The organism is Microbacterium oxydans (assembly GCF_000956405.1).
Lineage (GTDB): Bacteria > Actinomycetota > Actinomycetes > Actinomycetales > Microbacteriaceae > Microbacterium > Microbacterium oxydans_C.
The window spans coordinates 55,718-113,388 of the sequence record NZ_JYIV01000019.1 but is presented as its reverse complement, the minus strand read 5'-3'; the positions used below and the strand labels follow the sequence as shown (position 1 = coordinate 113,388).

Below are 57,671 nucleotides of genomic sequence, written 5' to 3'. Positions count from 1 at the left end.
TGCGCACGCCCTGCGCCTGGGGGAGCGAGGTGCCGCGCTGGTCGAGCGGGTCGCCCGTATCGCCGGTGTGCGCATCTCCGGAGACGGGAACGCGGACCCCCTCACCTGGCGGCACTTGGTCGCCGCGCACGCGGTGCCCGCGGCCTTCGTGGTGGGCGACGCCGGAACGATCGCCGATCACTTCGAGACCTGGCGGGAGGAAGGCGGGGCGGACGGGTTCAACGTGCTGTCGGCCTTCCAGCCGGCGCAGTTCGAGGCGTTCACGCGGATCGCGGCCCCGGAGCTCCGCCGTCGCGGATTGCTGCGAAGCGCGGAGGAGAGGGCCGGGGCGACGCTCCGCGACCGCCTGCGCATTACGTCGTATGTCGACGCATGACGACCGGCGTCGCCCGGGTCGCGCGTCGCGGCCCGTGATTCCTACCGTGAACTCACCGCATCACACAGCACCGCACCACACAGCACCGAGCCCGAAGCATCACACCCGAAACCTGGAGACCCACCCATGAATCGTCGTCTCATCCGCGCTGCCGCCATCGCGCTGCCGCTCGTCCTCGCGGGCAGCCTCGCCGCGTGCGCATCGACGCCCGCCCCGGCGAACTCGCCCAGCGAGGGCGGTGACCCCGTCGCCGGAGGAACGCTCACGTACCTCGAGCACCAGGCGTACACGAACCTGTACCCGCCGCAGGCAGGCTTCTACCCCAACGGTGGCATCGTGAACAACATCGCGGCCCGCCTCACCTGGCAGAACCCCGACACCCTCGAGATCGAGCCGTGGGTCGCCTCCGACTGGACCGTGAACGACGACGCGACCGAGTACACGTTCAACCTGAACCCCGACGTGACCTTCTCTGACGGTACGGTGCTCGACGCGGCGGCCGTGAAGAAGAACTTCGACACCTACGGTCTGGGCGACGCGGAGCGCGGCCTCACCGTCTCCGAGGCGATCAACAACTACGCCAGCAGCGAGGTCGTCGACGACGACACGGTCACGTTCCACTTCTCCGCTCCGTCCCCCGGGTTTCTGCAGGCCACCTCGACCATCAACTCGGGTCTGCTGTCTCCGGAGACCCTCGACGGCACGATCGAGGACTTCGGCGCAGGCAACGCCGAGGAGATCATCGGTTCCGGTCCGTTCACGGTCACGGGCGAGAAGCTCGGCACCGAGTACACGCTCACCGCTCGGGACGACTACGACTGGGGACCCGACAGCGTCGACAACGACGGCCGGCCCTACCTCGACGCCGTGCACGTGCTGATCACGCCGGAGGACTCGGTGCGCATCGGCTCGCTGCTCGCCGGACAGGCCGACTACGTCCGTTATGTGCAGGCGTTCGACGAGGACCGGGTCGAGAGCGCGGGCTTCACCCTCTACGCGCCGCAGACCCGCGGCGTGAACAACTCGATCGCCCTGCGTCCCGAGAACCCGCTGCTCGCGGACATCCGCGTGCGTCAGGCGATCATCGCCGCCGTGAACGCGCAGGAGGTCGTCGACACACTGTTCACCGAGAACTACCCGGTGGCGACGTCGGTGCTCTCCTCCCAGGCACTCGGCTACAAGGACGAGTCGAAGCACTACGCCTACGACCCGAAGAAGGCCGAGAAGCTGCTCGACGAGGCGGGATGGGAGCCCGGCGCCGACGGAATCCGCGAGAAGGACGGGGAGCGCCTCTCCATCACGGTGTACGAGGCGAAGCCGCAGCCGCTGTCGAAGCAGACCCTCGAGCTCGTGGCGCAGCAGCTGGCGAAGGTCGGAGTCGAGCTCTCGGTCAAGCCCGGCGACGCCGGCAGCTACGCCGAGGACACGCGCGATCCGCTGAAGACCGGCTTCTACCACTCGATGGTCGGCCGCGCGGACCTGGACGTGATCAAGAGCCAGTACTTCACGAAGAACCGCGACGTGCTGATCTCGAAGGACGCCAAGCTCGACGAGCTGCTGCTGGCCGTGGCCTCCGAGCCTGACGCCGACAAGCGCGTCGCCGCATCGCAGGCCGTGCAGGACTACATCGCCGAGCAGGCCTACGTGATCCCGCTCTTCGAGGAGCCGCAGGTGTACGGCACCGCGGACTACGTGCATGGTGTCGCCTTCGAGTCCGTGGGACGTCCGACGTTCTCCGGCGTCTGGCTCGCCGAGCACTGATCGGCATGGTCCTCCGATGACGTTCGTCCTCCGACGAGCCGGGCAGGCCGCGATCGTTCTGGTCGCGGCCTTCACGGCCACCTTCTTCCTGCTGCAGCTGCTGCCGGGCGATGCCATCCTGATCAAGTTCTCCGACCCCAGCCTCGGGCTCTCGCCGGATCAGCTCGACAGCATCCGGGCCACCTACGGCGCGGACCTGCCCTGGTGGGAGCAGTACGTGCATGCGGGGCTCGGCTTCCTCGCCGGGGACTTCGGCTACTCCACGCAGTTCGGCACGCCCGTGCTGACGATGCTCGCCGAGGCGCTTCCCGCGACGCTGCTGCTCGCGTCCCTCGGGCTCGTGGTCGCGCTGCTCCTGGCCGTGCTGATCGCCGGGCTCTCGTCGCTCGCACCGTTCGCCTGGCTGCGCGACGGTCTTCGCCAGGTGCCCGGCCTGTTCGTGGCGGTGCCGGTCTTCTGGCTGGGCATCCTGCTCATCCAGGTCTTCTCGTTCGGGTTGGGATGGGTGCCGATCGTCGGAGCAGACCCGGTCAGCGGACTGATCCTGCCCGTGCTGACCCTCGCGGTGCCGATCTCCGCTCCGCTGGCGCAGGTGCTGGTCCGAGCGATCGATCAGGTGCAGGCGCAGCCGTTCGTCACCGTGGTCCGGGCGAAGGGTGCCCCGCCGTTGTGGGTGCTCACACGCTCCGTCGCCCGCAACGCCGCCGTGCCGACCCTGACGATCGCCGGCGTGCTCTTCGGGGAGCTCGTCGGGGGAGCGGTGGTCACCGAGACCGTGTTCGGCCGCACGGGAATCGGGCGGCTCACCGAGCAGGCCGTCGCCAACCAGGACATCCCGGTGCTCCAGGGGGTCGTGCTGCTCTCCGCCCTCGGGTTCGTCGTCATCAGCTTCGCGGTCGACCTCGTCACGCCGCTCATCGACCCGCGTCAGCGCACGCTCACCCGTTCCACCGCGTCAGCTGCCCCGCGGCCGGCGCCTCAGGAGGTGCCCGCATGACCGCCCCCGTGATCGCCGCGACGAGTGTCGCGCCGGACTCCACCCCGGCCCCGATCGTCCCCGAACCTCCGCAGAAGGCGCGCCGCCGCGGCCGGCTCCGAGGTCGTGCCTGGGGTCTGTATCTCGCCATCGCCGTGGTCGCCGTCGCGGTGCTGTGGGCGGTCATCCCCGGCGTGTTCGCGCCCGGAGACCCGCTCACCGGCGTGCCGGCCGACAAGCTGCTGCCGCCCAGCGCCGCGCACTGGTTCGGCACCGACACCCTCGGCCGCGATCTGTTCGGCCGCGTCGTCCACGGGGCCGTGCACTCGCTCTCGGGCGCGCTGATCGCGGTCACGGTGGGGCTCGCGCTCGGCACCGTTCTCGGCGCGATCGCCGGAGCCCTGGGTGGAGTGGTCGACGACGTGCTGATGCGCATCGTCGACGTGCTGCTCGCGATCCCCGGGCTGCTGCTGTCTCTCTCGGTGATCATCCTGCTCGGATTCGGCACGGTCAACGCCGCGATCGCGGTCGGCCTCGGCAGTGTCGCGGCGTTCGCGCGGCTGATGCGCGCCGAGGTCGCCCGCGTGCGCCGCACCGAGTACGTCGAGGCGGCCTTCGGCAGCGGCGCGACCTTCTCCGCCGTGCTGCGCCGGCACGTGCTGCCCAACTCCCTGACTCCGATCGTCGCGCTGGCCGCGTTGCAGTTCGGCACCGCCATCCTCGCGATCTCGACGCTCGGCTTCCTCGGCTACGGCGCCCCGCCGCCCACCCCGGAATGGGGCCTGCTGATCGCCGAGGGTCGCAACTACGTGGGCACCGCCTGGTGGCTCACCGCCCTGCCGGGTCTGGTCGTGGTCGTGGTCGTGCTCAGTGCCAACCGCATCAGCCACCGCATCGGAAGGGGGACGCGATGAGCGTTCTGACCGCATCGGACCTCAGGGTCTCCTACGGGGGGCGAGAAGTCGTGCACGGCGTCTCCTTCGAGATCGACGAAGGGGAGACCCTCGCCCTGGTCGGCGAGTCGGGGTCGGGCAAGTCCACGACCGCGCACGCACTCCTCGGGCTCCTCCCCGCAGGGGGCCGGGTCGACGGCGGGACGGTCGTCCTGGGCGACCTCGACATCTCCGGGTGGTCCGACCGTGCGCTGCGGGGAATCCGTGGTGCGGAGATCGGCCTGGTGCCGCAGGATCCGACGACCTCGCTCGACCCCGTGCGTCCGGTCGGCACTCAGGTCGAGGAGATCCTGCGCCTGCACGGGCATCGCGATCGGCGCTCGCGTCGCGCACGGGCCATCGAACTGCTCGACCGCGTCGGCATCGACGACCCGGACCTGCGAGCACGCCAGTATCCGCATGAACTCTCCGGCGGCATGCGGCAGCGTGTGCTGATCGCCACCGCGATCGCCCTGCGACCCCGCCTGCTGATCGCCGACGAGCCGACCAGCGCCCTCGACGCCACGGTGCAGCGCAAGGTCCTCGACCTGCTCGACGAACTGCAGCGCGAGGAGGGCACCAGCATCCTGCTCGTGACCCACGACCTGGGCGTGGCCGCTGATCGTGCGGCGCGACTCGTCGTGCTCAAGGACGGCCGGATCGTGGAGCAGGGGCGGAGCGAGGAGGTGCTCGCCGCGCCGACGGACCCGTACACGCGTCAGCTGCTCGCCGATGCTCCCGCGTTCACGACCGGCTTCCGGCGTCCTGACGCCCCGCCGTTCCTGCGGGATGCCGCAGCCGTCGCGGCGGAGAACCCGTATGCGATCGTCGCCGAGGGGCTCGTGAAGGAGTTCCGCGTCGCCGGCAGGGAGCGGTTCTGCGCCGTGGACGACGTCTCGTTCCGGGTTCGTCGTGGTACAACCCACGCGCTCGTCGGCGAATCGGGGTCGGGGAAGACCACGACGGCGAGGCTCATCACGCGCTTCCACCAGCCGGACGCCGGGACTATCGAGGTCGCGGGAGAAGACGTGACCCATGCGAAGCGCGAGCAGCTGCGAGAGCTGCGCCGCCGTGTGCAGCTCGTCTATCAGAACCCGTTCGCCTCGCTGGATCCCCGCCAGCGCATCGTCGACATCATCGCCGAGCCGCTGCAGAACTTCCACGTGGGCTCACGGGCCGAGCGCACGGAGCGTGCGCTCGGCCTCCTCGACCGGGTCTCGCTCCCGGCGGACGTCGCACGGCGCACCCCGCGCGAGCTGTCGGGCGGACAGCGGCAGCGTGTCGCGATCGCCAGGGCGCTCGCGATCGACCCCGAGGTCGTGGTGCTCGACGAAGCGGTGTCGGCGCTGGACGTGACGGTGCAGGCGCGCATCCTCGAGCTGCTCACCTCGCTGCAGGCCGAGCTCGGACTCACGTACCTGTTCATCTCGCACGACCTCGCCGTCGTGCGCAGGATCAGTCACACGGTCTCGGTCATGCGCCGCGGCCGGATCGTCGAGGAGGGGCAGACGGAGGACCTGTTCCGCGACCCGCAGCACGAGTACACCAGGGAACTGCTCGCCGCGGTACCCGGACGAACGGAGATCGTCGCATGACCACCGCATCCACCGCCCGGACCGGGCCCAGCGTCGCCTTCTTCACACGTCTGCTCGACGACGCCTCGCCCGCTGAGCGGTATGCGCTCGCCATCGCGCAGATCCAGCAGGCGGAGCGCCACGGGATCGGGAGGGCCTGGGTCGCACAGCACCACTTCCACGCGGCCGAGGGCGGATTGCCGTCGCCGCTCGTCTTCCTCGCGCACGTGGCCGCCGTGACCCGGCACATCCGTCTGGGGACCGGCGTGATCACCCTGCCGCTGGAGGACCCGGTGCGGGTGGCCGAGGATGCCGTGGTCGCAGATCTGCTCTCCGGGGGGCGAGTGGACCTGGGCCTCGGCAGTGGAGGCACCCCGTCGTCGTTCGTGCCCTTCGGGGAGGACGTGCGCGACAAGGCGCCGACCTACGACCGCAAGCTGCGCACGCTCCTCGACGGCCTCGCCGGGCGCGACGTCGGCGCGGGCAACACGCTCTACCCCGACGCCGGAGACCTCGCCGACCGCATCTGGCAGGCCACGTTCTCGGCTCCGGGCGGTCACCGCGCCGGCATCCACGGACACGGACTTCTGCTCTCTCGCACCCAGCCGCGCAGGGCGGATCGCCTGCACGCACCCCTGTCCGAGCTGCAGGACCCGATCATCGACGCATACCTCGACGCGCTCCCGGCAGGCGTTGGTCCCCGGATCACCGCCTCGCGTACCGTGTTCGTCGCGGACGACCGTGCCGAGGCGCTGCGGTTCGCCGAGGTCGGCCTGCGGCGAGCGGCGGAGGGGTTCCGTCGGCAGGGCCAGACGATTCCCGGCGATGACATCGAGGAGTTGATCGTCGCGCTCGACACGCATCTGGGCACACCCGAAGAGGTGGCCGAGTCGCTCGCCGCCGATGCCACTCTCGCCCGTGCGACCGAGGTGGCCTTCCAGGTGCACTCGGTCGATGCCCCGCACGAGCACGTGCTGCGCTCGATCGCGCTGTTCGCCGACGAGGTCGCGCCGGCCCTCGGCTACGCCCTGGGCGAGACCACGACAACCGAGACAATCAAGGAGAACGCATGACCGATGACACCGTCCTGAACGATGACACCGCCCTGTTCGATGACACCGTGGACCGGATCCTGGGGGTGACGCCGGAGCTGGACGAACTGCGCCGCCGCCGACCGGTCACCAGGGAGCAGCTGCAGGCGAGCTTCGACGCCCTCTTCCGGCCGGTCACAGTCGCGCACGTCTCGCAGGCGGAGCGTGAACTCGTCGCGGCCTTCGCCACCGGACTCGCCGGCGTCGACGACGCGACAGCGGCGTTCTATGCCGCCCGCGCGCGCGAGGCCGATCCGGAGCGGGCGGGCGCAGTGCTCGCCGAGGCAGCCGGGGCGTCGACGAGCGGTCCGTTCGGCGCCTACACCGAACTCGGCCTGCAGTCCGAGAACACGGAGGGCGAGCGCTACGCGCCCGCGGACGCCGTCACCGCCGTCATCGGCGAGCGCCTCGCCGCAGCCCTCGCGCACACGCACCTGCTCCTGTTCCGACCGCGCGAGGCGTCCGGCGCCGATCTCGGACGACTGCTCGACGCCGGATGGTCGACCGATGGGATCGTGACGCTGTCGCAGCTGGCGTCGTTCCTCGCCTTCCAGCAGAGGGTCGTCACCGGGCTTCGCGCGCTCGCCGACGCAGGGATCGCCCAGACCGAGGTCTCCGAGGAGGAGGCAGCATGACCGCCGAGCAGACCGTGCTCCGCCACGACGACGCCCCGCACCCGCACGCCTTCACCCGCGGGGAGGTCGGCTGGGTCCCGCACCTCGAACCCCTCGAGGAGGAGGAGTTGACGCCACGGCACTACGACGGCCTCGTCGATGCCGCGCGCGCGAAGAACGACTACTTCCGGCTGCTGGCTCGTGACCCCGAGGTTCTCAAGGCGCGGACACTCGTGGACAAGGACATCTTCTACAACGTCGCCGAGGGTCTGCCGCGCGCCGACCGCGAGCTGGCGGCGACCGCAGCATCACGGCGCAACGGCTGCGTGTTCTGCGCGTCGGTGCATTCCCGCTTCGCCGCGCATCACAGCAAGCGCGTCGAGGATGTCGACCTGCTGCTGGACGAGGGCATCGACGCTGATCTCGGCGAGCGCTGGAACGCCATCGTGGCCGCGTCGGTCGCGCTCACGGACACTCCGAGCGCATTCGGGGAGCAGGAGATCGCGCGGCTGCGGGCGGCAGGACTCGACGACCTGGAGGTCGCCGACGTGATCCACGGTGCGGCGTTCTTCAACTGGGCGAACCGTCTGATGCTGTCGATCGGACGGCCGGTGGCTCCCGCCTGACCCTCGCTCTCGCTACGGCACGAGCTGTTCTACGGGACCAGGATGATCTTGCCCGAGGCGGCGCCGGATTCCATGAGCTCATGGGCCTGCGTCGCCTCGGCGAGCGGCAGCTGAGGGCCGAGCTCGATCGTGAAGTCGCCGGCGTCCAGGAGGGCGATCGTCTCGGGCAGGGCCTCGGCACGCCAGGCGAGCTCCTGCTCGGTCAGGGGCACGGGCGATCCGCCGGAGAAGGCGCGGATGCCGAAGGATGCGGCGTCCGGCCCTCGCACGATCGTCGCGATGCGCTCACGGTCGGCGACGAGCGCCAGCGAGGTCTCGATCGCCTCATCGGTGCCGGCGCAGTCGAGCACCACGGTCACGGGTGATGGAGCGGCGGCGCGCACCCGGTCGAGCAGACCATCACCGTAGGCGACAGGGATCGCCCCGAGCTCGCGCAGCTGGTCGTGGCGGGCGGGGCTTCCTGTGGCGATCACGGTGGCACCCCAGGCGACGGCGAACTGCACGGCGGCCTGGCCGACGGATCCGGAACCGCCGTGCACCAGCAGCACGTCGCGCTCGGTCACTCCCAGCGACCGCAGCGACTGGTAGGCGGTGCCGGCGGGGATGCCGATCCCGGCGCCCTCGGCCATCGTGACCGTGTCGGGGAGCTTCGCGAGCTTCTCGGTCGCGATCGCGAGCGCCGAGGCGTAGGTGCCGTTCCCGTCGCGGATGGCCACCCGGTCGCCGACGACGAGATCGTCGACCCCTTCGCCCAGCACCTCGACGACGCCGGCGCCGTCGAAGCCGACGGGACGCGGCTCGGTGATCGGCGGGGACGGGCGCTTGCCGCCCCGCAGCTTGGCGTCGATCGGGTTCGCTCCCGCCGCCTCGATCCGCACGACGACCTCACCGCGTGCGGCGACCGGATCCGGGATCTCGATCAGGTGGAGGACAGCGGGGGAGCCGATTTCGGTGTACACGATCGCGCGAGCCATGCGTTCAGGCTACCCGGGGTACGCCGGCGCGGTCTCGGGTCAGCGGCCGGACAACGCCTTCATGATGCGCTGCGGCGACACCGGCTGCGCGGTGCCCAGACGCTGGGCGAACACACTCACCCGATACTCCTCGAGCAGCCACCGCACCTCGACGAGCGCCGGCGTCGCGTCGGGGGTGAGGGGGATCGTGCCGCCCGCGTCCTCGAACGCCTTCGCCATCCGCTCGTACTCCGTCATGCGCGCCCGGTCCTTGCCCGGCTCGCTCGCGAGGGTCTTCAGGCGGTCGAGCATCCCCTCCAGGTAGCGGGGGAAATGCGTGAGGCGCTCGGTTCCCGCAGCGGAGACGAACCCGGGATGCAGCAGGCCGCTCAACTGGGTGCGGATGTCGTTCAGCGGTCCGAGCAGGGCCAGCGAGTTCTGCGACTTGATACCGCGCTCGACGTCTCGGGACTTCGTGAGGATGCGAGCGACCAGTGACACGCAGGCGAACAGCTCGTCGACGAGCACGGCGGAGACCGCGTCCCGCACCCGGTGGAAGTCGGCCTCGTTGCGCACGATCCCCTCCGGCACGAGGCTCTGGATGACCTTTCTGGCCACGGCCGCACGGCAGTCCTCGATGAGTGCGGCCGCTGAGGGATACGGCGAGGCGGCGAGCGCCAGCTTCTCCTGGCTCGTCAGATGCTCCTGCACGTACGAGGACGGAGAGGGGACGCCCAGCAGCACGAGCCGCAGCACGCCGTCGCGCGTGGCCGCTGTCGCGGCATCGGGGGTGGATTCCACGCGCACCGACACGGTCTTGCCCTGATCGACGATGGCCGGGTACCCCCGCACGACGCCGCCGGCGACGCGGGTGTCGAGCACCTCGGGCAACTCCCCGAACGTCCAGGCCGTGAGACCGGTCTGCTCGAGCGATGCGGCGGCGATGCGTTCGACTCCACCGCCCGGAGTACCGCGATTCGCGCCGGGGGCACCGGAGCGGGGAGGCGAGGCGATCGAGCGGGCGACGCTGCTGCGGGCGCGGTCGGAGAGCTGCGTCTGCAGCGCCCGCAGGTCACGTCCGGAGCCGACGACCCTTCCGCGTTCATCCACCGCCCGGAAGTTCATGCGCAGATGCGGAGGCACCCGCTCGTCGTCGAAGTCCGCGGCCGAGACCAGTTGGTTGGCGAGGGGCTGGATGCGACGGGCGAGGGCTTCCTTGAGCGTGCGCGGGGGCAGGCCACCGTGCGACTCCGGCCCCTCGTCGACGAGCTCGGCACCGAACTTCTCCGCCCAGTCGGCGGCAGGCACCACGTGGCGACGGATCGCCTTGGGGAGAGCGCGCAGCAGACCGGTCACCAGCTCGGCGCGCAGGCCGGGAACCTGCCAGTCGAAGCCGCGATCCTCGATCTGGGCGAGCAGGGGCAGGGGCACGACGACGCTCACACCGTCGTCGTCGGCGCCCGGTTCGAACCGGTACGCGAGGCCGAGCACCTGATCGCCCTGCGTCCACCGGGTCGGGAACTCGCGCTGATCCGCGCGCTCCTCGTCGTCGATCAGGTCGCTCTCGCGCATCACGAGCAGCTTCGGCGTGGCCGCCATGGCCTCGCGCCACCAGCTCTCGAACGAGCGCACGTCGAACACCTCGGCCGGGATGCGTTCGTCGTAGAAGCGGAACACGGCCTCGTCGCCCGCGAGGATGTCGCGGCGGCGCTCGCGCTCCTCCAGCTTCTCGAGGCGCCTGCGCAACTCGGCGTTGATGCGCCAGAAGGCGCTCACCCGCTTGTCGATCCGCGTCGGATCCCACTCGCCTTCGACGAGCGCGTGCCGCACGAACAGCTCGCGAGAGGCGGCCCTGTCGATGCGCGCGAACTGCACGCGTCTGCGCGGGATGATCTCGAGCCCGAAAAGCGTCACCTTCTCGAACGCGACAGCGGCACCCGCGTCCTTAGACCAGTGCGGCTCGGTCACCTGGCGCTTGGCCAGGTCGCCGGCGAGAGGCTCGGCCCAGGCCGGGTCGATCGCGGCGACCGTGCGTGCGAACGTGCGGGAGGTCTCGACGATCTCGGCGGCGATCACCGCGCGCGGGCTCTTCTTGCGCAGCCCGGAGCCGGGGAAGATCGAGAAGCGGATCCCTCGGGCTCCGCGGTACTCCGCGATGCGCCGGCCCCTCTGCTCCTTCGCGGGGGAGTGCGCCTTGCCGGCGGGGGCGGTGCGCTCGTCGAGGATGCCGATCTGCGAGAGCAGGCCCGAGAGCAGGGCGCGATGGATGGCATCGGGGTCGCTCGCGCCCCCGCCCTCCCCGCCGCGGTCGCTCGTCTTCACGAGGGTGCGCAGCTGACGGTGCACGTCGAACCACTCCCGCACCCGCACGTAGTTCAGATGCTCGGAGCGGCAGAGTCGACGGAACGCGCTCGAACCGAGCTCGCGCTGCTGCTCGCGCAGGTGGTTCCACAGGTTCAGCAGGGTGAGGAAGTCGCTGGTCGGGTCGACGAACCGCGCGTGCAGGCGGTCCGCCTCCTCCCGACGCTCCTCCGGCCGCTCCCGCACGTCCTGGATCGTCATCCCCGAGACGATCGCGAGCACGTCCCGCGTCACCGAGCCGCCCGATCCCGCCCGCCCCGCCTCGATCAGCATGCGCGCGAAGCGCGGATCGATCGGCATGCGCGAGATCTCGCGGCCGATGCGGGTCAGGTGCGGGGATCCGTCCCTGCGCGATGCCTCGACCGCGCCGAGCTCGGTGAGCAGGTCGAACGCGGCCTTCACGCCACGGGAGTCGGGCGGGGTGAGGAACGGGAACGCCGTGATGTCGCCGAAGCCGAGAGACAGCATCTGCAGGATGACAGAGGCCAGTGAGGTGCGCAGGATCTCGGGCTCGGTGTACTCCGGCCGTTTGTCGTAGTCGTCCTCGGAATACAGGCGGATCGCGATGCCGTCGCTGGTGCGCCCTGCACGACCGGAACGCTGGTTGGCCGAAGCCTGGGAGACCGGCTCGATCGGCAGCCGCTGCACCTTGGAGCGGTTGCTGTAGCGGGAGATGCGCGCCGTGCCGGTGTCGATCACGTACTTGATGCCGGGCACCGTGAGGCTCGTCTCGGCGACGTTGGTGGCGAGGATCACACGGCGGCGCACACCGGCGACCTTGCTGCGCTCGAACACCCGATGCTGGTCCGCGGCGGAGAGTCGACCGAACAAGGGCAGCACCTCGGTGGGGGAGCGGTCGTTCGCATAGGCACCGCGCACGGCATCCGCGGCGTCGCGGATCTCGGCCTCACCGGGGAGGAAGACGAGCACGTCTCCCGGAGCTTCCCGGTCGAGTTCCCGCAGGGCGGAGACGATCGCCGACACCTCGTCCTCCGGCTCGACCGGTGAGCTCTCGTCATCCGCATCCTCGACCGGCCCGCGATAGCGGATCTCCACCGGATAGGTGCGGCCGGAGACCTCGATGATCGGCGCCGGCGTGCTCTCGCCTCCAGCTGCGGCGGGCGTGGCGAAGTGCTTCGCGAAGCTCTCCGGGTCGATCGTCGCCGAGGTGATGATCACCTTCAGGTCGGGACGCTCGGGAAGGATCCGGGCCAGGTACCCGAGCAGGAAGTCGACGTTGAGGGAACGCTCGTGCGCCTCGTCGATGATGATCGTGTCGTAGCGCGTGAGCAGACGGTCTCGGTGGATCTCGTTGAGGAGGATGCCGTCCGTCATCAGGGCGATGCGCGTGGCGTCGGAGACCTTGTCGGTGAAGCGCACCTTGTAGCCGACCAGCGTGCCGAGCTCGACCTGCAGCTCTTCGGCCACGCGCTCCGCGATCGTGCGCGCAGCCAGGCGGCGGGGCTGGGTGTGCGCGATACGCTCGCGCCCGAGTTCGAGAGCGATCTTCGGCAGCTGCGTGGTCTTGCCCGATCCGGTGGCACCGGCGACGATCACGACCTGATGGTCGCGGATGGCGTCGGCGATCTCGGCCCTCGCCGCGCTGACCGGCAGCTCGGGGGGATAGGAGATCACGGGAGAAGACATAGCCCTCCATCGTATGCCGGGAATCGCCCCCTACGATCATGGGGTGATCACCGCTCTCGCTCCCGTCCAGTGGTTCCGTGAGTTCGGACGGCCGCCGCGCATCCTCGGACTCGACATCGCCAGAGGACTGGCGATCCTGGGCATGGCAGGAGCACACATCGGGGAGACCGAGACGTTCGAGTGGCTCGATCCCTCGACGTGGACCGACCTGGTGCACGGGCGGTCCTCGATCCTGTTCGCGCTGCTCGCCGGTATCTCGATCGCCCTGATGACCGGGCGCAGCGCCGGACCCGACCGTGAGCGGATTCCGAGCATCCGACTGAACCTGATCGGTCGGGGTGCGGTGATCTTCGTGATCGGCCTGGCACTGGAGATGCTGAACACCCCGATCGCGGTGATCCTCACGCTCTACGGTCTTCTCTACGTCGCGGTCATCCCCTTCCTGCGCTGGCGCCCGTGGCAGCTGCTGACTGCCTCCGCGGTGCTCGCCCTGCTCGGGCCTTCGCTGCTCGCGTTCCTGAACGCCGTGATGCTGAACCCCTACGGGGCGGGCATCGGGTTCGTGCTCTACGGCACGTATCCGATCACGGTCTGGATGGCACTGGTGCTGGCCGGCATGGCGCTCGGACGCCTGCACGTCGAGCGGCTGCGCACGGCGGCGGTAGCGCTCGGGATCGGTGTCGTGCTCGCGGCCGTCGGCTACGGACTGGGTGGGATCGGCCAGGCTGCGGGGCTCACCGGGAGCTTCGGGAGCAGCTCCTTCTCCGGCGGCCCCTCCTTCTCAGACAGCAGCTCCATCTCCGGCAGTGTCGTCTCCCCACCGTCCGGCTGGGAGGGATATCCGCAGGCGCTCGCCGAGACCGATCCGCTCCGCGCCGTGCTCACCGCGGTGTTCGCGGTCGACCCGCACAGTGGTGGTACCGCCGAGATCCTCGGCTCAGGCGGCTTCGCGCTCGCCGTCATCGCCCTGTGTCTGCTGCTGAGCAGGCCGCTCCGCTGGATGCTGCTGCCACTCGGCGCACTCGGCTCCATGCCGCTGACGGCATACAGCGCTCACGTCCTCTCGGTGATGCTCGTCGGCGGCCCCGGAGGGTTCTTCTCGAGCAACGCCTTCTGGGCGGCGACGGCACTCGGGCTGCTGCTCGTGACGACGCTCTGGTCGATGTTCTTCGGACGCGGGCCCCTCGAACGCCTGGTCGGGCGAGGAGCTGCGGCGATGGCGGCCGTGCCCCGCCGCTGATCCCGTCGACGGATCCTCGGGCACGCCGAAACCGGTGTGTTAGCGTGGAGGAGCAACGCCGTCTGGCGTCTGCGACCGACCGGCATGGCTGGTCGGACTGGGGAGTTTCGAACTGGGGAGTTCACACCACCGCGTCGCGGCGATCTTTCGCCGCCTCGATGTCGTCGAGCGCGCGGGGGAGGATGACGCCGCGTTCGGAACAGCATCGACTGGGGAGTCACGGTGGGGAACACGAGTTTCGGGCGACGGACACGGTTCGGGCGACGGACAAGAGGTGTCGTCGCATCAGTGCTGACGGCCGGCCTGCTGATCGCGGGTCTGTCGGGCGTGGGAGCGACGGCCGCGGCCGCGGCCGATGTGCCGCCCACGATGCCGCCGCAGCTGCAGCGCGACGAGAACGTCGTGACGTCGGATCCGATCCCGACCGTCCAGATCGACAACGGCTACGTGTGGGCGCAGACCACGATCGGCGCGACGGTGTACGCGGTCGGCAAGTTCGACAACGCCCGCGAGCCGAAGGCGGCGCCCGGCACCGCCCTCACCGCCCGCTCGAACGTGCTGGCCTACGACATCGTCTCCGGCGCGCTGTCCTCGTTCGCCCCGACGGTCAACGGCGTCATCAAGGCGGTCGCCGCGTCTCCCGACGGATCCCGCATCTACATCGGCGGCTCCTTCAACAAGGTGAACGGGAAGGACCGCTGGAACTTCGCGGCGCTCGATGCCAAGACCGGTGAGCTGGTCCCGCAGTTCGCGCCGTCGATCGGCGGCAGCGGCGTCTACGCGATCACCACCGACGGATCGAACATCTACCTGGGCGGTCTGTTCACCCAGGCCAACGGCGTCGCCCGCAAGAACCTCGCTGCTTTCGACCAGAAGAACGGGGCGCTCCTGAGCTGGGCCCCGCAGGCCGACCGCCAGGTCGACGCCCTCGTGATGGACCCGGCGGGCACGAACGTCATCGTGGGAGGCCGCTTCTCCGCGGTGAACGGCAGCAGCCTGCGCGGTTCCGCAGCGGTCGACAAGTCCACGGGTGCCGCCGACACCGCCTGGGGCATCTCCAAGGTCGTGAAGAACAGCGGCAGCAGCAGCAACTCGGGCATCTTCGCGCTCGCCACCGACGCGAACACCGTCTACGGCACCGGGTGGAGCTGGGCCGGCGGGGGCAACCTCGAGGGCACGTTCGCCGCGGAGGCCGGCACGGGTGCGGTGCGGTGGATCGCAGACTGCCACGGCGATCACTACGGCGTCTACTCCACCGGCAAGGTGGTCTACACGACCAGCCACATGCACTCCTGCAACACGATGGGGCTGCAGCCGCAGAAGAACCCGGCGGTGTACCAGTACGCCGAGGCCTACACGGCCGACGCGCGCGGGACCCTCTCGGCGAACACCTACTCCGGGTACGCCAACTGGGCCGGCACCCCCGCTCCGTCGCCGTACCAGTGGGCTCCGGACTTCGCGGTCGGCACCACGAGCGGCCTCGGCCAGGCGGGCCTGTCGATCACGGGTGCCGGCGACATGATCTCGATCGGCGGAGAGTTCCGCTCGGTCAACAACGGTCAGTTCGAGGGAATCGTACGCTTCTCCACGAAGCCTCCGGGTGGTGCGAAGGACGGGCCCCGGCTCTCCGACGCGGCATGGAAGCCCACGGCGGGTACCTCGCCCGTCCCTGGCAGCGCCCGGGTGTCGATCCCCACGAACTGGGACCGCGACGACCTGACCCTCACCTACGAGCTGCGCCGGGCCGGTGCCAGCGAGCCGGTGGCCACCGCGACAGCGGACGGCACCTGGTGGAAGCAGACGACGGTCACCCTCGACGACCCGACGGCGACCCCGGGAGTCACGCAGAGCTACACGGTTGTCGCGAAGGACCGTGACGGCAACATCGCCACGAGCGCGAGCGTGAACGCGAAGGCCACGGCGGGCACCGCCTCGGCCTACTCGAAGAAGATCCTCGCCGACAAGCCCTCGCTGTACTACCCGCTGGGGAACGTCTCGAAGGACTGGGCCGGATCGAACAACCCGGTGAACGGCACGGGCGCCGCTGCCTCGTCAGCGGGCATCGAGAACAGCGGCACCGGATCGACCACGGTGAACGGCACCACGAACGGGCGGGCGTCGTCCGATGCGAAGGCGCCGGTGTCGAGCGAGTTCTCCTCCGAGATCTGGTTCCAGACCACGACGAAGACCGGTGGCATGCTCATCGGCTCCGGAACGGCTAAGACGGGGAGCTCCGCGAGCGTCGACCGGCAGCTCTACATGACCAACAGCGGCACCCTGACCTTCGGCGTCTCCGCCGGACAGGCCCGAGCCACGATCGCCGGAACCAAGGCACTGAACGACGGCGTCTGGCATCACGCTGTCGTGTCGCAGGGCGCGGCCGGGATGAAGCTGTACGTCGACGGCGAGCTCGTCGCGTCCGATGCCGCGGTCACCACGGCCAAGACCGATCCCGCCTACCTCCGCATCGGGGGAGACGCGCTCACGGGCTGGCCCTCTGCTCCTTCGTCGAACTACTTCAAGGGATCGCTGGACGAGGCTGCGGTGTACCCGTTCGCGTTGAACGCGGACCAGGTGCGCTCGCACTTCCAGCTGGGCAAGGGCCTCAAGGCTCCGACGGCGGCCTTCACGGCGCAGGCGACCGAGCTGACCGTCGCGGTCGACGGGTCGGGCTCGACCGCGGATGGTGCAGCGTCGATCAGCGGCTACGCATGGGACTTCGGCGACGGCTCGTCGGCGACGGGTGCCACGGCGACGCATGACTATGCGGCGGCCGGGACCTATACCGTGCGGCTGACTGTGACGGACAGCAGCGGACTGTCGGCGTCGAGCGAGAAGCAGGTCGTGGTGACCGCTCCCGTCGTAGCCGATGTCGTGGTGGCCTCCGACGCGTTCGACCGCGCGGTGGAATCCGGCTGGGGCACCGCTGAGGTCGGCGGCGCATGGACGCCGATGCAGGGGAAGTCGACGGCGCTCTCCGTGGCCGACGGTGCCGGCGTGATCGACCTCGTCGCCGGGCAGACCAGGGAGATGCTGTTGGACGATGCGTCGGTGCGGGACTCCGCCACCACCATGTCGTACACCCTCTCCGGCGGTCCGGAGTCGGGCACCGTCTACGTCGGAGCGGGTTCTCGGCGCAACGCTGACGCCGGCTACCGCGCTCTGGCGTGGCACCGTGCGGATGGGGCGACCTGGGTCGTGATCCAGCGCAACGGGACGGCCATCGCGAGCGCCGCTGTGCCGGGGCTGACCTGGAGCGCAGGCACCGTGTTCCATCTGTCGACCGAGACGACCGGTTCTTCCTCGACGACGATCCGCGCCAAGGTGTGGGCCGACGGGCAGCCGGAACCGGCGACGTGGCAGGTGTCCACGAGTGACGCGACCCCGGCGCTGCAGAGTGAGGGCTCGCCCTCGGTGTTCTCCTACCGGGCCGGCACCGCGACCGGCACGAACGTCGTGCGGGTGAACGAGGTCAAGACCACCCGGATCGGTGAGTGACCAGCGAGCGGGTTGAGCGGTGGTTGCCGGGTCCTAGAGCGGGAGCGCGAGATACAGCCGGTAGGCGCTCTGGTCGGCGAAGCTGTCGGCAGCGTTCGCCGGAGCTTCGACGATGTAGAGGCGGCCAGGGGTGTGCGGCTGCGACTGTGCGTCCAGGTGCCACACCACGCGGCTCACGATCGCGCCGTCGAAGTCGTACCGGGTGCCCGAGCCGTCGTCGAAAACCTGTTCCGTGTACGTGGGGTCGCCGATCCTGGCACGGAGGTCGACGGCAGCGTGAGCAGCCTCCTCATCCGAGGGGAACTGCAGTACGACCAGGGTGGCGCGACCGGTATCGGAGCGGAACACCGCTGTCGCCGCATCGCGTGAGCCCAGGTCGTTCGGAGTGTCCGCCCACTCGCCTTCGAGCTTCCAGTCGCCGCCCGCGGTGCCGATCTCGGCGACGGCCGCGGCGCAGAGCTCGCCGCATTCCGCCGTCACCCCGGACGCGCTCGGAGATGCGGAGCCGTCCGGGGATGCGGACGCCGACGGCACGTTCTCGCGTCCCTCGCCGATCTCCGCGCGCAGACCGGCGGCGAGAAGGAGATTCGTCGCGATCGTGCCGAGGAGCAGGAGGGCGGCGATGACGATGACCAGGATGATGATCGCCCGACTGCGTCGCCTGGTGGCCGCGACGATCCGAGTCTCATCATCACGGGCGTCCTGCGCATCGATCTCCGGCGCATCGGCGACAGGTGTCGGGGGCGGTGGCGGGAGGTACTCCTCGTCGCTCGGGGCGTCGCGCTCGTTCATCGATCCCCAGCCTACGGAAAGCCGGTCAATGGAACTCTCTCCTCCGAACTCTGTCCCACCTGTCATCACAGGTCATAGGCTGGAGATATGACGATTCCTGCACTCGAACTGAACGACGGCAACTCCATCCCCCAGCTGGGCTACGGCGTCTTCAAGGTGCCGCCGGCGGAGACCGAGAAGGCGGTGAGCGAGGCCCTGGAGATCGGCTATCGCCACATCGACACCGCCGCGATCTACGGCAACGAGGAAGGCGTGGGCGCTGCCATCGCATCCTCGGGTATCCCCCGTGACGAGCTCTTCGTCACGACGAAGCTCTGGAACGACCGTCACCACGACGACGAGCCCCGCGCCGCTATCGGCGAGAGCCTCGAGAAGCTCGGTCTCGAGAAGGTCGACCTCTACCTGGTGCACTGGCCCACCCCGGCCAAGGACGACTACGTGCACGCGTTCGCGAAGCTGATCGAGCTGCGCGAGGCGGGCCTCACCCGCAGCATCGGTGTGTCGAACTTCCTGGTGCCGCACCTCGAGCGCACCGTGAAGGAGACGGGTGTGGTCCCGGCCGTGAACCAGATCGAGCTGCACCCGGCGTACCAGCGCCGCGAAGAGGTCGCCTGGGCCGACGCGAACGACGTGCGCATCGAGGCATGGGGTCCGCTCGGCCAGGGCAAGTACGACCTGTTCGGCATCCCGGCTGTCGCGGATGCCGCTGCCGCTCACGGGGTCACCCCGGCGCAGGCGGTGCTTCGCTGGCACCTGCAGAAGGGCATCATCGTGTTCCCGAAGTCGGTGCGCGCCGAGCGCCTGCGCGAGAACCTCGACGTGTTCGGGTTCGAGCTGACCGACGCCGAGATCGCGGCGATCGATGCTCTCGACCCGCTCGATGGTTCCGGCCGCGTGGGCTCGCACCCCGACGAGGTCAACTGATCCGCCCGTGAGGTGCGGCCTTCGGGCCCACATGACGCCCCGTGTCGCAGCGCGCGACACGGGGCGTCGTCGTGAGTACCGTCGAGGCATGACAGCTCCGTACCGTGTCGTCGCCGTGTCGGGATCCCTGCACGAGCCCAGTAAGACGACCGCCCTCGTCCGCGCGATCACGGCCGCCATCGGCGAGCGCGCCGACATCGAGTCGCAGCTCATCGAGCTGACGCAGATCGGACCTGGGCTGGCCGGCGCGCTGCAGCGTGACCAGCTGCCGCCGGAGGTCGAGGCGCAGCTGCAGGCGATCGAGTCCGCCGATCTGCTCATCGTGGGAAGCCCCGTGTATCGGGCGTCGTTCACCGGGCTCTTCAAGCACCTGTTCGACTTCGTCGGTCAGTACGACCTGGTGGGCAAGCCGGTCCTGCTCGCGGCGACCGGCGGCGGCGAGAAGCACGCGCTCATCATCGAGCACCAGCTGCGTCCGCTGTTCGCGTTCTTCCAGGCGCTCACCCTCCCGCTCGGCGTCTATGCCAGCAACACCGACTTCGACGGCTACGAGATCACCTCCGAGGTGCTCGAGGCCCGCATCGCCCTGGCTGCCGACCGCGCGCTGCCGCTGGTGGGGTACGCGGCCTCGCGTCCGGTCGAACTCCTGGTCGGCTGACCGCAGGCCCCACACGCGGCGTAGCGTGGGGGGCATGACCAATCGGCTCGCCGACACCCTCAGCCCGTACCTGCGCGCACACGCCGACAACCCTGTCGACTGGTACCCGTGGGGCGAGGAGGCCTTCGACGAGGCGCGGCGGCGGGACGTGCCGCTGCTCATCTCGATCGGCTACTCGACCTGCCACTGGTGCCACGTGATGGCGAGGGAGTCGTTCGCCGATCCGGCCACTGCGGCCCTCATCAACGAGGGCTTCGTGGCCGTGAAGGTCGACCGCGAGGAGCACCCACAGGTCGACGCCGCCTACATGGCGGCGGCCTCGGCCTTCACGCAGAACCTGGGCTGGCCGCTGACGGTGTTCGCCACGCCTCGCGGACGCACCTTCTACGCAGGCACCTATTGGCCCCCGGAGGCGCGCCCGCCGATGCCCGCCTTCCGCGATGTCCTCGCCGCGGTGCGTGAGGCGTGGACGCTGCGTCGCACGCAGGCCGAGGAGTCAGCGGATGCCGTGACGGATGCGCTCGCCCGTGCAGCCGAGTCCGTGCCTTCGGATCTGCCCGACGTCGTCCAGATCGCGACAGCAGCGGAGGTGATAGCGGCGCGGGAGGATCGTCAGTTCGGAGGTTTCGGCGGCGCGCCGAAGTTCCCCGTCGCCACCACGCTGCGGTTCCTGCAGCATCCCCTCGTACGAGAAAGCGCGCCGGAGGCCGCTGAGGCGGGTGCACGCGCGCTCGCCGCGATGGCGACCTCCGATCTGCGCGACGCCGACGGCGGGTTCTTCCGCTACGCGACCGGGCGCGACTGGACCGTGCCGCACTACGAGCGCATGCTGACTGACAACGCGCAGCTGCTCGACATCGCCCGTGACGGGGGAGACGAGCGGACCGTGCGAGGTATCGCCTCGTTTCTCACGCGCGTGCTCCAGCGCGAGGGCGGCGGATTCGGCGCGGCTCAGGATTCGGAGTCGACGATCGACGGCGCGCGCTCCGAGGGCGGGTACTACCATCGCCCGATGGCGGAGCGCGCGGCCCTGGAACCCCCGGCGGTCGACGGCAAGGTCATCACCGGATGGAACGGTCTCGCGATCGGTGCTCTCGCCCGTGCCGGGGCCGCGTTCGGGGAACGGGCGTGGATCGACGCGGCCGCCGCGGCTGCCGACCACGTGCTGCGCATCAACCGGGATGCCGACGGTACCCTGGTGCGCACCTCGCTGGAGGGGCGGGCATCGGCTGCGGTGGCGACCGCTGCCGACCTCGGCCTCCTCGCCGACGGCCTGTTCACGCTCGCGCTGGCGACGGGCGAGGTGGAGTGGGCGATCACGGCGCGCGGCATCCTCGACCGGGCCCTCGGGGGATCGGCTGGCGATGACCCGCTGTTGTCTGCCCAGGGCATCGCGACGTCGCCGGATCAGACCGACGGAGACCTGCCCTCGGATGCCGCTGCGGTCGCCTCCGCAGCCCTGACCGCATGGTGGCTGGGAGCGGGGGACCGGTATCGCGAAGCGGCCGTCTCGACGGTGAGCGCGCTCGCCACCAGGTCGCTGGAGCAGCCGTTCGCCCACGGCACCCTGCTGCGGGTGGCCGCCGGTCTCGCCGTTCCGCCCCGTCAGCTCGTCGTGGTCACCGGCGCGGTGGACAGCGCCCTCGCTCTCGCAGGCCGAGGCGCGGACGCCGAGGTCGTCGCCGTGGTCACCCCGGACCAGGCGCGGGCGTTCGCGGATGCCGGGTTCGAACTGTTCGAGGGCAAGGACGCCTCGACGGACCGCGCCTATGACTGCCGGGCGTTCGTGTGCCGCCTGCCGGTCAGCGATCCCACTGCAGTGTCGGTCGCGCGCTGAGGCTCACCCGGATCCGAGGAGGAACCTGCATGGCCGTGCTGCAGATCGAGTGGGTCGACATCGCCGCCGGCGACGTGCGGCGGGGGACGCCGCTCGACCAGGTCGACGCCCTCGCAGCGCGCTATGCCGATACCGGCGTGCCGCGCGCCTGGTATGTGAAGGAGACGCCTCGCACTCGGATCTTCGTCCCTGCCTTCCGTCTCGCCCGCACTCCGGTGACGGTCGCGCAGTGGGCCGCGTTCGCTGACTCCACGCACGCCCGAGCCATCCCCGGGATCGACGACCATCCGGTGGTCGGGGTGTCCTGGGACGAGGCCACCGCCTTTGCCGCGTGGATCGGGGCAGAGCTCGCAGTGGACGCACGACTGCCCACCGAAGACGAATGGGAACGCGCAGCGCGCGGCGACGACACCCGTGAGTTCCCCTGGGGTGACGAGTACGAGACGGGCCGCGCGAACCTGTTCGACCTCGGGCTCGGAACGACGACGCCCGTCGGCTCGTTCCCCGACGGCGCGAGTCCGTTCGGGGTGCTCGACATGGCGGGAAACGTCGACGAGTGGACCTCGACCCGCTACGCGCCGTACCCCGGAGCGCCGGATGAGGTTCCCGTCGCCGAGGACTGGGCTGCCGATCCGCACATCACACGCGGAGGCGCGTTCCGTCACGATGTGGATCTCGCCCGCTGCGCCCGGCGTCACGGGGCCTATGAGGCCGATCTGGTCGCGGTCGGCATCGGGTTCCGGCTCGCGGCAGCAGCCCGCTGAGCCGTTCCCGGCTTTCGGCTGTGCAGTGTGTCCAGTCCTTCCCCGGGAACGCCCGCTCGATTGCGCGAGATGCGCAGCTTCCGGTGCGCCGATTGCCCAGTGGCCGGATTCCGTTCTAGTGTTGCGCGACACCTCACCCGATCACAGCAAGGACGCTCTGACGATGCCCCTTCCCACTCGCGCCGGACTCGATGCCGTTCCCGCATACCGTCAGGGGCGCTCCGCTCCCGCCGGTGCTTCCAAGCTCTCCTCGAACGAGTCTCCGCACCCGCCGCTCCCGTCGGTCGTCGAGGCCGTGCGCGAGCGCCTCGACGGCATCAACCGCTATCCCGACATGAGCGCCGCGAAGCTGCGCGAGCGTCTCGCCGCCCGCTACGGGGTCGATGTCTCCGAAGTTACCGTCGGTGCGGGCTCGGTCGAGATCGCGGCCCAGCTCATCCACGCGGTCGCCGGCGAGGGCGACGAGGTCATCTTCGCGTGGCGGTCGTTCGAGGCGTACCCGTCTCTCGTCCGTATCGCCGGGGCGACGCCCGTCCCGGTGCCGCTGGACGCGGACCACGGGCATGACCTCGACGCGATGCTGGCGGCGATGACCCCGCGCACGCGCCTGATCTTCGTCTGCAATCCGAACAACCCGACCGGCACCGTCGTCGGGGCCGATGAGCTGGAGCGTTTCGTCGCGGCAGTGTCGCACGATGTGCTCGTGGTGATCGACGAGGCCTATGTGCATTTCGACCGCACCGAGAGCAGGGGAGCCGGCATCGAGCTGTTCCGCCGCCACCCGCACGTGGCCGTGCTGCACACGTTCTCCAAGGCCTACGGGCTCGCCGGGCTCCGGATCGGATACGCCATCGCGCCGGCCGCTGTCGCCGAGAACCAGCGCAAGGTGGCGGTGCCGTTCGGCGTGACCGACCTCGCCCAGACCGCTGCCCTCGCGTCGCTCGACGCCGAGGACGAGCTCGCGACGCGTATCGACGAGGTGGTCGCCCAGCGCGACCGCCTGTACGACGTGCTCACTGCCGCCGGATGGCCCGCGGTCCGTTCGCAAGCCAACTTCGTGTGGGTGCCATCCGCCGAGCGCACCTCCGAGTTGGAGACGCTCCTGCAGGAGGGCGGTGTGGTCGCACGCGCCTTCCCCGGCGAGGGCGTCCGCATCTCCTCGGGCTCCGTGGAGGACATCGACCGGGTGGAAGCCGCCCTCGAGACCGAGCTCGCCGAGGTGAACGCATGACTGACGGACGCGCGACCGGAGACGCGAGGACTCCCGTGACCGAGGTGCCCACCACCACGACGACCACGAAGGGGCTGCACCCGGGGCTGACGCGCCGTCAGATCTCGATGATGGGGCTCGGTGGTGCGATCGGTGCCGGCCTGTTCGTCGGCTCTGGTCAGGCGATCAGCATCGCGGGACCCGCCGTGCTGGTTTCGTACCTCGTGGCCGGCGGCATCGTCGTGCTCGTGATGGCGATGCTGGCCGAGATGGTCGCGGCGAGACCGAGCTCCGGCGCGTTCAGCTCGTACGCCCAGAAGGCGATGGGCCGCAGCGCCGGCAGTGCGGTGGGCTGGCTGTACTGGATCCAGCTGGTCGTCGTGATCGCGGCCGAGGCCACGGGGGCCGGCGCGATCGTGGCGAACTGGACCCCCGGGATCCCGGCCTGGGTGTGGGTGCTGATCTTCGTCGTGGCGCTCACGGCCGTGAACCTGTTCGGCGTGCGCAACTACGGCCGCTTCGAGTTCTGGTTCGCGGCGATCAAGGTCGCGGCGATCATCGCCTTCCTGGTCGTCGGGGTCTGTGCCATCGTCGGCCTCATCCCGGGTGTGCCCGGCACCGGCATCTCGAACCTCGTCGACAACGGCGGGTTCGCCCCGAACGGCATCGCGGGCATCGCCGGTGCCCTGCTGATCGTGGTCTTCGCGTTCGGCGGCACCGAGGTCGTGGCGATCGCCGCTGCCGAGTCGAACGACCCCGCGCGCAACATACGCCGCATCGTGCGCGAGGTGCTGGTGCGCATCATGGTCTTCTACGTCGGGTCGATCTTCGTGATCGTCGCGGTGCTGCCCTGGAACGACCCCGCGGTGAAGGCCGGTCCGTTCTCCGCGGTGCTCGAGACCCTCAACGTGCCGGGCGTCGGCCTCGTGATGGACCTCATCGTGATCGTCGCGCTGCTCTCAGCCATGAACGCCAACATCTACGGTGCCTCCCGCATGGCGTACTCGCTGGGGGAGCGGGGCCTCGCTCCTCTGGCCGCGACCCGCACGAGCCTCAAGGGCGTGCCGTTCGTCGCGGTGCTGGCCTCCGTCGCCTTCGGGTTCGTCACGGTCGGACTCAACTGGGCGTTCCCCGATGTGGTGCTGCCGGCCCTGCTCAACGTGGTCGGCTCGACGCTGCTGGTGATCTGGACCGCGACCGCGGTGGCGCAGATCATCCTCCGCCGTCGTGCGGATCGGGACGGGGAGGAGATGCCGATGCGGATGTGGGGCTTCCCCTGGCTGTCGTGGCTGTGCCTGGTGCTGCTCGCGGCAGTGATCGCCCTCGCGATGATCGATGAGGCCGCACGCATCCAGCTGCTGTTGACACTCGGGCTCACTGCCGTGCTCCTCCTCGTCGCACGTGCGACCAGGGGCGTGGCGAGGCCCGGCGTCCCGCGGGAGTGACGATGCGCATCGATCGCCTCGACGCCCAGCTCATCCGACTGCTCACCGAGTCGCCGCAGCTTCCGATCCTGGAGTGCGCGCGGCGGCTCGGCATCGCCCGCGGCACGGCGACCAGCCGACTCGCCCGGCTGCACGAGGGCGGGGTGATCGAGGCGATCGTGCCGCGCATCGATCCGGCCGGGTTCGGCTACGGTGTGGTCGCCTTCTGCCTGGTCGAGATCGATCAGAAGGTCGGGCATGACGAGGTGGCCACGGCTCTGGCCGACGCCGTCCCCGAGATCGTCGACATGCACACCGTCACGGGCGCGAGTGATATGCAGCTGCGACTGGTGGCGCGCGATGCCACGCGGCTGCAGGAGGTGCTCGATCGGGTCGCTCTGGTGCCGGGGGTCGCCCGCACCGCCTCATCGATCGCGATGCGCACGCACCTCTCCGGGAGGGTGCTCCCTCTGGTCGAACACGTCGCGACGGACGAGGTGCTGTAGCGCGGTAGAGTTCGAGCATGTCGAGTCCCGAGTCAGACGCGTCGGGGGCCGTCGGTCACACCGCCGGCCCCGTGCGCCGATAGCGACGATCCTGTAGCTGCGCCTCCGCAGCGCGGAGGCGCGGACTGGTGCATCCCCGGATGCCGGCCGTGGTGACGAGAAGCCCCCTTCTTGATCTCTCACCTCGGAGTACTGCCATGCCCTCTGCCCTTTATCTGCTCGCCCTTGCCGTCTTCGTCATGGGCACGTCCGAATTCATGCTCGCGGGTCTCCTGCCCGCGATCGCCGCCGATCTCGACGTCTCCGTCGGCACCGCGGGTCTGCTCACCTCGGCCTTCGCGGTCGGCATGGTGGTCGGCGCGCCGATGATGGCGGCCTCGGCGCGCCGATGGCCGCCCCGACGCGCGCTGGTCGCGTGTCTCGTGCTGTTCGCCGGGTGCCACGTCGTCGGAGCACTGACCCCGATGTTCCCGGTGCTGCTCCTCAGCCGTGTGCTCGCGGCGCTCGCCAACGCGGGCTTCCTCGCGGTGGCCCTGCGCGCGGCCACGGCCATGGTTCCGGCCGACAGGAAGGGGCGGGCGCTGTCGATCCTGCTCGCCGGCACCACGGTCGCCACGGTCGCCGGAGTGCCGGCCGGGTCTCTGCTCGGCTCGGCCCTGGGGTGGAGGGCGACCTTCTGGGCGGTCGCTCTCCTGTGCGCTCCGGCGATCATCGGCGTCGTGCGCGGCGTCGCGAATGCGGTCGGCTCGGCGGAGCAGACCGCATCCTCACCGCGCCTCCGCGCAGAACTCCGTCAGCTGGCGACGCCGATGCTCCTGCTGCCCATGGGCATCGGGGCGCTGATCAACGGCGGCACCTTCGCGGCCTTCACCTTCCTCGCCCCCGTCGTCACCGAGACGGCGGGTCTTGCGGAGATCTGGGTGTCGGCGGCGCTGGTGCTGTTCGGTATCGGTTCCTTCCTCGGCGTGGCGCTCGCGGGCCGGCTCTCTGACCGGCGCCCCGGGCTCGTGCTCTTCGTCGGTGGACCGCTGCTGCTGGCGGGCTGGGTCGTGCTGGCGGCGTTCGCCTCCGCCCCGGCCGCGCTCCTCGTGCTCGTCTTCGTGCAGGGCGTGCTGTCCTTCGCCGTCGGGAGCACGGTGATCACCGGCGTGCTCTACGCCGCATCGGGTGCGCCCACGATGGGTGGCTCGTACGCCACGGCGGCATTGAACGTCGGCGCGGCCATCGGGCCGGTGCTCGGTGCGGTCGCGCTCAGCGCGGGGTGGGGGCTGCTCGCCCCGATCTGGGTCGCGTCAGGCCTGACAGCCGCCGCTCTCGCGATCCTGCTGCTGACGCGTCACACCCAGCCGGGCAGCCAGTTGTGCAGCAGCCAGAAGTCGTAGGGCACGCTCATCCCGGTCCACAGGGGCAGGAAGAACGCCGACACCAGCACGACGAAGGCGAGGAAGATCATCACGGTACGCTCGCCCGACTGTCGACGGTGCAGCGGATCCTCGCGTCTGCCCGCGATGATCCGCAGCGTCATCGCCAGCGCGATCACGAGGAACGGCATCATGACGACCGTGTAGAACTGGAAGATCGTGCGCTCGGGGAACATGAGCCACGGCAGGTACGTCACCGCGAGGCCGACCAGGGGGATGCTCAGCTCCGGACCGACCGGCTGCTTCGTGATCCAGCCCCGCACCAGGCGGTACAGCAGGTAGACCGACGCCGCGACGCCCGCGTACCAGATGAGGGGATTCGGGATCGCCGAGATCGCGCCGATGCAGTGGTCGGTGCCGCAGCCCGTGGGGTCGGAGTCGACCCAGACCGCGGTGGGGCGCAGCAGGAAGGGCCACTCCCACGCCGGGCTCGCATAGGGGTGCCCTCGAGTCAGGCCCACGTGGAAGCCGAGCATCGACTCGTGGTACTTCCACAGGGCGACGAGCGGGTTGGGGTCGCTTTGCCGGTCGTATCCTCCGGCGGTCACCAGCCACCCGGTCCAGCTCGCCAGGTACACGGCGGCGGCGGGGAAGACGAGCAGCACGAACGAGACCGGACCCTGGCGGAACGCCGCAGCAGTCGGCCACAGGACCACTCCGGCGCGGCGCCGCGCGAGGGCGTCGGTGATGACGACGTAGAGGCCGAATCCCGCGAGCACGTACAGGCCCGACCATTTCACAGCCGAGGCCGCCCCGAGCGCCAGTCCTGCGGCGACGAGCCAGGGTCGACGCCAGAGCACCGGCCCCCAGAACGGGTCGGGACGATCGGGGTCGCGTCTCTCGAGCACGGGCATCGTCCGCTGCCGGTCGATGATCACGAAGAGCACGCCCAGCAGCACGAAGAAGGTCAGGATGCCGTCGAGCAGGGCGATGCGGCTCATCACGATGCTGAGCCCGTCGATCGCGAGCAGCGTCCCCGCCACGCTCGCGACGACGACGGATCCGCTGAGGCGGCGGGCGATCAGGTAGACCAGCAGCACCGAGGCGGTGCCGAGCACCGCGGTGGCGAGGCGCCATCCCGCGCTGTTGTCGGGTCCGCCGATCGCCATGCCGAGCGCGATGAGCCACTTGCCGAGCGGGGGGTGCACGATGAACGCGCCCTGCTCGGACAGCGGCAGCTGCTGCAGCGTGACGAACGCGTCGTTGGCGTTCTCGCCCCAGGTGCCCTCGTAGCCCAGTGTCCACAGCGACCAGGCGTCCTTGACGTAGTAGGTCTCGTCGAAGGCGAGCTGGTGCGGGTGGGCGACGTTGATCAGGCGCAGGAGCGCGGCGATCGCGGTGATCACCAACGGTGCGAGCCAGCGGATCGCGCGTCCCCAGTCCGGATCCCGCAGCAGGCGGTCGCGGAGCTGCCCGTAGCGCGTCGACCGCTCCTCGGGAGCGGGGAGCAGGGGCACAGGAGCGGTCACCGGTCCAGCCTAGACAACGAGCCTTCTCCGTCGGCTGCATCCTGCCCGCCTAAGCTGGGCGGGTGATCATCCTCGCCGCCACTCCGATCGGAAACCTCGGCGACGCGTCGCGTCGCCTCGTGGAGGTGCTGGAGAACGCCGAGGTCGTCGTGGCCGAGGACACCCGCACCACGCAGCGACTGCTCAAGGCGTTGGAGATCGACAACCGCCCGCGCCTGATCGCCCTGCACGACCACAACGAGAAGCAGAAGGCCGCGGAGCTGGCGGCGCTCGCCGCGGAGACCGACATCGTCGTGATGAGCGATGCCGGGATGCCCACCGTGAGCGACCCGGGATACGGATTGGTCGCCGAAGCCGTCGCCCAGGGCGTCACCGTGACCGCGATCCCTGGGCCGAGCGCGGTGCTGATGGCGTTGGCGATCTCTGGCCTGCCGACCGATCGCTTCACGTTCGAGGGCTTCCTGCCGCGCAAACCGGGGGAGCGGCGCTCGACCCTTCGCGCCCTGGCGTCCGAACCCCGCACCATGGTCTTCTTCGAGTCGCCTGCACGTCTCGCGAGTGCCCTGGCCGACATGGGTGCCGCGTTCGGTGACGAGCGTCGCATCGCCGTGTGCCGCGAGCTCACGAAGTTCTACGAGGAGGTGCGTCGCGGCACGGCGTCCGAGCTCGTGGCGTGGGCCGAGGACGGCGTCAAGGGCGAGATCGTGATCGTGGTCGAAGGCGCCTCCCGCCGCGACGCCTCTCCGGAGGACGCCCTCGCGCAGGTGCAGACGCTCGTCGCCGACGGTGTCCGACTCAAGGATGCCGCGTCGGAGGTCGCCGCCCTCACCGGTCTCTCCTCCCGCGACCTCTACCAGGCTGCTCTCGCCGCCCGCTCCGGAGGGGCGTGAGCGTGAGCAAGGCGGCGACCGTCTATGACGTGGCCGATCGGGCCGGCGTCTCGATCGCCACGGTCTCGCGTGTGCTGCGCTCACCGGACGCGGTGCGTCCGGTCACGCGGGAGCGCGTGCTGGATGCTGTGACCGCTCTCGGGTACGTCCCCAGTGGCAGCGCCCGCGGACTCGCCGAGCGGCGCACCGGGGTTCTGGGGCTGTACTTCCCCGGCTTCGACGCCGCGGAGGACGCCCCGCCGCTGGATGCGTTCTCCGCCGCCGAGGAGGACGCGCCTCCGTTCGCGATCGTCCGCGAGGAGGACGAAGACGATCCAGTGGGCGGCCACACCTCGATGCTGTTCCTCGACGAGGTGCTGCGCGGTGCGGAGCTCGAAGCATGGAAGCAGGGTTTCGTGCTGATGGTCGGTGTCGGTCGCGATGATCCTGACCGCTCCACCGTGCGCGACATGGCCGGTCGGGTGGACGGGCTCATGGTGCTCGCGAGCAGCGTGCCGGACGACGTCCTGGCCCGCCTGGCGCGACGGATCCCCGTGGTGGTGCTCTCGGGGCCGCCGCGCGGAGATCACTACGACCATGTGACCGTGAGCAACGCCGAGGCGATGGCGGAGCTGACCCGGCACGTGCTGACCCAGGTGGGGGACGGGCGGCTCGCCTTCCTCGCGGGGCCGGGGGACTCTCCCGACGGTCTGCAGCGCTGGGACGGCTTCGCCGCTGCGGTGGCGGGAGCAGGGCGCAGCCTCGACGACGTGACCGTGCTGCGCGGTGACTTCACCAGAGCATCCGGCCGGCGGGCGGCCGAGGGCCTTCTCGCTGTGGGTACGCCGGCCGCGCTGATCTCCGCGAACGACCAGATGGCGCTCGGCGCGCTCGACGTGTTCCGCGGTGCGGGCATCCGGGTGCCGGAAGACGTGCTCGTGACGGGCTTCGACGGCATCGAGGCCGCCGCCCTGTCACACCCGCCGTTGACCACGATCCGGCAGCCGATGATCGATCTCGGACGCGCGGCCGTGCAGGTGCTGGCCCGCCGCCTCGAGCGCGCGGAAGCGGAGCCCGTCGTGGCTCGCCTGCCCCTGCAGATCCTGCTGCGCGAGAGCTCGCAGCGCCCGCCTGACCTCCCCGGCTAGGGCAGCACCGGTCCGCTGAGCAAAGCGATCTTACTCACGTGAACGGCGATGGCCGCCCCCACGATCGTGAGCGCGATTCCGCCCGCGGGCATCCACCATCGCGAAGGGCCGGGGAGCAGCATCCGGAGTGCTCCGACAGCGATGAAGAGCAATACAGCGAAACCGGCGAAGACGTTGCCTGTCGCATCCAGCAGCTCGAAGTCGCACAGCTGATCACACCGAGGAACGGAGATGCGCATGAAGTAGACGACAGCGCTGAGCACTCCGGCCACGGCGAGTTGCACGCCCCAGAGCACCGTGCTGAGCACGCTGCCAGCCGGCCTGGTTCGGGAGCTCATGCCACCACCCTAGAACGCGTTCCCCCGCCTCCATCCGCCCGTCTGACCGGCCGGAAACGCTCGCCGCGCCGGTGTCAAGGGGTTGCGATCGCAAAATGTATGCGCTTACAATCTGTGAGGCGGCGTCGGTCGCCGGTCATGACAGAGACGACATGAGGTGGCAGATGTCAGAGGGCACAACGCCGAGAGGGCGCGTGATGCAGCGCTGGCGCAGAGCGGCGATCGTGGGCCTCGCGGCCGTGGCGGTCGCGCTCAGCGGCTGCAGCATCCAGATCACATCCCAGCCCGATCCCTCGATCGGTGCCGACACGATGCTGATCAACGCCGACAAGGGCAACCCGTTCTTCACGAAGAACTTCAACCCGTATCTCACCAACACGCGCACCGCGTCCCGGTGGATCTACGAGCCGCTGATCCTGATCAACCCGCTCGACGGCACGCAGAACCCCTGGCTCGCCTCCGAGTGGAGCCAGCCCGACGCCCGCACCATCGTCATGACGATCCGCGACGGCGTCACCTGGAGCGACGGCGAAGACCTGACGCCCGATGACGTGGCGTTCACCTTCCAGCTGCTCAAGGACAACCCGTCCCTCGACATCAAGGGCGCGTGGCAGCACCTCGACAGCGTCGAGACCGAGGGCGACGACGTGGTGCTGCACCTCAAGACCGAAGACGCCCCCTCGCTGTCGATCCTGGGACAGACCATGATCGTCCCCGAGCACCTCTGGGCCGATGTGAAGGATCCGGGTACCTACCGCAACGAGAATCCGGTCGGAACCGGACCATTCGTGCTCGGCAACTACAACGACCAGCAGTACTCGATGGACAAGAACCCCGACTACTGGCAGGCCGACTCGATCGAGATCGAGCACATCATCCTCCCCGCCACGAACTCCCAGCTCGACACCGTCACACGCGGTTACGACTGGGCCTACTCCTTCATCTCCGACGTCGAGGGCACCTGGGGTGCGGCGAGCGAGCACAACAGCTGGTGGTTCCCGCCGGGCGGCGTGATCGCGCTCATGCCGAACCTGGAGGTCGCGCCCTTCGATGACGTGAACGTGCGCCGCGGCATCGCCCTCTCGCTCGACCGCGACGAGATCGCGGAGACCGCCTCGGAGGGCTACATGAAGCCGGCCGGTCAGACCGGACTCATCCTGCCCAACCAGGAGCAGTACCTCGACCCGAGCATCCCCGACAAGGGCATGATCACGCAGGACAGAGACGCAGCGCTGGCGGCTTTCGCAGAAGCGGGCTACACGCTCGACGGCGATCGGCTCGTCGGGGCCGACGGCCAGCAGCTCGAGTTCGCCCTCACCACCGCGAACGGCTACTCCGACTGGACGCGCGCGGCGCAGACCGTGCAGAGCCAGCTCGCGGCGGTCGGCGTGAAGGTCACCCTCAAGCTCCCGCAGCCCGCGGGCTACCAGAGCGCCATCAGCAACGGCGACTTCGAGATGGCCATCGGCGGCATGGGCAACGGCGACATCTACCAGGCGTACAACAACCTGCTCTCCAGCGAGTTCTACGTTCCATCCGGCGAGGCCACGGCGAACAACTTCGAGCGATACCGGTCTCCCGAGGTCGATGCGCTGCTCGCCGAGTACCGCGAGACCGTCGACTCCGCCCGCCAGACCGAGATCGTCAAGGAGCTGCAGCGCATCGTCTACGACGAGATGCCCGTGATCGGCCTCTACTACGGCGGCATCTGGGGTCTGTTCAGCGACGCGAAGTTCACCGGCTGGCCCAGTGAGGAAGACCCCTACATGATCCCGCAGAACTACGACTCCGCGCCGCTGGGCATCTTCACCCGGCTGAAGCGAGTGCAGGAGGGCGACAAGTGAAGTACGTGCTCCAGAAGTTCGGCCTTTTCGTGCTCACCCTGTGGGCCGCGATCACCCTGAACTTCTTCCTCCCGCGGATGATGCCGGGCTCTCCGGCGGACGCCGCCATCGCCAAGCTGTCCCAGAACGGGCCGGTATCGGATGCCACGCGTGCGGCCATCGAGGCGCAGCTCGGTGTTCCGACCGGGTCGCTGTGGGATCAGTACATCGCCTATCTCGGTCAGGTCGTGCGGCTCGACTTCGGCGTCTCGTACACGTTCTACCCGCAGTCGGTGTCGAGCATGGTCTCGACGGCCTTCCCCTACACGATCGGGCTCGTCGGCATCGTCACGATCCTCGCGTTCGTGATCGGCACCCTGATCGGAGTGATGGCCGCCTGGCGCCGCGGTACGTGGCTCGATTCACTCCCGACGCTGACCGGATCGTTCCTCAGCACGTTCCCCTACTTCTGGACTGCGCTGCTGCTGCTGTTCTTCTTCGGTTACGTGCTGCACTGGTTCCCGACCACGGGGGCCTACTCCGCGACCACGACGCCCGGGTTCACCTGGGAGTTCCTCGGCGACCTCATCAGCCATGCGTTCCTGCCGGCCCTGACGATCCTGCTCACCTCGCTCGGTGGATGGATCATCGGGATGCGCAACGCCATGATCAACACCCTCGGCGAGGACTACATCACCTTCGGCGAGGCGAACGGTCTGCGAGGGCGTACGATCGCCCTCCGGTACGCGGCCCGCAACGCGATCCTGCCGAACCTCACCGGATTCGGGCTCACGCTCGGCGGCGTGGTGGGCGGATCGATCCTCGTCGAGCAGGTCTTCGGCTATCCCGGCATCGGATACCTGCTGTTCAACGCCGTGATCGGGCAGGACTACCCGCTCATGCAGGCGCTCTTCCTGATGATCACCGTGAGCGTGCTCATCGCCAACTTCCTCGTAGACATCCTCTACGGGGTTCTCGACCCGAGGACTCGCCGATGACCTCCACCATGAACGTCAAGATCCCCGCCGAGCGCATCGCCGCGCCCAGCCCGTGGCGCGCCTTCGGACGCATGGTCGCCACGCTCTGGAGCAACGGCAAGGCGCGGCTCGGACTGTGCATCCTCGCCTTCTTCGTGCTGGTGGCGGTCTTCGCTCCGCTCCTCGCCCCGTACGGTGCGAAGGACAACGGCTTCGAGCGCAATGCCGACGCCTCCTGGGAGCACTGGCTCGGCACCACGGCTGCCGGTGAGGACGTGCTCAGTCAACTCATCTACGGCGCACAGGTCAGCCTCCTGGTCGGCTTCGCCGCCGGAATCCTGTCCACGATCGTGGCGGTGCTGATCGGCCTCAGCTGGGGCTACATGCGAGGCTTCCTCGGCGAGGTGATCGGCTTCATCGTCAACCTCTTCCTGGTGATCCCCGGTCTGCCGCTGATGATCGTGATCGCCGCCTACCTGCAGAACGGCGGCATCCTGATGATCATCGCGGTGATCGTCGTGACGGGCTGGGCGTGGGGTGCGCGTGTGCTCCGCAGCCAGACGCAGTCGCTGCGCGGGAACGACTTCGTCACCTCGGCGCAGTTCTCGGGCGACAGCAGGACGCGCATCGTGTTCCGCGAGATCCTGCCGAACATGACGTCGATCATCGCCGGCACCCTCTTCGGCGCGGCGACGGCGGCGATCCTGGCGGAGGCGGGGCTGGAGTTCCTCGGCCTCGGCGACTCCAGCATCGTCAGCTGGGGCACCATGCTCTACTGGGCGCAGAACTCCAACTCGCTGCTCACCGGACAGTGGCTGCTGCTGTTCGCCCCCGGTCTGTGCATCGCCCTGCTGGCGCTCAGCCTGACACTGATCAACTTCGGCGTGGACGGCATCTCCAATCCGCGTCTGCGAGAGGGGAAGGGGCGATGACCGCCATGACCGGGAACATCGACGTGCGCGACAACGACATCCTGCTGGACGTGCAGAATCTCTCGGTGGAGTACGCCTCGCCGGGTACGAAACCCGTCACCGCCGTCGAGAACGTGTCGTTCTCCCTGCGCCGTGGCGAGTTCGTCGGACTGGTCGGCGAATCCGGCTCCGGCAAGTCCACGCTCGGCTTCGCGCTCACACGACTGCAGAAGCCCCCGGCGCGGATCAGTGGAGGACGCATCCTGTTCGGAGGACGTGACATCCGCGAGCTGGACGCCGAGGAGCTGCGCCGTCAGCGCCAGGGCGGCTTCGCAATGGTGCTGCAGTCGGGCATGAACGCGCTCAACCCGGTGCGCACGATCGGCAACCACTTCCGCGACATCTTCGCCGCGCACGGGCACGTGTCGAAGGACGCGCGCGATGCCAGAGCCCGGGAGCTCGTGGGCAAGGTCGGCCTCGATGCGGCGGTGCTCGCCCGCTTCCCGGGTGAGCTCTCCGGCGGCATGCGCCAACGCGCCTCGATCGCCCTCGCGCTTTCCCTCGAACCGCAGCTGATGGTGTTCGACGAGCCCACCACCGCGCTCGACGTGCTGGTGCAGCACGCGGTCATGGACACGATCAAGGAGCTGCAGCGGTCCGAGCACTTCACCGCGATCCTGATCAGTCACGACCTCGGCATCGTGCTGGAGGCGACGGACCGGGTGATGGTGATGCACGAGGGTCACATCGTCGAGGACGCCAGGAGCATCGACATCCTCGAGCGCCCGCAGGACGACTACACCCGGATGCTGCTGAGTCACTACGCCGACCCCCGCGCGGAGAAGATCGAGATCCCCGGCTTCCTCGACGCAGGCACCCGGCGTCGTGAGGGACGTTCCAGGACCGACGTCACCGAGACGCTGCCGACCGTGTCGTCGCGCGACACCCGTCGGGCGGATGCGGCGATCGTGGTCGAGGGCGTCTCGAAGCATTACCCTGCGCCGCGTCGCGGACAGAGCGCGGTCACCGCGGTCGACGACGTGTCGTTCCGGCTGGAACCGGGGGAGGCGCTCGCCCTGGTCGGTGCATCCGGCTCAGGCAAGTCGACCATCGCCAAGATGCTCACCGGGGTCGAGAAGCCCACCTCCGGCACCGTCCGCTTCGGGGACATCGACGTGGCGACGCTCAAGCGCCACGGCCTGCGCGACCTGCGCAAGGACGTGCAGATGGTGTTCCAGGACCCGTATGCGGCGCTCAACCCGCTGCACACGGTCGAGTACGCCCTGACTCGGCCGGTCGTGAACTACACGAAGCTGCGCGGTCCGGAGGCCAGGGCCCGCGTGTTCGAGCTGCTCGAGACGGTCGGGCTCACGCCCGTCGAGCAGTTCGCGGCCAAGTTGCCGCACCAGCTCTCCGGAGGACAGCGCCAGCGCGTGGTGATCGCCAGGGCGCTCGCGAGCGACCCGCAGGTGCTGATCGCCGACGAGCCGGTCTCGATGCTCGACGTGTCGCTCCGCGCCGGAGTGCTGGCGCTGCTGGAGGATCTGCGCGAGCGGTGGGGCATCAGCATGCTCTACATCACGCACGACCTGCTGAGTGCACGACTGGTGACCCAGAACATCCTCGTGCTCAACGGGGGCCGGGTGGTCGAACGCGGCGAGACGTCGCAGGTGCTCCAGCATCCGGAGGACCCGTACACGGTCGAGCTGCTCGACGCCGTGCCGAACCCTGCCCGCGCCCGCTGACACGCGACGAACGACTGCAAGAAAGAGAGAGGAGCGCATCCGTGCTCACATTCCCCGACGGCTTCCTCTGGGGCGCCGCGACCGCCGCCCACCAGGTGGAGGGCAACAACACCACGAGCAACTGGTGGGCGATGGAACACGCGCCCGACTCGCCCATGGTGGAGCCCTCCGGCGACGCCGCCGACCACTTCCACCGCTATCCGGAGGACATGCGGCTGCTCGCCGAGGCGGGGCTGAACTCCTATCGCTTCTCGGTCGAGTGGGCGCGGATCGAGCCGGAGCGCGGCTTCGTCTCGCGGGCGATGCTCGACCACTACCGCCGCATGATCGACACTGCGCGTGAGAACGGACTCGACCCCACGGTCACGCTCATGCACTTCACGGTGCCGCAGTGGTTCCAGGAAGACGGATTCTGGCGCGCGGACGATGCGGTGGACCTGTTCTCCCGCTACGTCGAGACCGTGCTGCCGATCCTCGACGGCGTCGACTACGTGTGCACCATCAACGAGCCGAACATCGCCGCGATGCTGGCCGGGGGAGAGGATGCCGCGAACCTCGTCGCCTACGGCCTGCCGAACCCCGACCTGGGTGTCGCGGACACGCTGCTGAAGGCGCACCACCGTGCCACCGAGATCCTGCACTCGGTGCCGGGGGTCAAGGCGGGATGGACCATCGCCACACAGGCGTTCCACTCCACCGGAGAGCCGGGAGCGGACGAGATGCTCGCCACGTACGGCGACCCGCGCGACCACTGGTACCTGGAGCAGTCCGCCGGAGACGACTTCGTCGGCGTGCAGGCCTACACGCGCACGTTCATCGGCCCGGAGGGACCGCTGCCGGTGTCGGACGAGGTGGAGACGACGCTGACCGGCTGGGAGTTCTTCCCCGACGCGCTCGAGATGGGAGTGCGCAGCGCCTGGGAGCGCAGCGGCGGGGTGCCGATCCTCGTCACGGAGAACGGCATCGCGACCGCCGACGACACCCGACGCGTCGCCTACACGCAGGGAGCACTGGAAGGACTGCATCGCGCGATCGCCGACGGCATCGACGTGCGGGCCTACCAGCACTGGAGTGCGCTCGACAACTACGAGTGGGCCAGCGGCTTCCGACCCACGTTCGGGCTGATCGGCTTCGACCACGAGACCTTCGAGCGGTTCCCGAAGCCCTCGCTCGCTTGGCTGGGAGAGGTCGCACGGCGCAACGGGCTGTGAGCGGGGTTACCCTCGGGTCATGACCAACGCACAGCACGCGACGAGGGACGACACGCTCCGTTCGGCTGCGGCCGGGCTGAGCGCGTCGTTCCTCGCCGTCGGGCTGGCGGAGCTCGTCGCCGCTGTGGTCGAGCCGAGTGCGAGCCCGTTCGCGGTGATCGGGAGCGGACTCATCGACCTCGCACCGAGCTGGGCGAAGGACACCGCGATCGCGCTGTTCGGCACCGGCGACAAGGTGGCGCTGATCGTGGGCATCGCCCTGGTGCTCGTGGTCGTCGCCGCCGTCGCCGGCATCCTGGAGCGGCGGCGGTCCGGCATCGGCGCGCTGATCCTGGGCGCTCTCGGGGCACTCGCGGTCGTCGCCGCCATGATCCGCCCCGGTTCGGGCCCGTTCGCCTGGCTCCCCGGGCTGATCGCCGGCCTCGTCGCGGTGGTCGTGCTGCGTCTCCTCATCGCTCGATTGCGTCCGGTCGCCGGTCTGCGTCCGGACGGCGAGGATCGGAGACGGTTCCTGTTGTGGACGGCGGGTGTCGCGGCGACCGGGGCGATCGCCCTCATCATCGGCAACGTCGCCCGCGGCGCGAGCCGTTCGATCGAGGCGGTCCGCGATGCCCTGCGGCTTCCGAAAGCGGCCTCTCCCGCAGCGGCGGTTCCCGCAGGGGCGGAGCTCGACATCCCCGGCCTCGCCACGGTGGTCACCCCGAACGCGGAGTTCTACCGCATCGACACGGCGCTGATCGTTCCGCAGGTCGATCCGGCCGACTGGTCCCTGCGCATCCACGGGATGGTCGACCGGGAGGTGCGGATCACCTGGGATGAGCTGCTCGCCATGCCGATGCAGGAGGCGGATGTGACACTCGCCTGCGTGTCGAACGAGGTGGGCGGATCTCTGATCGGCAACGCCCGCTGGCTGGGTGTGCCGATCCGCGAGCTGCTCGCGCGTGCGGGCGTCGACGTGGACGCCGACATGGTGCTCTCGACCTCGGTGGACGGCTTCACGGCGTCGACACCGCTCGAGGCGCTCACCGACGATCGGGACGCGCTGCTCGCGATCGGCATGAACGGCGAGCCGCTGCCGATCGAACACGGCTTCCCGGTGCGGATGGTGGTTCCCGGGCTGTATGGCTACGTGTCGGCCACGAAGTGGGTCACACAGCTGGAGGTCACGAGATTCGACCGCGCCACGGCCTACTGGACGACACGGGGATGGTCCGATCACGGACCCATCAAGCTGCAGTCGCGCATCGACGTCCCGCGCCGCGGACAGTCGATCCCGGCCGGTGACGCGGTGATCGCAGGGATGGCGTGGCAGCAGCACGTCGGCATCGCCGGGGTCGAGGTGCGCATCGACGAAGGACCCTGGCGTCGCGCGGAGCTCGCCGCCGCCATCTCGGACGACACCTGGGTGCAGTGGAGCCTCGACTGGACGGCGGAGAGCGGGGCGCACACGATCGAGTGTCGGGCCCTGAGCACCGACGGCGAGACGCAGACATCGGATCCGGCCGCCCCCGCGCCCGACGGCGCGCAGGGATGGCACCGCATCGATGTCTCCGTCGCCTGAGCGCGTAAACACCCGCGCCGGGCCACCTAGAATTGCTCCATGCCCGCAGGCGAATCCTTCTACATCACCACGCCCATCTACTACCCGTCCGACGTGCCTCACATCGGCCACGGGTACACGACGGTGGCCGTCGACACCCTCGCACGGTGGCACCGCCAGGCGGGTGATGACACCTGGATGCTGACGGGCACGGATGAGCACGGTCAGAAGATGCTGCGGGCCGCGGCGGCGAACGGCGTCACCCCGCAGGAGTGGGTCGACAAGCTCGTCAGCGAGAGCTGGTTCCCGCTGCTGGAGACCCTCGACGTCGCGAACGACGACTTCATCCGCACCACGCAGGAGCGGCACGAGACGAACGTGCAGACGTTCTTCCAGCGCCTGTACGATCGCGGCTACATCTACGCGGGCGAGTACGAGGCGCTCTACTGTGTGGGCTGCGAGGAGTTCAAGCCGGAATCGGAGATCGTCGACGGCACCGGACCCTTCGAGGGACTGAAGGTCTGCGCCATCCACTCCAAGCCGCTGGAGCTGCTGCAGGAGAAGAACTACTTCTTCAAGCTCAGCGAGTTCCAGGACCGGCTGCTCGAGCTGTACAAGACCGAGCCCAACTTCGTGCGGCCCGATTCGGCGCGCAACGAGGTCGTCTCGTTCGTGAGCCAGGGCCTCAAGGACCTCTCGATCTCCCGCTCGACCTTCGACTGGGGCATCCCGCTGCCGTGGGACGAGTCGCACGTCATCTACGTGTGGGTCGACGCGCTGCTCAACTACGCCACGGCCGTCGGGTACGGCTCCGACGAGGAGACCTTCGCGCGCCGCTGGCCGGCGTACCACGTGGTCGGCAAGGACATCCTGCGCTTCCACGCCGTCATCTGGCCCGCGCTGCTGATGGCGGCGGGACTCGACGTGCCGAAGGGCGTCTTCGCGCACGGCTGGCTGCTGGTCGGCGGCGAGAAGATGTCGAAGTCGAAGCTCACCGGCATCGCGCCGACCGAGATCACCGATGTCTTCGGCTCGGACGCGTACCGCTTCTACTTCCTGTCCGCGATCGCGTTCGGCCAGGACGGCTCGTTCTCGTGGGAGGACCTGTCCGCCCGTTACCAGGCTGAGCTCGCGAACGGCTTCGGCAACCTCGCCTCGCGCACCACCGCGATGATCGAGAAGTACTTCGAGGGTGTCGTGCCGCCGGCGGCCGAGTACACCGAGAAGGACCTCGCGATCCAGAAGATCGTGGCGGATGCCGCGTCGAACGCGGATGCGGCCATCGCGAACTTCCGCATCGACGAGGCGATCTCGGCGATCTGGACCATCGTGGACGCACTGAACGGCTACATCACCGCGAACGAGCCGTGGGCGTTGGCCAAGCAGGCGAACAGCGGCGACGAGGAACAGCGCGAGCGCCTCGGCACCGTGCTGTACACCTGTGCCGAGGGCCTGCGCGCGCTCGCCGTGCTGCTCTCGCCGGTGATGCCGCAGTCGACGGAGAAGCTCTGGATCGCGCTCGGCGCCGCGGAGACCCTCGGCCGCCTGCAGGACCAGCCGATCCGCGAGGCCGGAGCCTGGGGCGTGCTGCGCCCCGGCACCAGCGTCAACGGCCTGGCACCGCTGTTCCCGCGGGTGGAGTCCGCGGCCTGAGCGATGTCGGGGACGTATGTGCAGCGCCGCGACGGCGACGGACGCAAGGATCTGAGGTATCCCGCCGCGCCTGAGCCGCTGACCGTTCCGGTGTACGACAACCACGCGCACCTGGAGATCGTCGACGGCGACGAGCCGCTGAGCCTGACCGAGCAGCTCGACCGCGCGGCGGCCGTGGGCATCGCCGGCGTCGTGCAGGCGTCGGGCGACATCGAGTCGTCACGATGGGCGGTCGAGGCCGCGGAGTCGGATCCCCGCGTCCTGGCCGCCGTCGCCATCCACCCCAACGACGCGCCGACGTATGCCGAAGAGGGGCAGCGGGGTGGTGTGGGCCTGGACGAGGCCATCGCGGTGATCGACGAGCTCGCCGCGCACCCCCGCACCCGGGCGATCGGCGAGACGGGGCTGGACTTCTTCCGTACAGAGCCCGAGCGCCGCGCGCCGCAGTTCGAATCGTTCGAGGCGCACATCGCCCTCGCGAAGAAGCACGGCATCGCGATGCAGATCCACGACCGCGACGCGCATGAGGCCGTGCTCGAGACGCTCTCCCGCGTCGGCGCCCCGGAGCGCACCGTGTTCCACTGCTTCTCGGGCGACGACGCGATGGCTCGCCTCTGCGCCGACGCCGGGTACCACCTGTCGTTCGCCGGCAACGTGACGTTCAAGAACGCGCAGAACCTGCGGGATGCGCTGAAGGTGACGCCACTCGATCGCATCCTCGTCGAGACGGACGCCCCGTTCCTCACCCCGGTGCCGCTGCGGGGCCGCCCGAACGCGCCCTACCTCGTGCCGATCACGGTGCGCTTCATGGCAGCGGAACTCGGCATCGAGGTCGACGAGCTTTGCGCACAGCTGGCCGAGAACACGCTGCGGGTCTACGGCTCGTTCGCCGACTGAGCCTCGGGCTCCACATCGTCGGGTCCGGTCTCGGCCACGGGCTTCGCGCTCACGATCTGCGAGATCGGCCTCCACACCAGCAGCAGCGTGAGGGCCGCCCCGACGAAGGCGAACCACCACGGCGCCGTGAGTCCCCACACCTGGGCGATCACGCCACCCAGCGCCTGTCCGACGATCATGCCCCCGAACACCCCGACCATGTTCACGGAGGCCACCCGGCCCTGCAGCTCCGCGGGCACCAGGCGCTGCCTCACGGTCGTGGAGATCGTGCCCCACACGAACGCGTAGGCCCCGAAGAAGAACATGATGATCAGAGCGACCCATCCGACGGTGGTGAGGGCGAACGCCAGGTGCATCAGCACCTCGAGCGACAGCACGACACGCATCAGGGTGGCGAAGGAGACGTGGCGCTCCAACCAGCCGAAGCTGAGCGTCGCGAGGATGCCGCCTGCCGCCGACGCGGTCGTGAGCGCGCCGTAGCCCACCGCGCCCATCTGCAGGTGCTCTGTCGCGTAGAGCACGAGCACGCCCCAGGGCGCAGCCCAGGTGATGTTGAACACCAGGATGATGAGCACCAGCATGCGCACGGGCGGGTTTCGCCACAGCCAGCGGAGTCCTTCGGCGATGTCCGTGTGCACCGGGGTGTGCTCGTCGGTCGCACGTGGAGGCACCGGCGTGCGGGCCATGCGCGAGATGAGCACGACCGCGAAGCTGACGCACACGACTTCGAGCAGGAACGGCCAGGCGGTTCCGGCGGCGAACAGGAAGGCGCCCAGCGGGGGACCGGCGAACTGGTTCGCCACCAGGTAGCCGGCCTGCAGGCGGGCGTTCCCGGTGCCGAGGTCTGCGGGCTTCACGAGCATGGGCAGCAGCGTGCTGCCGGCGGTGTCGACGACGACCTCCGCGGTGCCGTAGAGGAAGGCCACGGCGAGCACGATCCAGATGTTCGCGACGCCGGTGATCAGGAAGACGCACAGGGCGAGGAGCACGACAGCTCTGGCGGCGTTCGCGAACATGACCAGGCGGCGTCGGTCGAAGCGGTCGGCGATCGCTCCCGCATGCAGGCCGAACAGGAGCCAGGGGAGGAACTGCAGGATCGCGCCGGCCGCCACCAAAATCGGCGACGAGGTCATCGACGCGATCAGCAGGGGTGCGGCCGCGAGTGCGACGCCGTCACCGACGTTGCTCGTCCACGATGACGCGAGCAACCAGCGGAAATCGCGGCCCATGCGACGGGGCGCGACGAGTTCTCCGAGGGAAGGCACCAGAGAAGACTACTGAGGAGGGGGGGACATCGGAGTGTGGGGGAGAATGGGGGGATGACCGTCACCCTGCTCGGCGCCTCCGAGATCCGCCGCCTCGCCGCCGAGCTCGACGTCACCCCGACGAAGAAGCTCGGACAGAACTTCGTCACCGATGCGAACACCGTGCGCAAGATCGTGCAGGCCGCCCGCGTGCAGCCGCACGAGCGCGTGGTCGAGGTCGGTCCCGGACTCGGGTCGCTGACGCTGGCGATCCTCGAGACCGGCGCATCCGTCACGGCCGTCGAGATCGACCACCGGCTCGCGGCCCGCCTCGCGCAGACGGCCGCCGAGCACGGTGTCGAGGCCGACCGCCTCACGGTCGTCGACGCGGATGCGCTGCGCATCACCGAGCTCCCCGGCGAGCCCACCGTGCTGGTCGCCAACCTGCCCTACAACGTCTCGGTGCCCGTGCTCCTGCACTTCCTCGAGAACTTCGCCTACCTGCAGCGCGGCGTCGTCATGGTCCAGGCCGAGGTCGCCGAGCGGCTGGCCGCGAAGCCGGGGTCGAAGATCTACGGGTCGCCGAGCGTCAAGGCCGCCTGGTACGGCGAGTGGAAGCTCTCGGGCAACGTCTCCCGCCAGGTGTTCTGGCCGGTGCCCAACGTCGACAGCCTGCTCGTCGGCTTCGACCGGTCCGAAGGGGAGCGCGGCACGGAGGAGGAGCGACGCCGCACGTTCCAGATCGTCGATGCGGCCTTCAACCAGCGCCGCAAGATGCTCCGTCAGGCACTGTCCGGGATCTTCGGCAGCTCGGCGGCCGCCTCGGAGGCGCTCATCGCCGCCGGTGTCGCACCGACGGCTCGTGGCGAGGACCTCACGGTCGAGGACTATCAGCGCATCGCGCAGCATGCTCCTGCGCTGGACGCCGTCCCCGATGATGTCGCTTCCACCCAGTAATCTGTCACCGTGACCGATTCCCCCCGCTTCCGTCCCGATGTCCCCGAGCTGCACCGTCCGTATGCTGCGGACGAGAGCCGCTATCAGCAGTTCGCCTATCGCCAGGTCGGCACGTCCGGCCTGTACCTGCCCCCGATCTCGCTCGGGCTGTGGTGGAACTTCGGCGACAACATCCCGCTCGACAACCAGCGCGCACTGCTGCGCCACGCGTTCGACCGCGGCATCACGCACTTCGACCTGGCCAACAACTACGGTCCCCCGTACGGCTCCGCCGAGAAGAACTTCGGCCGCATCTTCGCGGAGGACCTGCGCCCCTACCGCGATGAGCTGATCATCTCGTCGAAGGCCGGATGGGACATGTGGCCGGGCCCGTACGGCGACTTCGCGAGCCGCAAGTACATCCTCGCGAGCGCCGAGCAGTCGCTGACGCGGATGGGCCTCGACTACGTCGATATCTTCTACTCGCACCGCGTCGACCCGGTCACCCCGATCGCCGAGACCGTCGGCGCCCTCGACACGCTCGTGCGCCAGGGCAAGGCCCTCTACGTCGGGATCTCCTCCTACAGTGCGGAGCGTACGGCCGAGGCCGTGGCCGTCGCCAAGGATCTCGGCACCCCGCTCGTCATCCACCAGCCCGCGTACTCGATCCTGAACCGCTGGGTCGAAGACGGACTGACCGACACCCTGGAGCAGTCGGGCCTCGGCGCGATCGCGTTCACCCCGCTGGCTCAGGGCCTGCTCACCGACAAGTACCTCGGAGACGGCACGGCCGAGCGTGCGCAGAAGCGCGGCTCGCTGCCGGAGGGCCGGCTCACGGACGAGGCCGTGCAGACCCTGCGTTCGCTGAACGAGGTCGCTCAGGGGCGCGGCCAGTCGCTCGCGCAGCTCGCACTGCAGTGGACCTTGCGCAGCCCCGTCGTCGCCTCGGCGCTGATCGGCGCCTCGCGTCCTGAGCAGCTGGATGAGAACATCGCGGCCGTGAACGGTCCCGACTTCACGACCGAGGAGCTCGCCCGCATCGACGAGCTCGCCGGCGCCATCGACGTCAACCTGTGGGCGAAGTCCTCGGAGCTGTGACCCGATCATGAGCCATGCCGCGTTCGCCGATTCCGTGCACGTGCGCGCCCCGGGGAAGATCAACGTCTTCCTCGGGGTCGGCGGCCGGCACGACGACGGCTATCACGCGCTGGCGACGGTCTTCCAGGCAGTCTCGCTCTACGAGGACGTGATCGCGCGCCCCGCCGACGACTTCTCGGTGACGGTATCCGGGGTGGAGGACACCGAGTCCGTGCCGCTCGACGACCGCAACCTGGCGATGCGCGCGGCCAAGCTGCTCGCCGTCGCCGTGGACCATCCGGGCGGGGTGGCGCTCGAGATCCGCAAGAGCGTGCCTGTGGCCGGTGGCATGGGAGGAGGGTCGGCGGATGCCGCAGCCGCCCTCGTGGCGTGCGATGCGCTGTGGGGGACGGGACTGTCGCAGACCCGCCTGCACGATCTCGCCGCCCGGCTCGGTGCCGACGTCCCGTTCGCCCTGCACGGCGGCACGGCGGTGGGCACGGGGCGGGGAGATCAGCTCAACCCGGCACTCGCCCGCGGACGCTTCGACTGGATCCTGGTGCCCAGCGAGCAGGGCCTGTCGACGCCCGTGGTGTACGAGCGTCTCGACCTGCTGCGCGAGGACGAGGGCGCCCTGGCCGACGACCCGCCGCTGTCGCTCGACGTGCCCATCCCGGTGCTGCAGGCGCTGCGTTCGGGCGATCCCGCCCAGCTCGCCGAGACCCTGTTCAACGACCTGCAGGCTGCGGCGCTGTATGAACGCCCCGATCTCGCCGAGACGATCAGCCTCGGGGTCGCCGCCGGTGCGCTGCAGGGCATCGTGTCGGGCTCAGGGCCCACAGTGGCTCTGCTCTGCCCCGACCCGGAGACAGCGCAGGACGTGCAGTCGTCCCTGCGTGAGAGCGGCCTCGACCCGCTGCACGTGCACGGCCCCGTGCCGGGTGCCCGCATCATCGGCTGAGGGTCTCTCACCCTATCGACTCGGCAGCCCGGCCGAGCTGGCCTGTCGCGCCTCGGTCCACGAGGAGGTGCACGGGACGGCGTCGACAGACATAATGTACTGGGGATGTGACCGTGCACACGCAAGGAGGCAAGTGATGTCCACCGCCTCCGAGCGTGCCCGCCTGCCGAGCATCCGCGACGTCGCCCGCCTCGCCGGGGTCTCGCATCAGACGGTCTCCCGCGTGCTCAACGATCATCCGAGCATCCGTCCGGAGACGAAGGCCAAGGTCCTCGATGCGATCTCGGTCCTCGACTATCGACCGAACCTCGCCGCGCGGGCTCTGGTCACCAGCAAGTCGAACATGCTGGGCATCCTGTCCGCGACGATCGGGGAGTTCGGCCCCACCTCGTCGATCGCCGGCATCGAGGATGCGGCGCGGGAGGAGGGGTACTCGGTCTCGACCCTGAACCTCGCCGACACGACCCCGGAGGCGATCGGCCATGCGGTGCGACAGCTGTCGCGCGAGCAGGCCGACGGCATCGTGGTGCTCGCTCCCCAGGTGCGGGTCTTCCATGTCCTGCGCGGCATGTCCGTCGACATGCCCTTCGTGACGCTGCAGACGGCGTCCGGATCCGACGGCGTGAGCCTGTCGGCCGATCAGGTGGCCGGTGCCAAGGCCGCGACGGAGCATCTCATCTCGCTCGGGCACAGCGACATCCTGCACCTGGCCGGTCCTCAGGACTGGATCGAGGCGGAGTCGCGCATGCGGGGCTATCTCGACGGCCTGCGCGAAGCCGATCTGCCCACGTTCCCGCCGATCCGTGGTGACTGGACGGCGGACTTCGGATACTTCGCGGGCAAGGAGCTCTCGCTCCGGCGTGACTTCACGGCGGTGTTCGCCGCGAACGATCTGATGGCGATCGGCCTGATGCACGGGTTCCGTGACTCCGGGGTGCGGGTGCCGCACGATGTGAGCGTCATCGGCTTCGACGACATCCCGGTCGCGGCGCACGTCGCTCCCACGCTCAGCACCGTGCACCAGGACTTCCCCGAGCTCGGCCGTCGAGCGGTGCGCATCCTGCTCGCGCAGATACGAGGTGAGCAGCCGCCGACGTTCGGCCCGCTGCAGACGATCCTGCGCGCGCGCGAATCCGCCGCGATCCGCTGACGCGTTCGGTGCAGCGCTGCGCGCGCCGATCGAGATCATCGAATCCTTTCGATCCTTGCCGTCGCGTAGGGGACCGGGATGACGCCGGCAGCGACAGTGTCACGGTCCGGATTCGAAATGCCGATGCCGACTTGACAGCGGTCCCACGGAAGACGACGATATAGCGATGTGAACGGTCACATCGAAGGTGACCGCACGTCGCGAGGAAGATCCGTGAGCACCACAGCAACGTTGCCTACCGTGTCGGGCCCCATCCTGGAGATGCGCCGCATCACCAAGGAGTTCCCTGGGGTCAAGGCGTTGGCCGACGTCTCCATCACCGTCCGCGCCGGCGAGATCCACGCGATCTGCGGGGAGAACGGCGCCGGGAAGTCGACCCTGATGAAGGTCCTGTCCGGGGTGTACCCCTACGGGACCTACGACGGCGAGATCCTGCTCTACGGCGAGGAGCAGCGCTTCAGGGACATCGCGGCCAGCGAGCAGGCGGGCATCGCGATCATCCACCAGGAGCTCGCCCTCATCCCGGAGCTCTCGGTCACCGAGAACATCTTCCTCGGCAACGAGATCCAGCGCGGCGGCCGCATCGACTGGACGGCCCAGAAGGAGCGGGCCATCGAGCTCCTCGCCCGCGTCGGGTTGAGCGAAGACCCCGACGTGCAGATCAAGACCCTCGGCGTCGGCAAGCAGCAGCTCATCGAGATCGCGAAGGCGCTCAACAAGGACGTCAAGCTCCTGATCCTCGACGAGCCGACCGCCGCGCTCAACGAGAACGACTCGCAGCATCTGCTCGACCTGATCCTGGGGCTGAAGGCCAAGGGCATCGCGTCGATCATGATCAGCCACAAGCTCAACGAGATCGAGCAGATCGCCGACGAGATCACCATCATCCGCGACGGCCGCACGGTCGAGACGCTCGACATCTCGCGCGGAGAGATCAACGAGGACCGCATCATCCGCGGCATGGTCGGGCGTTCGCTGGAGAGCCGCTACCCGGATCGCACCCCCGAGATCGGCGAGGTGTTCTTCGAGGTCAAGGACTGGTGGGTACAGCACCCGACCGTACCGGAGCGCATGGTCGTCAAGGGCTCGAACATCACCGTGCGCCGCGGCGAGGTCGTCGGCATCGCCGGCCTCATGGGAGCCGGCCGCACCGAGTTCGCGATGAGCATCTTCGGGCGCTCCTACGGCACCTTCCTCTCCGGCACCCTGATCAAGGACGGCCAGGAGGTCGCCCTGCACGACGTCGCCTCAGCGATCAAGCACGGGCTCGCGTACGTCAGCGAGGACCGCAAGGTGCTCGGACTCAACCTGCTCGACACGATCAAGCGGTCCATCGTCGCGGCGAAGCTGTCGAAGATCGCGCACAACGGCGTCGTCGACTCCCGCGAGGAGTTCTCGGTCGCGGAGCGCTATCGCAAGGCTCTGCGCATCAAGACCCCCTCCGTCGAAGAGGGTGTCGGCAAGCTCTCCGGCGGAAACCAGCAGAAGGTCGTGCTGGCCAAGTGGATGTTCACCGACCCCGATCTGCTGATCCTCGACGAGCCGACGCGCGGCATCGACGTGGGCGCGAAGTACGAGATCTACGCGATCATCAACGAGCTCGCCGCCCAGGGCAAGGGCGTCATCGTCATCTCCAGCGAGCTTCCCGAACTCCTCGGCATCTCCGACCGCATCTACACCGTCTTCGAAGGTCGGGTCACCGACTGCATCCCGGCCGACCAGGCGACACCTGAGGACCTCATGCGCAGCATGACCTCCGCGACCCAGAAAGCATCCGCATGACCACCGACACCACCGCAACGAAGCGCGGCTTCCACTTCAAGGACATCACGAAGATGTTCGGGGGAGGGCAGTCGACCCTCCGCCAGTTCGGCATCCTCGGCAGCCTGGTCGTGATCCTGGTCGTCTTCCAGGTGCTGACGTGGATCTTCAAGGGTGCCGGACTGACGCTGTCCTCCGGCAACCTGATCAATGTCGTCAACCAGTACTCGTACATCCTGATCCTGGCCATCGGCATGGTGATGGTCATCATCATGGGACACATCGACCTCTCGGTCGGATCCGTCGCCGCGTTCACGGGCATCGTCGTGGCCAAGGCCATGCAGGACTGGAACCTCCCCTGGCCGCTGGGCATCCTCCTCGGCCTCGGTGTCGGCGTGCTGGTCGGTGCCTGGCAGGGATTCTGGGTCGCCTACGTCGGGGTGCCGGCGTTCATCGTGACCCTGGCGGGCATGCTGTTCTTCCGCGGCGCGAACCAGTGGGTCGGCGACTCGCAGTCCGTGCCGGTGCCGCAGGGCTTCAAGGTGATCGGCGCGGGGTACCTGCCCGAGCTGCCGTTCATCCCCGTCCCGTTCAACGTGCTCACGATGCTCCTCGCCCTTCTCGGCGTCGCGTGGATCGTGTTCTGGGAGATCCGCACCCGTCGCATCCAGCGCAAGATGGGCGCCGATATGGCGCCGGCGTGGGTCAGCGTCACCAAGGTCGTGCTGATCTCCGCCGTGATCCTGATCGCCGGCTGGCTGTTCGCCACCGGGCGTGAGGGCACCAGCTTCCCGATCTCCGGCATCATCCTGCTCGCACTCGTCATCCTCTACTCGTTCATCACGAACAACACCGTCTTCGGTCGCCACATCTACGCGGTCGGCGGCAACCGGCAGGCCGCGCGACTGTCGGGTGTGAAGGACCGCTGGGTCGACTTCTTCGTGATGATGAACATGTCGGTGCTCGCATCGCTGGCCGGCATGATCTACGTCGCCAGGGCGACCGCATCGGGCCCACAGGACGGCAACGGCTGGGAGCTCGACGCGATCGCCTCGGTCTTCATCGGTGGCGCGGCCGTCTCGGGTGGAATCGGAACCGTGATCGGGTCGATCATCGGTGGTCTCGTGATGGCCTTCCTCAACAACGGCCTCGCCCTGCTGGGTGCCGGCGCCGACGTGGTGTCGATGATCAAGGGCCTCGTGCTCCTGTTCGCCGTGGGTGTCGACGTCTGGAACAAGCAGCAGGGCCGCCCGTCGATCATCGGCTTCCTCACTCGTCGCTTCGGCCGCAAGCAGGATCCGGCCACCGACACGTTCGATCCGACCAAGACGAACTACCCCACCAGCCAGAAGTACGAAGCCCCCGCCGTCGAAGAGACGCGCGGATAGTAGAGGCCCAGGCGCGTACCGCACGCGCACCTGGACCTTCACACACCAGAGAAAGAGATCACATGAAGAAGATTCTTCTGTCGGCGACAGCGCTTGTCGTCGCGGGCGCTTTCGCCCTCACCGGCTGCTCCTCGGAGCGCGGTGGCACCGGATCGGGAGCGGGGGAGGAGACCGCCAAGGGCTTCGCCGCCGACGCCACGATCGGTGTCGCGCTTCCGGACAAGACCTCGGAGAACTGGGTCCTCGCCGGTCAGCTGTTCACGGACGGCCTGAAGAAGGCCGGATTCAAGCCGGACGTGCAGTACGCACCGGCCAGCAACACGGTCGCCGAGCAGCAGAACCAGATCCAGGCGATGGTCACCGGTGGCGCCAAGGTCATCATCATCGGCGCGAAGGACGGCAAGCAGCTCGCCACGCAGGTCGAGGCCGCCCGTGACGCCGGCGTCACCGTCATCGCGTACGACCGTCTGATCGAGAACACCGAGGCCGTCGACTACTACGTCGCGTTCGACAACTTCAAGGTCGGTCAGCTGCAGGGTCAGGCTCTGCTCGACGGACTCGCCGAGCGCGCGGGTCACGAGGCTCCGTACAACATCGAGCTGTTCTCGGGTTCGCCCGATGACGCGAACTCGGCCGTGTTCTTCAACGGTGCGATGGACGTGCTGCAGCCGAAGATCGACGACGGCACGCTGAAGGTCGTCTCGGGTCAGACCGAGATCGCCCAGACGGCGACCGAGGGCTGGAAGGCGGAGAACGCTCAGCGCCGCATGGACTCGATCCTGACGTCGACGTACAGCTCCGAGACGCTCGACGGCGTCCTGTCCCCGAACGACACCCTCGCTCGCGCCATCATCACCTCGGTGCAGGGTGCGGGCAAGCCGGTCCCGGTGGTCACGGGTCAGGACTCCGAGGTCGAGTCGGTCAAGTCGATCATGGAGGGTGTGCAGTACTCCACGATCAACAAGGACACCACGCTCCTCGTCGAGCAGTCGATCAAGATGGTCGGCCAGCTCCAGAAGGGCGAGAAGGTCGACGTCAACGACACCGAGCAGTACGACAACGGCGTGAAGGTCGTTCCGGCTTACCTGCTCGACCCGATCATCGTCACCAAGGAGAACGCGGCAGAGGCCTACGCCAACGTCCCGAGCCTCCTCGAGATCGTGAAGTCGTACCAGTAAGACCCCGCACTCTGTGACGCCTGTCGTCGCGGAACACGAGCCGCCCGGACCCTCTGGTCCGGGCGGCTCGTTCGTTTCCAGGGGCGAGTGGGTCCACGGTCGCGCAGACGGGTCCGCGGACTGACCGTAGGCGCGCACCTGCAGCGTGCCCTCAGAAGCGCGGGCGAACTGTGTCTGGCGGTGACTCGTCTGGTGACCGCTCGTCTGGTGACCGCTCGTCTGGCGGTGACTCGTCCGAGAACACCACCGTGTTCTGGGACGGTGGGCGGTCGATGTACTCGCGCCCGGTCGGGCTCGTCCATTCCAGGACGCCACCGGGGCGCTGCTCGACATGCCAGGGGGAATGGTGTTTGAGCATGTGATGTCGTCGGCAGAACGCGGACAGGTTCGAGGCGCAGGTGGCGCCGCCGCTCGCTGCCGCATGGTTGTGGTCGAGGTCGCACTTCCGGGCGACGATCCCGCAGCCGGGGAAGCGGCATCGTTGATCTCGGGCTCGAAGGTGTCGTCGCAGCTGCGCGTTCGGCCGGTAGCGATCCACCGCCAGCATCTCGCCGGAGATCGGATGCGTGAGCACCCGATCCCAGCCGGAGGCCTGACCGGCGAGTGTCCGCGCCGTCGCCGGGTCGATCGGAACCACACCGTCGAGCTCGGCCGGCGGTGACGCGGAGCCTCCCGACGGCGACATGGAACCGGGCATGAACGGGAGACTCCGTCGTAGGGCATCGTCGCGGTCCATCAGGGTCATCACCGGAACCGTGACCTCGACGCGGGCCTGGATCTCTCCGAGCAGGCCGTCGACGGTGTCGTGTCCTGTGGGCGTTCCGGTCAGCACGAGGTCGGTCAGCAGGTCTGTGCGCAGCTGATCGACCGTACGCGCATCGGGGGTGTGCTCAACGGGAGTCTGTTCGACGGTGGCCTGCTCATCGGTGGCGTGGTCATGGACGGCGACGCAGCTCTGGTCCTTCACCGCATGAGCCATCTGCGAGAGCCGATCGAAAATGCCGTGCACGAGCACGGCCGGAGCCTGTACGCCGAGCTCGGCCATGCCGTCGTCGAGGTCGCGCACCCAGACCCGTCGCTTCTCGCGCGCATCGAGGTGCCTCTCGGTGAGCGTGCGCTCCTGGAACCGCTCCGCGAGCCGGCGGACGAGCCTGCGCAGCCGGTTCGGGGACTCGCCCTCGGCCAGTTCCACCGCCTCGTCAGCGAACGCCTGTCGGTCTGCCGCGTGCTCGAGGTGTGCGCCCGCATCGACGATGACGCGTGAGTGCGCCGCGCTGATGCGCCCCTCTCCTTGGGCCTGCCACACCGCCGGGAAGCGCTCGACCAGCCAGGAGGCGTCGGCCATCCGCCGTTCCACCGCGCGGTCGCTCACGTGCTGCGCGGCACCGATCTCGGCGGCCACCGCGCGGATGGCCATGTCTCCTCGATCGGGGTGCTCGGCGGCGCGGGCGATGTCGACGGCAAGGCGCCCCGCCATCGCCAGCATGCCGTCGCGCGCGGCCTGCATGCTGCTCAGCGTGGCCTCTGCCACCTCGAGCGACGCGACCAGATCGGCGAGCAGCGCCATCTGGGTGTCGGTCGCGTCGAGCAGGGCGTTCATGGACTCAGTCCATCATGGGCCACCGACATTCCGACGGTGCGCGGCAGACCGTGGTGATGCTCAGCCGCGAAGCTCCCGCGTCGCCTGTCCCGTGCGCTGCAGGGCATCGACCGTCTCGGTGTATCGACGCTTCGCGACGCCGAGGAACAGGCAGTCCACGAGCGTGAGCTGGGCGATACGACTCACCATCGCCCCCGCGCGGAAGCTCGACTCGCGCACCTCGGTGAACAGCGCGTGGTCGGCCGCACGGGTGAGCGCGGAGTCCTTGGCGGAGGTGACTGCGATCGTGGTCGCGCCGCTCGCACGCGCGGTCTCCAGGAACCGCACGGTCTCGATGGTCGAGCCCGAGTGCGAGAAACCGATCGCGACCGTCCTCGCTGTGGGCAGCGCCGATACGGCGACGGCTTCGTGGGGGTCTGCGGGCATGTGCGCGTTGCGGCCGACCCGGAGCAGCTTGTGGCTGAGGTCCTCTGCCACGAATCGGCTGGCGCCGAGACCGTAGAGCAGGATGCGCTCCGCGCGGTCGATCGCGTCGACGGCGGCCTCGAGCACGTCGAAGTCGAGGCGGGCGACGGTCTCCTCGATCGCCAGCAGCTCGAGCGACGCGAGCTTCGACACGGCCTCCTGCAGGGTGTCGGATTCCGAGATCTCCGACCCGTAGGCGCCCCGAGCCGAGAACTGTGCGGCCTCCTTGCCGAGTTCGGCGGCCAGGGCCATGCGCAGCGGTGCATATCCGCTGAAACCGATCGCTCGGCAGAAACGCACGACCGAGGCGACCGAGGTGTCGCACTCCGCGGCCAGCTCGTTGATGGTGCTGTCGATCACGACGGAGGGGTTCTCGCGCACGACGAGGGCGATGCGGGCGAGGGAGGGGGTCAGTGTGGATGCTGCGGCCTCGATCGTCGACTGGATGCTCATCCGTCCTCCGGCGTGGTGGGTTGTAAATTCTTTTTGCCGAGTCTACTTCCGATGTAGGCTCTTTTCACAGACTTTTTCACCGAACTCGGGAGGGCCGATGGATGCGCGGGTGACGGTATCCGTCGATCTCGGCAAGTCGCGGTGCCGCGTGGTCGTCACCGGTCCCGGCCGACGAGTCGAGCGTGCCGGTGTCGGAGCGCCAGGGCTCGCCGCAGCGGGTGGGGTGCAGAGCGCGCTCGAGGCGATCCTGCCGCATCTGTCCGGAGAAGACGGACTGCAGCTGATCGGCGTCGGTGCGGCCGGGGCATGGCTCGCACCCGATGCCGCGCGGGATCTGGCCTCATCGCTCGCCACGGCGACAGGGGCGGAGACCGCCGTCGCATCCGACGTGGTCACGGCTCACGCGGGAGCCCTCGACGGCGACGCGGGTGTGCTCCTCATCGCGGGCACCGGAGCGGCCGCGTTGGGCATCGACTCCGACGGTGCGCGCCTGGTCGACGGATGGGGCCCGGAACTCGGCGACCTCGGCAGCGGCTCGTGGCTCGGGCGGGAAGCGTTGCGCGCCGTGCTGCGCGCGAACGACTCGCTGGCGCCGAGCACGGCCCTCACCGCGGCGATCGCCGGCCCGATCGGCGGCGTCTCGGACATCCAGACCTGGCTCGCGGGCGGCGAACCCCTTCCACGGCGCCTCGCGACGCTCGCGCCCCTCGTGCTCGATGCCGCGCAGGACGGCGACGGTGCCGCCTCCGCGATCGTGGCCGAGGGCATCGACCTGCTCACGGCAACGGCGACAGCCGCATCCTCCCTCACCACCGACGTCGTGCTCCACGGCGGCCTGACCGACCATGTGTGGTTCCGTCAGCAGCTGACATCGTCGCTGCAGGAAGCCGGGCGTCGGGTCGTGCCCGCCCACGGCGATGCCCTCGACGGAGCGCGGCTTCTCGCGCGCCGCACCGATCTCCCCCACGAAAGGTTCGTCCACCGTGCCGAATGACGACTCCCGCCTGGCCGCCCTCCTCTCCGTGCTGGAGCGCCTCGACACGGAGGCCTCCACGACGGAGCGCGGCGACCTCGACCTGCTCGGCACGACCGAGCTCGTGCGACGGATGAACGCCGAGGACCGCCGGGTGCCGGAGGCGGTGGCCGAGCGCGCAGAGGAGATCGCCACCGCCGTCGACGGCATCACAGAGCGGTTCCGTCGCGGCGGACGCCTCATCTACATCGGCGCGGGCACCGCGGGGCGTATCGGTGTGCTCGACGCGAGCGAGTGCCCGCCGACGTTCGGCACCGACCCCTCGATGGTGGTCGGACTCATCGCGGGTGGCGAGACGGCCATCCGCTCGGCCGTCGAGAATGCCGAGGACGACGACGCGGCCGCCGAGGCGTCGCTGCGCGAGCTCGGACTCACCGGGAACGACACGGTGGTGGGCATCTCAGCCTCCGGTCGCACCCCCTACGTCGTCGGCGGTCTGACCTACGCCCGCGGCATCGGCGCGTTCACGGTGGCGATCGCCTCGAACGCCGACTCCGAGATCGGAGCGGCCGCCGAGGTCGCGATCGAGGTCGTCACCGGACCCGAGTTCATCTCCGGCTCCACACGGTTGAAGTCCGGCACGGCGCAGAAGCTCGTCGTGAACATGCTCACGACGCTGTCGATGATCAACCTCGGCAAGACGTATCGGGGCGTGATGGTCGATCTGCTCGCGACGAACGAGAAGCTGCATGCCCGCTCGATCCGCACGGTGTCGCAGCTGTCCGGCGTCGACACCGACAGGGCGGCCGCGGCGTTGCAGGCGGCGGACGGCTCGGTCAAGCTCGCGCTGCTGATGCTCACCGCCGACGCGACCGCCGAGGATGCGGCATCCGCTCTCGACGACGCAGACGGGATCCTCCGCGACGCCATCGCCGCACTCGTCTGATCGCCGCGCGTCCCCGTTCGTTCGATACCGTGGGCGGATGCCCCTCGCTCTGATCACCGGTGCCGCGCGCGCCGACAGCATCGCCGCCGGAATCGTCCCTCGGCTGCGCGCCGCAGGCTGGACCGTCGTCACCAGCGACCTGCGCGACGCCGACCACCCCGCCGACCTCTCCACGGTGGAGGGGCCCGAGGCGCTGATCGCGGAGGTGACCGCAGCTCATGGACCGATCACCGCCCTCATCCTGAGTCACGCGCACGATGTGGAATCCGGAGTGCTCGACACCACCGCGGAGAGCTTCGACCTGCATGTGGCCGTGAACGCGCGCGCGACCCTGCTGCTGATCGCGGCCTTCGCGCGTCAGGTCGGCGACGACGGGGGAGTGGTCCTGGCGCTGACCAGCGACCACGTGACCGGCAACCTCCCCTACGGCGCCTCGAAGGGAGCGCTCGACCGCCTCGTCATCTCCGCGGCGCGCGAGCTCGGCCCGCGGGGGATCTCCGCGAACGTGCTGAACCCCGGACCGGTCGACACCGGCTGGATGGACGACGCGACGCGCACGGGTCTGGCCGGCATGACCCCGCTCGGACGCCTCGGCCGGCCCGCGGATGTGGCGGCCGTCGTGGAGTTCCTCGTGTCCGACGAGGGACGCTGGATCTCGGGGCAGCTGCTGAAGTCGGACGGGGCCTTCTCGGCGCAGTACTGAGGTGGATGCCGGCGCTGTGAACGCTCAGTGCCCGCAGGTGCAGGATCCTCCGCCGCAGCATGCGGATGTCGCACCGCCGTGCGCCTGCGAGGACTCCGGCACGTCCATGGCCGGGTTCTGGTCGAGGAACCCTGCGGGCTTGAACCAGAAGCCTGCATAGTCGACGGGCATGATGGGCCAGTCCTCCGGGCGTGGGAAGTGCGTCAGGCCGAAGGTGTGCCAGAGCACGATGTCCTGTCCGTCGATGTCACGGTCCGCGGCGGCGTACTCCGGCAGCCCGGAGCCGCCCTGGTGGGCGTTCGGGTAGCGGCCGGCCGGCCAGATCTGCCCCGGCTCGAAGCGCGTCGCCCACAGGTGCCTGGTCGCGAACGCGGCCCGCGCCGCGACAGAGGACGCGGGGTCGGCCATCAGCAGCGCGGTCGGCTCCGGGATGAGGTGGTACGCCGTCGGCCGTCCGACGTGGTTCGTCCGCGAGGCGCTCTGCACCTCCCAGACGCGCGCCACCGAGGAGTCCGCGTCGCGCTGCGCCTCCGACTCCGTGCGCAGCGGTGTCTCCGACCATGTGAAGGCGTTGCCGAAGGGGTTGTCCTCGCCCATCGGGATGCGCTGGGCATCGACCTCGACGAGCCGGTTGTCCTCGCCGTCGATCGCGACGTCGAGGCGCGCGCAGAACAGATGCTGGTGCACCGGGGCGAACACGCCGGGCGCGAGTTCGGTCGCATGCTTCTGCCGCACGCCGGGTTCACCCGCACCGGCGAAGACGATGCCGGTGGCTTTCGCGACGACCTCGATCGAGCCGTCCAGGCCGAAGTTCCAGTAGAAGCCGTAGTCGTAGTTGCCGATCGTGGAGAAGTACGACACCACGAATCGACGGGAGCGGCGCACGTCGGAGCGACCGGCGAGGTCGGTGTGCTTCCAGAGGATGCCGTAGTCCTCCTCGTGCATGCAGATCACGTTCGGGATCCGCACCGGGTGGCCGTGGTCGTCGGCGACGTAGCCGTCGACGTACCGGATCACACCGAGGCAGTCGCAGCCGAGCTCGAGGTGGTTGGCGTTCTTGCCGAGCAGGT

General features: G+C 69.3%; 47 protein-coding genes (2 of these 47 running past the window's edge). 38 read left to right on the top strand and 9 right to left on the bottom strand.

What is annotated here, in order from left to right; all coding sequences use genetic code 11:
- The 8 genes from RN51_RS04830 to RN51_RS04795 form a co-directional block, all read left to right on the top strand.
- Positions 1-376: the end of an NtaA/DmoA family FMN-dependent monooxygenase gene (locus RN51_RS04830; protein WP_045262912.1), read on the top strand. It extends 1,016 nt beyond the left edge of the window; 376 of the gene's 1,392 nt are visible here — the last part of the coding sequence; the start codon falls outside the window, past its left edge; its stop codon occupies positions 374-376.
- A gap of 126 nt (positions 377-502) precedes the next feature.
- Positions 503-2,137 carry a TIGR04028 family ABC transporter substrate-binding protein gene (locus RN51_RS04825; RefSeq protein WP_045262911.1) on the top strand — a complete coding sequence of 545 codons (1,635 nt, stop codon included), beginning with the start codon at positions 503-505 and terminating at the stop codon, positions 2,135-2,137.
- Positions 2,138-2,153: 16 nt separating this feature from the next.
- The gene (locus RN51_RS04820; RefSeq protein ID WP_045262910.1) at positions 2,154-3,134 is read left to right on the top strand and encodes an ABC transporter permease; all 981 of its coding nucleotides are present in this window, start codon (positions 2,154-2,156) and stop codon (positions 3,132-3,134) included.
- Positions 3,131-4,027: an ABC transporter permease gene (locus RN51_RS04815; RefSeq protein WP_045262909.1), complete on the top strand. Its 897-nt coding sequence runs from the start codon at positions 3,131-3,133 to the stop codon at positions 4,025-4,027. Before RN51_RS04820 ends, RN51_RS04815 begins: the two co-directional genes overlap by 4 nt.
- Entirely contained in the window at positions 4,024-5,640 is a 1,617-nt protein-coding gene (locus RN51_RS04810) for a dipeptide ABC transporter ATP-binding protein (protein ID WP_045262908.1), read from the top strand. The genes RN51_RS04815 and RN51_RS04810 overlap by 4 nt, the downstream gene beginning before the upstream one ends.
- Positions 5,637-6,692 carry a putative FMN-dependent luciferase-like monooxygenase gene (locus RN51_RS04805; RefSeq protein WP_045262907.1) on the top strand — a complete coding sequence of 352 codons (1,056 nt, stop codon included), beginning with the start codon at positions 5,637-5,639 and terminating at the stop codon, positions 6,690-6,692. Before RN51_RS04810 ends, RN51_RS04805 begins: the two co-directional genes overlap by 4 nt.
- Positions 6,689-7,345: a CMD domain protein gene (locus tag RN51_RS04800; protein WP_045262906.1), complete on the top strand. Its 657-nt coding sequence runs from the start codon at positions 6,689-6,691 to the stop codon at positions 7,343-7,345. Before RN51_RS04805 ends, RN51_RS04800 begins: the two co-directional genes overlap by 4 nt.
- On the top strand, positions 7,342-7,950 hold the full coding sequence (locus RN51_RS04795) for an alkylhydroperoxidase domain protein (RefSeq protein ID WP_045262905.1): 609 nt from the start codon (positions 7,342-7,344) through the stop codon (positions 7,948-7,950). Before RN51_RS04800 ends, RN51_RS04795 begins: the two co-directional genes overlap by 4 nt.
- A 29-nt stretch (positions 7,951-7,979) precedes the next feature.
- On the opposite strand, the gene RN51_RS04790 is transcribed toward RN51_RS04795, so the two are convergent.
- Both RN51_RS04790 and hrpA read right to left on the bottom strand, forming a co-directional pair.
- Positions 7,980-8,924, bottom strand: coding sequence for a quinone oxidoreductase family protein (locus tag RN51_RS04790; protein ID WP_045262904.1), 945 nt, complete (start codon positions 8,922-8,924; stop codon positions 7,980-7,982).
- A gap of 39 nt (positions 8,925-8,963) precedes the next feature.
- Entirely contained in the window at positions 8,964-12,911 is a 3,948-nt protein-coding gene (hrpA, locus tag RN51_RS04785) for an ATP-dependent RNA helicase HrpA (protein WP_045262903.1), read from the bottom strand.
- Between the two features lie 43 nt (positions 12,912-12,954).
- Between hrpA and RN51_RS04780 the strand changes: the two genes are divergently transcribed.
- Both RN51_RS04780 and RN51_RS04775 read left to right on the top strand, forming a co-directional pair.
- Complete coding sequence (locus tag RN51_RS04780; RefSeq protein ID WP_231579217.1) at positions 12,955-14,151, top strand: heparan-alpha-glucosaminide N-acetyltransferase domain-containing protein; 1,197 nt, start codon at positions 12,955-12,957, stop codon at positions 14,149-14,151.
- Between the two features lie 288 nt (positions 14,152-14,439).
- Positions 14,440-17,649 (top strand): LamG-like jellyroll fold domain-containing protein, encoded by a 3,210-nt coding sequence (locus RN51_RS04775; RefSeq protein WP_231579216.1) that lies wholly within the window; start codon positions 14,440-14,442, stop codon positions 17,647-17,649.
- Between the two features lie 33 nt (positions 17,650-17,682).
- Here the strand turns inward: RN51_RS04775 and RN51_RS04770 are convergent, their stop codons facing one another.
- The gene (locus tag RN51_RS04770; RefSeq protein ID WP_045262901.1) at positions 17,683-18,441 is read right to left on the bottom strand and encodes a hypothetical protein; all 759 of its coding nucleotides are present in this window, start codon (positions 18,439-18,441) and stop codon (positions 17,683-17,685) included.
- A gap of 87 nt (positions 18,442-18,528) precedes the next feature.
- Between RN51_RS04770 and RN51_RS04765 the strand changes: the two genes are divergently transcribed.
- The 8 genes from RN51_RS04765 (at position 18,529) to RN51_RS04730 (ending at position 27,146) form a co-directional block, all read left to right on the top strand.
- Positions 18,529-19,365 (top strand): aldo/keto reductase, encoded by an 837-nt coding sequence (locus RN51_RS04765; protein ID WP_045262900.1) that lies wholly within the window; start codon positions 18,529-18,531, stop codon positions 19,363-19,365.
- Positions 19,366-19,453: 88 nt separating this feature from the next.
- Complete coding sequence (gene msuE, locus RN51_RS04760; protein ID WP_045262899.1) at positions 19,454-20,023, top strand: FMN reductase; 570 nt, start codon at positions 19,454-19,456, stop codon at positions 20,021-20,023.
- 34 nt (positions 20,024-20,057) lie between these two features.
- Positions 20,058-21,860, top strand: a complete 1,803-nt coding sequence (locus RN51_RS04755; RefSeq protein ID WP_045262898.1) for a thioredoxin domain-containing protein — start codon at positions 20,058-20,060, stop codon at positions 21,858-21,860.
- 29 nt (positions 21,861-21,889) lie between these two features.
- Positions 21,890-22,624 (top strand): formylglycine-generating enzyme family protein, encoded by a 735-nt coding sequence (locus tag RN51_RS04750; RefSeq protein WP_045262897.1) that lies wholly within the window; start codon positions 21,890-21,892, stop codon positions 22,622-22,624.
- Positions 22,625-22,787: 163 nt separating this feature from the next.
- Positions 22,788-23,855: a histidinol-phosphate transaminase gene (hisC, locus tag RN51_RS04745; RefSeq protein ID WP_045262946.1), complete on the top strand. Its 1,068-nt coding sequence runs from the start codon at positions 22,788-22,790 to the stop codon at positions 23,853-23,855.
- Positions 23,852-25,279 (top strand): amino acid permease, encoded by a 1,428-nt coding sequence (locus RN51_RS04740; RefSeq protein WP_045262896.1) that lies wholly within the window; start codon positions 23,852-23,854, stop codon positions 25,277-25,279. Before hisC ends, RN51_RS04740 begins: the two co-directional genes overlap by 4 nt.
- A gap of 2 nt (positions 25,280-25,281) precedes the next feature.
- Complete coding sequence (locus tag RN51_RS04735; RefSeq protein ID WP_045262895.1) at positions 25,282-25,764, top strand: Lrp/AsnC family transcriptional regulator; 483 nt, start codon at positions 25,282-25,284, stop codon at positions 25,762-25,764.
- Between the two features lie 197 nt (positions 25,765-25,961).
- Positions 25,962-27,146 carry a Cmx/CmrA family chloramphenicol efflux MFS transporter gene (locus RN51_RS04730; protein WP_045262894.1) on the top strand — a complete coding sequence of 395 codons (1,185 nt, stop codon included), beginning with the start codon at positions 25,962-25,964 and terminating at the stop codon, positions 27,144-27,146.
- Here the strand turns inward: RN51_RS04730 and RN51_RS04725 are convergent.
- Positions 27,101-28,654 (bottom strand): dolichyl-phosphate-mannose--protein mannosyltransferase, encoded by a 1,554-nt coding sequence (locus tag RN51_RS04725; protein WP_052674586.1) that lies wholly within the window; start codon positions 28,652-28,654, stop codon positions 27,101-27,103. The genes RN51_RS04730 and RN51_RS04725 overlap by 46 nt on opposite strands.
- Before the next feature lie 62 nt (positions 28,655-28,716).
- Here RN51_RS04725 and rsmI point away from each other — a divergent pair, with 62 nt between their 5' ends.
- On the top strand, positions 28,717-29,544 hold the full coding sequence (gene rsmI / locus RN51_RS04720) for a 16S rRNA (cytidine(1402)-2'-O)-methyltransferase (protein WP_045262893.1): 828 nt from the start codon (positions 28,717-28,719) through the stop codon (positions 29,542-29,544).
- Positions 29,541-30,671, top strand: a complete 1,131-nt coding sequence (locus tag RN51_RS04715; RefSeq protein WP_231579215.1) for a LacI family DNA-binding transcriptional regulator — start codon at positions 29,541-29,543, stop codon at positions 30,669-30,671. The genes rsmI and RN51_RS04715 overlap by 4 nt, the downstream gene beginning before the upstream one ends.
- Here the strand turns inward: RN51_RS04715 and RN51_RS04710 are convergent.
- Positions 30,668-31,009: a hypothetical protein gene (locus RN51_RS04710; RefSeq protein ID WP_156149089.1), complete on the bottom strand. Its 342-nt coding sequence runs from the start codon at positions 31,007-31,009 to the stop codon at positions 30,668-30,670. The two genes, RN51_RS04715 and RN51_RS04710, sit on opposite strands and share 4 nt — an antisense overlap.
- 164 nt (positions 31,010-31,173) lie before the next feature.
- Between RN51_RS04710 and RN51_RS04705 the strand changes: the two genes are divergently transcribed.
- From RN51_RS04705 to RN51_RS04670, 8 genes are read left to right on the top strand one after another with little or no spacing between them, the layout of a single operon-like run.
- Positions 31,174-32,853: an ABC transporter substrate-binding protein gene (locus RN51_RS04705; RefSeq protein WP_045262891.1), complete on the top strand. Its 1,680-nt coding sequence runs from the start codon at positions 31,174-31,176 to the stop codon at positions 32,851-32,853.
- On the top strand, positions 32,850-33,830 hold the full coding sequence (locus tag RN51_RS04700) for an ABC transporter permease (protein WP_045262890.1): 981 nt from the start codon (positions 32,850-32,852) through the stop codon (positions 33,828-33,830). The genes RN51_RS04705 and RN51_RS04700 overlap by 4 nt, the downstream gene beginning before the upstream one ends.
- Entirely contained in the window at positions 33,827-34,741 is a 915-nt protein-coding gene (locus tag RN51_RS04695; protein WP_045262889.1) for an ABC transporter permease, read from the top strand. Before RN51_RS04700 ends, RN51_RS04695 begins: the two co-directional genes overlap by 4 nt.
- Entirely contained in the window at positions 34,738-36,465 is a 1,728-nt protein-coding gene (locus RN51_RS04690) for an ABC transporter ATP-binding protein (protein ID WP_052674585.1), read from the top strand. Before RN51_RS04695 ends, RN51_RS04690 begins: the two co-directional genes overlap by 4 nt.
- Positions 36,466-36,506: 41 nt before the next feature.
- Positions 36,507-37,676 carry a glycoside hydrolase family 1 protein gene (locus RN51_RS04685; RefSeq protein WP_045262888.1) on the top strand — a complete coding sequence of 390 codons (1,170 nt, stop codon included), beginning with the start codon at positions 36,507-36,509 and terminating at the stop codon, positions 37,674-37,676.
- Between the two features lie 19 nt (positions 37,677-37,695).
- A complete protein-coding gene (locus RN51_RS04680; protein WP_045262887.1) occupies positions 37,696-39,237 on the top strand; it encodes a molybdopterin-dependent oxidoreductase in 1,542 nt (513 codons plus the stop codon).
- 39 nt (positions 39,238-39,276) lie between these two features.
- The gene (gene metG / locus RN51_RS04675; protein ID WP_045262886.1) at positions 39,277-40,869 is read left to right on the top strand and encodes a methionine--tRNA ligase; all 1,593 of its coding nucleotides are present in this window, start codon (positions 39,277-39,279) and stop codon (positions 40,867-40,869) included.
- Positions 40,870-40,872: 3 nt separating this feature from the next.
- Entirely contained in the window at positions 40,873-41,766 is an 894-nt protein-coding gene (locus RN51_RS04670; protein ID WP_045262885.1) for a TatD family hydrolase, read from the top strand.
- Here RN51_RS04670 and RN51_RS04665 read toward each other — a convergent pair.
- Positions 41,745-43,031, bottom strand: coding sequence for an MFS transporter (locus tag RN51_RS04665; protein WP_231579214.1), 1,287 nt, complete (start codon positions 43,029-43,031; stop codon positions 41,745-41,747). The genes RN51_RS04670 and RN51_RS04665 overlap by 22 nt on opposite strands.
- A gap of 54 nt (positions 43,032-43,085) precedes the next feature.
- On the opposite strand from RN51_RS04665, the gene rsmA reads away from it, so the two are divergent.
- From rsmA to RN51_RS04630, 7 genes are all read left to right on the top strand, one after another.
- A complete protein-coding gene (gene rsmA / locus RN51_RS04660) occupies positions 43,086-43,967 on the top strand; it encodes a 16S rRNA (adenine(1518)-N(6)/adenine(1519)-N(6))-dimethyltransferase RsmA (RefSeq protein WP_045262883.1) in 882 nt (293 codons plus the stop codon).
- Positions 43,968-43,976: 9 nt separating this feature from the next.
- A complete protein-coding gene (gene mgrA / locus RN51_RS04655) occupies positions 43,977-45,044 on the top strand; it encodes an L-glyceraldehyde 3-phosphate reductase (protein WP_045262882.1) in 1,068 nt (355 codons plus the stop codon).
- Positions 45,045-45,051: 7 nt separating this feature from the next.
- Positions 45,052-45,984 carry a 4-(cytidine 5'-diphospho)-2-C-methyl-D-erythritol kinase gene (locus RN51_RS04650; RefSeq protein WP_045262881.1) on the top strand — a complete coding sequence of 311 codons (933 nt, stop codon included), beginning with the start codon at positions 45,052-45,054 and terminating at the stop codon, positions 45,982-45,984.
- 136 nt (positions 45,985-46,120) lie between these two features.
- Entirely contained in the window at positions 46,121-47,134 is a 1,014-nt protein-coding gene (locus tag RN51_RS04645; RefSeq protein WP_021199883.1) for a LacI family DNA-binding transcriptional regulator, read from the top strand.
- Between the two features lie 168 nt (positions 47,135-47,302).
- On the top strand, positions 47,303-48,916 hold the full coding sequence (mmsA, locus tag RN51_RS04640; protein WP_419865791.1) for a multiple monosaccharide ABC transporter ATP-binding protein: 1,614 nt from the start codon (positions 47,303-47,305) through the stop codon (positions 48,914-48,916).
- The gene (mmsB, locus tag RN51_RS04635) at positions 48,913-50,283 is read left to right on the top strand and encodes a multiple monosaccharide ABC transporter permease (RefSeq protein WP_045262880.1); all 1,371 of its coding nucleotides are present in this window, start codon (positions 48,913-48,915) and stop codon (positions 50,281-50,283) included. The genes mmsA and mmsB overlap by 4 nt, the downstream gene beginning before the upstream one ends.
- 62 nt (positions 50,284-50,345) lie before the next feature.
- Positions 50,346-51,461: a sugar-binding protein gene (locus RN51_RS04630; RefSeq protein WP_045262879.1), complete on the top strand. Its 1,116-nt coding sequence runs from the start codon at positions 50,346-50,348 to the stop codon at positions 51,459-51,461.
- Between the two features lie 151 nt (positions 51,462-51,612).
- On the opposite strand, the gene RN51_RS04625 is transcribed toward RN51_RS04630, so the two are convergent.
- Entirely contained in the window at positions 51,613-53,061 is a 1,449-nt protein-coding gene (locus RN51_RS04625) for an HNH endonuclease signature motif containing protein (RefSeq protein WP_052674583.1), read from the bottom strand.
- A gap of 60 nt (positions 53,062-53,121) precedes the next feature.
- Positions 53,122-53,979, bottom strand: a complete 858-nt coding sequence (locus tag RN51_RS04620) for a MurR/RpiR family transcriptional regulator (protein ID WP_045262878.1) — start codon at positions 53,977-53,979, stop codon at positions 53,122-53,124.
- Between the two features lie 97 nt (positions 53,980-54,076).
- Here RN51_RS04620 and RN51_RS04615 point away from each other — a divergent pair, with 97 nt between their 5' ends.
- The 3 genes from RN51_RS04615 to RN51_RS04605 are packed head-to-tail and all read left to right on the top strand — an operon-like array spanning position 54,077 to position 56,601.
- The gene (locus RN51_RS04615; RefSeq protein ID WP_045262877.1) at positions 54,077-54,973 is read left to right on the top strand and encodes an N-acetylglucosamine kinase; all 897 of its coding nucleotides are present in this window, start codon (positions 54,077-54,079) and stop codon (positions 54,971-54,973) included.
- Entirely contained in the window at positions 54,963-55,898 is a 936-nt protein-coding gene (murQ, locus tag RN51_RS04610; RefSeq protein WP_045262940.1) for an N-acetylmuramic acid 6-phosphate etherase, read from the top strand. Before RN51_RS04615 ends, murQ begins: the two co-directional genes overlap by 11 nt.
- A 37-nt stretch (positions 55,899-55,935) precedes the next feature.
- The gene (locus RN51_RS04605) at positions 55,936-56,601 is read left to right on the top strand and encodes an SDR family oxidoreductase (RefSeq protein WP_045262876.1); all 666 of its coding nucleotides are present in this window, start codon (positions 55,936-55,938) and stop codon (positions 56,599-56,601) included.
- A gap of 24 nt (positions 56,602-56,625) precedes the next feature.
- Here the strand turns inward: RN51_RS04605 and RN51_RS04600 are convergent, their stop codons facing one another.
- Positions 56,626-57,671, bottom strand: partial view of a primary-amine oxidase gene (locus tag RN51_RS04600; RefSeq protein ID WP_045262875.1) — the 3' portion only. It continues 940 nt past the right edge of the window; only the last 1,046 of its 1,986 coding nucleotides appear in the window; its start codon lies off the right edge, out of view — the gene reads right to left on this strand; the stop codon is at positions 56,626-56,628.

Coding starts and splice junctions, on each gene's coding strand:
- RN51_RS04825 (WP_045262911.1), top strand. CDS start 503: ATGAATCGTCGTCTCATCCGCGCTGCCGCCATCGCGCTGCCGCTCGTC.
- RN51_RS04820 (WP_045262910.1), top strand. CDS start 2,154: ATGACGTTCGTCCTCCGACGAGCCGGGCAGGCCGCGATCGTTCTGGTC.
- RN51_RS04815 (WP_045262909.1), top strand. CDS start 3,131: ATGACCGCCCCCGTGATCGCCGCGACGAGTGTCGCGCCGGACTCCACC.
- RN51_RS04810 (WP_045262908.1), top strand. CDS start 4,024: ATGAGCGTTCTGACCGCATCGGACCTCAGGGTCTCCTACGGGGGGCGA.
- RN51_RS04805 (WP_045262907.1), top strand. CDS start 5,637: ATGACCACCGCATCCACCGCCCGGACCGGGCCCAGCGTCGCCTTCTTC.
- RN51_RS04800 (WP_045262906.1), top strand. CDS start 6,689: ATGACCGATGACACCGTCCTGAACGATGACACCGCCCTGTTCGATGAC.
- RN51_RS04795 (WP_045262905.1), top strand. CDS start 7,342: ATGACCGCCGAGCAGACCGTGCTCCGCCACGACGACGCCCCGCACCCG.
- RN51_RS04790 (WP_045262904.1), bottom strand. CDS start 8,924: ATGGCTCGCGCGATCGTGTACACCGAAATCGGCTCCCCCGCTGTCCTC.
- hrpA (WP_045262903.1), bottom strand. CDS start 12,911: ATGTCTTCTCCCGTGATCTCCTATCCCCCCGAGCTGCCGGTCAGCGCG.
- RN51_RS04770 (WP_045262901.1), bottom strand. CDS start 18,441: ATGAACGAGCGCGACGCCCCGAGCGACGAGGAGTACCTCCCGCCACCG.
- RN51_RS04765 (WP_045262900.1), top strand. CDS start 18,529: ATGACGATTCCTGCACTCGAACTGAACGACGGCAACTCCATCCCCCAG.
- msuE (WP_045262899.1), top strand. CDS start 19,454: ATGACAGCTCCGTACCGTGTCGTCGCCGTGTCGGGATCCCTGCACGAG.
- RN51_RS04755 (WP_045262898.1), top strand. CDS start 20,058: ATGACCAATCGGCTCGCCGACACCCTCAGCCCGTACCTGCGCGCACAC.
- RN51_RS04750 (WP_045262897.1), top strand. CDS start 21,890: ATGGCCGTGCTGCAGATCGAGTGGGTCGACATCGCCGCCGGCGACGTG.
- hisC (WP_045262946.1), top strand. CDS start 22,788: ATGCCCCTTCCCACTCGCGCCGGACTCGATGCCGTTCCCGCATACCGT.
- RN51_RS04740 (WP_045262896.1), top strand. CDS start 23,852: ATGACTGACGGACGCGCGACCGGAGACGCGAGGACTCCCGTGACCGAG.
- RN51_RS04735 (WP_045262895.1), top strand. CDS start 25,282: ATGCGCATCGATCGCCTCGACGCCCAGCTCATCCGACTGCTCACCGAG.
- RN51_RS04730 (WP_045262894.1), top strand. CDS start 25,962: ATGCCCTCTGCCCTTTATCTGCTCGCCCTTGCCGTCTTCGTCATGGGC.
- RN51_RS04710 (WP_156149089.1), bottom strand. CDS start 31,009: ATGAGCTCCCGAACCAGGCCGGCTGGCAGCGTGCTCAGCACGGTGCTC.
- RN51_RS04705 (WP_045262891.1), top strand. CDS start 31,174: ATGTCAGAGGGCACAACGCCGAGAGGGCGCGTGATGCAGCGCTGGCGC.
- RN51_RS04695 (WP_045262889.1), top strand. CDS start 33,827: ATGACCTCCACCATGAACGTCAAGATCCCCGCCGAGCGCATCGCCGCG.
- RN51_RS04690 (WP_052674585.1), top strand. CDS start 34,738: ATGACCGCCATGACCGGGAACATCGACGTGCGCGACAACGACATCCTG.
- RN51_RS04680 (WP_045262887.1), top strand. CDS start 37,696: ATGACCAACGCACAGCACGCGACGAGGGACGACACGCTCCGTTCGGCT.
- metG (WP_045262886.1), top strand. CDS start 39,277: ATGCCCGCAGGCGAATCCTTCTACATCACCACGCCCATCTACTACCCG.
- RN51_RS04670 (WP_045262885.1), top strand. CDS start 40,873: ATGTCGGGGACGTATGTGCAGCGCCGCGACGGCGACGGACGCAAGGAT.
- rsmA (WP_045262883.1), top strand. CDS start 43,086: ATGACCGTCACCCTGCTCGGCGCCTCCGAGATCCGCCGCCTCGCCGCC.
- RN51_RS04650 (WP_045262881.1), top strand. CDS start 45,052: ATGAGCCATGCCGCGTTCGCCGATTCCGTGCACGTGCGCGCCCCGGGG.
- RN51_RS04645 (WP_021199883.1), top strand. CDS start 46,121: ATGTCCACCGCCTCCGAGCGTGCCCGCCTGCCGAGCATCCGCGACGTC.
- mmsB (WP_045262880.1), top strand. CDS start 48,913: ATGACCACCGACACCACCGCAACGAAGCGCGGCTTCCACTTCAAGGAC.
- RN51_RS04630 (WP_045262879.1), top strand. CDS start 50,346: ATGAAGAAGATTCTTCTGTCGGCGACAGCGCTTGTCGTCGCGGGCGCT.
- RN51_RS04625 (WP_052674583.1), bottom strand. CDS start 53,061: ATGAACGCCCTGCTCGACGCGACCGACACCCAGATGGCGCTGCTCGCC.
- RN51_RS04620 (WP_045262878.1), bottom strand. CDS start 53,979: ATGAGCATCCAGTCGACGATCGAGGCCGCAGCATCCACACTGACCCCC.
- RN51_RS04615 (WP_045262877.1), top strand. CDS start 54,077: ATGGATGCGCGGGTGACGGTATCCGTCGATCTCGGCAAGTCGCGGTGC.
- RN51_RS04605 (WP_045262876.1), top strand. CDS start 55,936: ATGCCCCTCGCTCTGATCACCGGTGCCGCGCGCGCCGACAGCATCGCC.